46 protein-coding genes and 1 other RNA gene (2 of these 47 running past the window's edge) are annotated in these 57,671 nt (G+C 50.7%); 21 read left to right on the top strand and 26 right to left on the bottom strand.

Going from position 1 to position 57,671, the window contains the following annotated elements:
* The 5 genes from FEK30_RS04260 to FEK30_RS04240 all read right to left on the bottom strand — a co-directional run.
* Positions 1-3,120, bottom strand: the 5' portion of a protein-coding gene (locus FEK30_RS04260; RefSeq protein ID WP_138072007.1) for a hybrid sensor histidine kinase/response regulator. Its footprint begins 33 nt before the window's first position; the window shows 3,120 of its 3,153 coding nt (coding positions 1-3,120); it begins with the start codon at positions 3,118-3,120; its stop codon lies beyond the left edge, outside the window.
* A gap of 114 nt (positions 3,121-3,234) precedes the next feature.
* Positions 3,235-7,632 carry a GAF domain-containing protein gene (locus FEK30_RS04255; RefSeq protein WP_255447951.1) on the bottom strand — a complete coding sequence of 1,466 codons (4,398 nt, stop codon included), beginning with the start codon at positions 7,630-7,632 and terminating at the stop codon, positions 3,235-3,237.
* A gap of 95 nt (positions 7,633-7,727) precedes the next feature.
* The gene (locus FEK30_RS04250; RefSeq protein WP_030006792.1) at positions 7,728-8,219 is read right to left on the bottom strand and encodes a chemotaxis protein CheW; all 492 of its coding nucleotides are present in this window, start codon (positions 8,217-8,219) and stop codon (positions 7,728-7,730) included.
* A 153-nt stretch (positions 8,220-8,372) separates the two neighbouring features.
* Complete coding sequence (locus FEK30_RS04245; protein WP_255447950.1) at positions 8,373-8,645, bottom strand: response regulator transcription factor; 273 nt, start codon at positions 8,643-8,645, stop codon at positions 8,373-8,375.
* Positions 8,646-8,727: 82 nt separating this feature from the next.
* Positions 8,728-9,936 (bottom strand): response regulator, encoded by a 1,209-nt coding sequence (locus FEK30_RS04240; RefSeq protein WP_138072003.1) that lies wholly within the window; start codon positions 9,934-9,936, stop codon positions 8,728-8,730.
* 479 nt (positions 9,937-10,415) lie between these two features.
* Between FEK30_RS04240 and FEK30_RS04235 the strand changes: the two genes are divergently transcribed.
* A complete protein-coding gene (locus FEK30_RS04235; protein WP_012305685.1) occupies positions 10,416-11,093 on the top strand; it encodes a uracil-DNA glycosylase family protein in 678 nt (225 codons plus the stop codon).
* A gap of 23 nt (positions 11,094-11,116) precedes the next feature.
* Here FEK30_RS04235 and FEK30_RS04230 read toward each other — a convergent pair whose 3' ends face one another.
* Complete coding sequence (locus FEK30_RS04230) at positions 11,117-12,658, bottom strand: NAD(P)/FAD-dependent oxidoreductase (protein ID WP_138072001.1); 1,542 nt, start codon at positions 12,656-12,658, stop codon at positions 11,117-11,119.
* Positions 12,659-12,926: 268 nt separating this feature from the next.
* Here FEK30_RS04230 and FEK30_RS04225 point away from each other — a divergent pair, with 268 nt between their 5' ends.
* The 3 genes from FEK30_RS04225 to ftsH3 all read left to right on the top strand — a co-directional run bounded on the left by FEK30_RS04225 (position 12,927) and on the right by ftsH3 (position 21,374).
* Positions 12,927-13,268, top strand: a complete 342-nt coding sequence (locus tag FEK30_RS04225) for a hypothetical protein (RefSeq protein WP_138071999.1) — start codon at positions 12,927-12,929, stop codon at positions 13,266-13,268.
* 306 nt (positions 13,269-13,574) lie between these two features.
* Positions 13,575-19,370: a translocation/assembly module TamB domain-containing protein gene (locus FEK30_RS04220; protein WP_138071997.1), complete on the top strand. Its 5,796-nt coding sequence runs from the start codon at positions 13,575-13,577 to the stop codon at positions 19,368-19,370.
* Between the two features lie 141 nt (positions 19,371-19,511).
* Entirely contained in the window at positions 19,512-21,374 is a 1,863-nt protein-coding gene (gene ftsH3, locus FEK30_RS04215; protein ID WP_012305681.1) for an ATP-dependent zinc metalloprotease FtsH3, read from the top strand.
* A gap of 79 nt (positions 21,375-21,453) precedes the next feature.
* Here the strand turns inward: ftsH3 and FEK30_RS04210 are convergent, their stop codons facing one another.
* Genes FEK30_RS04210 through trpS form a run of 3 tightly spaced genes read right to left on the bottom strand, consistent with a single transcriptional unit; the run spans position 21,454 to position 24,342 of the window.
* Entirely contained in the window at positions 21,454-22,356 is a 903-nt protein-coding gene (locus FEK30_RS04210; RefSeq protein ID WP_138071995.1) for a PhzF family phenazine biosynthesis protein, read from the bottom strand.
* 20 nt (positions 22,357-22,376) lie between these two features.
* Positions 22,377-23,288 carry a methylenetetrahydrofolate reductase gene (locus FEK30_RS04205; protein ID WP_138071993.1) on the bottom strand — a complete coding sequence of 304 codons (912 nt, stop codon included), beginning with the start codon at positions 23,286-23,288 and terminating at the stop codon, positions 22,377-22,379.
* A gap of 43 nt (positions 23,289-23,331) precedes the next feature.
* Positions 23,332-24,342, bottom strand: coding sequence for a tryptophan--tRNA ligase (gene trpS / locus FEK30_RS04200; protein ID WP_138071992.1), 1,011 nt, complete (start codon positions 24,340-24,342; stop codon positions 23,332-23,334).
* A 239-nt stretch (positions 24,343-24,581) separates the two neighbouring features.
* On the opposite strand from trpS, the gene FEK30_RS04195 reads away from it, so the two are divergent.
* The 4 genes from FEK30_RS04195 to FEK30_RS04180 all read left to right on the top strand — a co-directional run bounded on the left by FEK30_RS04195 (position 24,582) and on the right by FEK30_RS04180 (position 29,530).
* Positions 24,582-25,550: a hypothetical protein gene (locus FEK30_RS04195; protein WP_138071991.1), complete on the top strand. Its 969-nt coding sequence runs from the start codon at positions 24,582-24,584 to the stop codon at positions 25,548-25,550.
* 88 nt (positions 25,551-25,638) lie between these two features.
* The gene (lysS, locus tag FEK30_RS04190; RefSeq protein ID WP_045441793.1) at positions 25,639-27,192 is read left to right on the top strand and encodes a lysine--tRNA ligase; all 1,554 of its coding nucleotides are present in this window, start codon (positions 25,639-25,641) and stop codon (positions 27,190-27,192) included.
* A 31-nt stretch (positions 27,193-27,223) separates the two neighbouring features.
* Positions 27,224-28,069: a 3'(2'),5'-bisphosphate nucleotidase CysQ family protein gene (locus FEK30_RS04185; RefSeq protein ID WP_030006802.1), complete on the top strand. Its 846-nt coding sequence runs from the start codon at positions 27,224-27,226 to the stop codon at positions 28,067-28,069.
* Between the two features lie 141 nt (positions 28,070-28,210).
* Entirely contained in the window at positions 28,211-29,530 is a 1,320-nt protein-coding gene (locus tag FEK30_RS04180; protein WP_138071990.1) for a hemolysin family protein, read from the top strand.
* A 75-nt stretch (positions 29,531-29,605) separates the two neighbouring features.
* On the opposite strand, the gene ssrA is transcribed toward FEK30_RS04180, so the two are convergent.
* The 4 genes from ssrA to FEK30_RS04160 form a co-directional block, all read right to left on the bottom strand.
* Positions 29,606-30,001: a transfer-messenger RNA gene (ssrA, locus tag FEK30_RS04175) on the bottom strand.
* Between the two features lie 98 nt (positions 30,002-30,099).
* Positions 30,100-30,588 carry a Dps family protein gene (locus FEK30_RS04170; RefSeq protein ID WP_012305673.1) on the bottom strand — a complete coding sequence of 163 codons (489 nt, stop codon included), beginning with the start codon at positions 30,586-30,588 and terminating at the stop codon, positions 30,100-30,102.
* 140 nt (positions 30,589-30,728) lie between these two features.
* A complete protein-coding gene (gene csaB, locus FEK30_RS04165) occupies positions 30,729-31,760 on the bottom strand; it encodes a polysaccharide pyruvyl transferase CsaB (protein WP_138071989.1) in 1,032 nt (343 codons plus the stop codon).
* Between the two features lie 26 nt (positions 31,761-31,786).
* The gene (locus FEK30_RS04160) at positions 31,787-32,845 is read right to left on the bottom strand and encodes a glycerate kinase (protein WP_138071988.1); all 1,059 of its coding nucleotides are present in this window, start codon (positions 32,843-32,845) and stop codon (positions 31,787-31,789) included.
* Positions 32,846-33,222: 377 nt separating this feature from the next.
* On the opposite strand from FEK30_RS04160, the gene FEK30_RS04155 reads away from it, so the two are divergent.
* Both FEK30_RS04155 and FEK30_RS04150 read left to right on the top strand, forming a co-directional pair.
* Positions 33,223-33,720 (top strand): hypothetical protein, encoded by a 498-nt coding sequence (locus tag FEK30_RS04155; RefSeq protein ID WP_138071987.1) that lies wholly within the window; start codon positions 33,223-33,225, stop codon positions 33,718-33,720.
* Positions 33,721-33,787: 67 nt separating this feature from the next.
* Complete coding sequence (locus FEK30_RS04150) at positions 33,788-35,140, top strand: GTP-binding protein (RefSeq protein WP_138071986.1); 1,353 nt, start codon at positions 33,788-33,790, stop codon at positions 35,138-35,140.
* On the opposite strand, the gene thiD is transcribed toward FEK30_RS04150, so the two are convergent.
* The 3 genes from thiD to FEK30_RS04135 form a co-directional block, all read right to left on the bottom strand.
* Positions 35,137-35,940: a bifunctional hydroxymethylpyrimidine kinase/phosphomethylpyrimidine kinase gene (gene thiD / locus FEK30_RS04145; RefSeq protein ID WP_138071985.1), complete on the bottom strand. Its 804-nt coding sequence runs from the start codon at positions 35,938-35,940 to the stop codon at positions 35,137-35,139. The genes FEK30_RS04150 and thiD overlap by 4 nt on opposite strands.
* A 4-nt stretch (positions 35,941-35,944) precedes the next feature.
* Positions 35,945-37,093: a cell division protein FtsZ gene (ftsZ, locus tag FEK30_RS04140; protein ID WP_223209902.1), complete on the bottom strand. Its 1,149-nt coding sequence runs from the start codon at positions 37,091-37,093 to the stop codon at positions 35,945-35,947.
* 259 nt (positions 37,094-37,352) lie between these two features.
* A complete protein-coding gene (locus tag FEK30_RS04135) occupies positions 37,353-38,201 on the bottom strand; it encodes a cell division protein FtsQ/DivIB (protein ID WP_255447947.1) in 849 nt (282 codons plus the stop codon).
* An 81-nt stretch (positions 38,202-38,282) separates the two neighbouring features.
* Here FEK30_RS04135 and FEK30_RS04130 point away from each other — a divergent pair, with 81 nt between their 5' ends.
* Together FEK30_RS04130 and FEK30_RS04125 are read left to right on the top strand one after the other, a co-directional pair.
* Positions 38,283-42,443 (top strand): nSTAND1 domain-containing NTPase, encoded by a 4,161-nt coding sequence (locus FEK30_RS04130; RefSeq protein WP_138071982.1) that lies wholly within the window; start codon positions 38,283-38,285, stop codon positions 42,441-42,443.
* A 62-nt stretch (positions 42,444-42,505) separates the two neighbouring features.
* Positions 42,506-43,393: an alpha/beta fold hydrolase gene (locus tag FEK30_RS04125; RefSeq protein WP_138071980.1), complete on the top strand. Its 888-nt coding sequence runs from the start codon at positions 42,506-42,508 to the stop codon at positions 43,391-43,393.
* A 170-nt stretch (positions 43,394-43,563) separates the two neighbouring features.
* On the opposite strand, the gene rsmD is transcribed toward FEK30_RS04125, so the two are convergent.
* The 4 genes from rsmD to FEK30_RS04105 all read right to left on the bottom strand — a co-directional run bounded on the left by rsmD (position 43,564) and on the right by FEK30_RS04105 (position 47,339).
* Positions 43,564-44,103 (bottom strand): 16S rRNA (guanine(966)-N(2))-methyltransferase RsmD, encoded by a 540-nt coding sequence (gene rsmD / locus FEK30_RS04120; RefSeq protein WP_138071978.1) that lies wholly within the window; start codon positions 44,101-44,103, stop codon positions 43,564-43,566.
* Positions 44,104-44,112: 9 nt separating this feature from the next.
* Positions 44,113-45,651, bottom strand: a complete 1,539-nt coding sequence (locus tag FEK30_RS04115; RefSeq protein ID WP_030006813.1) for an AAA family ATPase — start codon at positions 45,649-45,651, stop codon at positions 44,113-44,115.
* A gap of 26 nt (positions 45,652-45,677) precedes the next feature.
* Complete coding sequence (locus FEK30_RS04110; protein WP_030006814.1) at positions 45,678-45,908, bottom strand: hypothetical protein; 231 nt, start codon at positions 45,906-45,908, stop codon at positions 45,678-45,680.
* Between the two features lie 637 nt (positions 45,909-46,545).
* Positions 46,546-47,339 (bottom strand): IS5 family transposase gene (locus FEK30_RS04105; protein ID WP_138071976.1). Its coding sequence is split into 2 segments (ribosomal slippage): positions 46,546-47,006 and positions 47,006-47,339, totalling 795 coding nucleotides; the frame shifts between segments, so codons are not numbered across the junction.
* Between the two features lie 205 nt (positions 47,340-47,544).
* On the opposite strand from FEK30_RS04105, the gene FEK30_RS04100 reads away from it, so the two are divergent.
* The gene (locus FEK30_RS04100; RefSeq protein WP_062431533.1) at positions 47,545-47,847 is read left to right on the top strand and encodes a hypothetical protein; all 303 of its coding nucleotides are present in this window, start codon (positions 47,545-47,547) and stop codon (positions 47,845-47,847) included.
* Positions 47,848-47,930: 83 nt separating this feature from the next.
* Positions 47,931-48,296 (top strand): VOC family protein, encoded by a 366-nt coding sequence (locus tag FEK30_RS04095; protein WP_168191161.1) that lies wholly within the window; start codon positions 47,931-47,933, stop codon positions 48,294-48,296.
* On the opposite strand, the gene FEK30_RS04090 is transcribed toward FEK30_RS04095, so the two are convergent.
* From FEK30_RS04090 to FEK30_RS04080, 3 genes are all read right to left on the bottom strand, one after another.
* Positions 48,280-49,194, bottom strand: a complete 915-nt coding sequence (locus FEK30_RS04090) for a TIGR04168 family protein (protein WP_138071972.1) — start codon at positions 49,192-49,194, stop codon at positions 48,280-48,282. The genes FEK30_RS04095 and FEK30_RS04090 overlap by 17 nt on opposite strands.
* A 20-nt stretch (positions 49,195-49,214) precedes the next feature.
* Positions 49,215-49,970 (bottom strand): DUF1995 family protein, encoded by a 756-nt coding sequence (locus tag FEK30_RS04085; protein ID WP_138071970.1) that lies wholly within the window; start codon positions 49,968-49,970, stop codon positions 49,215-49,217.
* Positions 49,971-50,185: 215 nt separating this feature from the next.
* Positions 50,186-51,211, bottom strand: a complete 1,026-nt coding sequence (locus tag FEK30_RS04080; RefSeq protein ID WP_138071033.1) for an IS5 family transposase — start codon at positions 51,209-51,211, stop codon at positions 50,186-50,188.
* A gap of 141 nt (positions 51,212-51,352) precedes the next feature.
* On the opposite strand from FEK30_RS04080, the gene FEK30_RS04075 reads away from it, so the two are divergent.
* Entirely contained in the window at positions 51,353-52,090 is a 738-nt protein-coding gene (locus FEK30_RS04075) for a Holliday junction resolvase-like protein (RefSeq protein ID WP_138071968.1), read from the top strand.
* A 10-nt stretch (positions 52,091-52,100) separates the two neighbouring features.
* On the opposite strand, the gene FEK30_RS04070 is transcribed toward FEK30_RS04075, so the two are convergent.
* Together FEK30_RS04070 and FEK30_RS04065 are read right to left on the bottom strand one after the other, a co-directional pair.
* Positions 52,101-52,670, bottom strand: coding sequence for a Uma2 family endonuclease (locus FEK30_RS04070; RefSeq protein ID WP_138071966.1), 570 nt, complete (start codon positions 52,668-52,670; stop codon positions 52,101-52,103).
* A 219-nt stretch (positions 52,671-52,889) separates the two neighbouring features.
* Entirely contained in the window at positions 52,890-53,972 is a 1,083-nt protein-coding gene (locus tag FEK30_RS04065) for a class I fructose-bisphosphate aldolase (RefSeq protein ID WP_138071964.1), read from the bottom strand.
* Positions 53,973-54,083: 111 nt separating this feature from the next.
* Between FEK30_RS04065 and FEK30_RS04060 the strand changes: the two genes are divergently transcribed.
* The 6 genes from FEK30_RS04060 (at position 54,084) to nrtS2 (ending at position 56,889) form a co-directional block, all read left to right on the top strand.
* Complete coding sequence (locus FEK30_RS04060) at positions 54,084-54,443, top strand: Spx/MgsR family RNA polymerase-binding regulatory protein (protein ID WP_012305651.1); 360 nt, start codon at positions 54,084-54,086, stop codon at positions 54,441-54,443.
* Between the two features lie 47 nt (positions 54,444-54,490).
* Positions 54,491-54,832, top strand: coding sequence for a phosphomannose isomerase type II C-terminal cupin domain (locus FEK30_RS04055; protein ID WP_045442496.1), 342 nt, complete (start codon positions 54,491-54,493; stop codon positions 54,830-54,832).
* Between the two features lie 92 nt (positions 54,833-54,924).
* Entirely contained in the window at positions 54,925-55,569 is a 645-nt protein-coding gene (gene purN, locus FEK30_RS04050; protein WP_138071962.1) for a phosphoribosylglycinamide formyltransferase, read from the top strand.
* An 18-nt stretch (positions 55,570-55,587) separates the two neighbouring features.
* Positions 55,588-56,280, top strand: a complete 693-nt coding sequence (locus tag FEK30_RS04045) for an N-acetylmannosamine-6-phosphate 2-epimerase (protein ID WP_138071960.1) — start codon at positions 55,588-55,590, stop codon at positions 56,278-56,280.
* A gap of 34 nt (positions 56,281-56,314) precedes the next feature.
* The gene (gene nrtS1 / locus FEK30_RS04040) at positions 56,315-56,569 is read left to right on the top strand and encodes a nitrate/nitrite transporter NrtS1 (RefSeq protein ID WP_030008055.1); all 255 of its coding nucleotides are present in this window, start codon (positions 56,315-56,317) and stop codon (positions 56,567-56,569) included.
* 41 nt (positions 56,570-56,610) lie between these two features.
* The gene (gene nrtS2, locus FEK30_RS04035; RefSeq protein WP_030008056.1) at positions 56,611-56,889 is read left to right on the top strand and encodes a nitrate/nitrite transporter NrtS2; all 279 of its coding nucleotides are present in this window, start codon (positions 56,611-56,613) and stop codon (positions 56,887-56,889) included.
* A gap of 478 nt (positions 56,890-57,367) precedes the next feature.
* Here the strand turns inward: nrtS2 and FEK30_RS04025 are convergent, their stop codons facing one another.
* On the bottom strand, positions 57,368-57,671 hold the final stretch of the coding sequence (locus FEK30_RS04025; protein ID WP_138071957.1) for a cobalamin-binding protein. 626 nt of this gene lie beyond the right edge of the window; 304 of the gene's 930 nt are visible here — the last part of the coding sequence; its start codon lies off the right edge, out of view — the gene reads right to left on this strand; its stop codon occupies positions 57,368-57,370.

Here is a 57,671-nt window from a genome sequence, read left to right as displayed (position 1 = left end):
TGTTTCGGCGATCGCCCCTTGGAGGGTTTCAATTAACTCTTGATCTAAATAGGGCTTCGTTAAGTAGCCATTTGCCCCCAACTGCTGGGCCAACTGCCGGTAGCGTTTACTGCCCCGGGAAGTCAGCATTAGCACCGGAAGTTCCGCTTTTGGATGTTTTTTGCGACAGCGGCCGAGAAACTCAAAGCCGTTCATATTGGGCATTTCCACGTCACAAATAATCCCGACCACTTCAGGGTGAAGCTCCAATTGGTTGAGGCCATCGGCACCGTCTTGGGCCTGGATGACACGATAACCGGCCTTTTGCAGGGTGGTGGAGAGGGTTTGTCGGGTCGTTAGAGAATCATCAATGGCGAGGACGGTCGGCAAGGTTAATTTTGGCTGGCGGGTCTGGAATTGGGGATTAATGATGGTTGTGTTGTGGCTATCTTTTTGGCAGACCCGTTCAATGAGGGCGGCACTATCTAGGACAGGAACGAGGCGACCATCCCCTAAAATAGTGCAACCAGAAATATACCGAGGTGAGGCGATCGCCGTCCCAAAGGGTTTGATCACCAGATCTTGTTCGAGGAGAATTTGATCGACCCGCAAACCAATCACTTCATTGGCCTGGGCCATGACCAAAACCATCTGTTGGCCCACTTGATTCCAAATATTACTGATATTGCCCTGGGCTAAAGAACCAATTTGTTGCCGACTGGCAATGGCCGAAGCGGGATAATTAAAGCCACTCAGGAGGGCTTGGACAAGGGGCACTGTTTTCCCCTGCCAGCGGAACTGTTCTTGGTGACCGTCTTTTGTGAGATCTGCTTTTTCGGCAGCGGCGATCGCCGACAAACTATTGATAGGCACCGCAAAGACACTCTCCTGACAACGGAAAATCAACAATTTTGTAATGGTCATACTCCAAGGGAGCCGGAGGGTAAAAGTTGTCCCTTGGCCTAGCTCAGAGGTCAAGGAAATATTTCCCTTGAGGGCGCGAATTTGCAGACGTACCGCATCGAGGCCCACCCCCCGACCCGATAAATGACTGACTTTTTCTGCTGTCGAAAAACCCGGAACAAAAAGTAATTCATACAGTTGTGACCGAGATAATTCTGCCGCTTCAGTGGCACTGACTAAGCCTTTGCGCACGGCTTTGGCACGGACTTTCTCAATGTCAATGCCGCGACCATCATCCTGGATTTCAAGGTAGGTAGAGTTGCCCCGGTTGTAGGCTTTGATTGTAATCGTGCCCGCTTCTGATTTATTGTGGGCAAGGCGCTCTTCGGGGGAGTCGATGCCATGGTCAAAGGCATTACGAACTAAGTGAACCAGAGGATCATAGAGCTTCGATAAAATCGCTCGATCCACAAGGGTATCGGTTCCTTCTAGGTTCAGGCTGACGGGTTTATTACCCTTAACGGAAAGATCACGCACAGTGCGCGGAAAACGGTTCAGAAGCTCCCCAATGGACAACATCCGCGCTTGGATTAGATTATTTTCTAGTTGTTTGAGGGTTTGTTGTCGTTGTTTGAGGGCCTGCTGATCCTGCTGGGCGATGAGGGTGGTGTCTTCGATGGTTTCACTGAGCTGGGCCATTTCCTCGGTCATGGTCGAAGCAAAAATGACAAATTGCGCCAACTGAGCCCGGGCCTGGGGATTTTTGACCACCAGTTCTTTAGCATATTCTTGGAATTGCGCGGTAATTTTATCGAAGCGACCATACCAGCGTTTGAGGGAATCGAGGGCGTCGCTGCTTTGTTTATTCCGGAGTAGGGCACTGTTGTCCTGGGTGACTAATTCGCCGACCAGGCTGTTGAGGTGATTGAGGCGGCCCATGTCGAGGCGCACGCTGAGGCTATTGGTGTCGATGCTTGGTAGAACGGGATTGGCAGGGGGGGCGATCGCCTTTTCTGGAACCGGAGCCTTTTCTGGAACCGGAGCCTTTTCTGGGACTGGTGCTGCTGCTGCTGAATTTGGAATTAACTTAGGTTCTAACGCCTCAGTCTGAGGAGGGCTGGGGGGAGTCTCGTCCTCGGTGGAAACAATATCATTCTGGATGATCGGTTCGCTGGGTTCCGGTTCATCCATGAGCACCAGGCTCGTGAGATCTACATCGACCTCTCCTAGGGCGTCATCGGCTTCTAGGATCAGTTCAGCCAGATCAATGTCACTCAGGACGGGTCGCATTTCGGCTTCTGGTCGGGCATTTTGGGTTAAAAATTGGAGGGCGGCCAGTTCATCGGCATCGAGGGAAAGACCGTTTCCTAAATCTTCGCCATTGCCGTTATTCACGAGGTCATTGACCGTCTCTAGGGGAAGAGCTTCTGGTGTCGTTGACGGGGAGGGAGTCTGGGTTTGGCTGAGTTGGTGGAGGGCGGCACTGGGTTCTCCACCCTGGGTGCGATCGCCAGCGAGGACAGCAGCTTGGCCTGCTTGAAAATCAGCAAGGGCGCAGCGGGCAATCTCCAGATACTGTTCAGCATTGGTTTCAAGGGCCGCTTGGGCCACCTGGGCGATCGCCGCAAAGCCTTCGAGGTTCAACATATCGCCTAGGGTTGCCAAAACTTCCATTTGGGAAACGAGTTCCCCGTGAGGATTTTTCGTCGGCGGTTTGTTGACGTAATTTTCGAGGCGACCAAGGGCTTGGGGGACTTCTTCTTTGAAAATAAATTCAGTAATATCCCCTTCCATCTGCATTTCTGGCAGTTCTGCCGCTTCATCTAGGGCATGGCCTAACTTCTCTTCTAACTGGCTAAAGATCGGTTTTGCCCGTCCTAAAGCGTGGTCAGGGTCATATTCTCCCTGGTGAATTTGCTGATTGATCGGGTCTTGGAGGGCGTCATAGGCTTCGAGCAACAGGTTTTCCAGCTCCACATCGAATACAGTGTCTTCTTTGTAAAGAGCCCGGATGCCGTTTTCTAGATCATGGGCGATCGCTTGGATAGCCATCAAGCCCACACAGGCGGCTCCCCCTTTAATGGAATGGGCGGCCCGCATCAAACCATGGATTGTCGGTGTTTCGTGGTCTTGGCAGAGGTTCATCAAACCCGTTTCGAGGTGCTGCAAAAGCGCCTGTGATTCCTGGACAAAGAATTCATAGGCTTGATCGTTTGTATCAACTGTTTCCTTGGCCATGATTGGATGATGATCCCCTACTCAACCGATGTGATGATAAAAAATAATGTTGCGATGCGATGTTACTCGACAGGGTGGGGAAAGGGCGATCGCCTCTCCCCGATACCCCGACAACTACTGCACCTTAAAGCGAGACACACTCTGTTGCAGTTCCCCGGCTACCCCCAGGAGCTTGGTGAACGATTCCGCCACCTTCACCGATTGGGCGGAGGTTTGATTAGAAACATTGGCCACATCCTGCATCGTTTGGTTCAGCTCATTGGAAATATCAACCTGGGTAGACGCCGAATCCGCAATTTTTTCGACGGTTTGGTTGATACTCATACTGACCTTGGCAAGATCCGTGAGGGCTTGGCGTGTCCCTTTCACTAATTTCGTCCCGATCAAGACCCGCTTCCGGCCCACATCCATGGCTTTGATTACCTCGTTGGTTTCCGCCTGGATTTCTTCGATGATCGCCTCAATCTCCTTGGTGGCGTTGGCCGATTGTTCCGCTAGGGTGCGCACTTCATTGGCGACGGCAAATCCCTGTTCTTCTTCCCCGGCGCGAGTTGCCTCCACAGAAGCATTCAGGGCGAGTAAATTGGTTTGGTTGGCCAGTTCGCGGATCAGGTTTAAGACCCGGGAGATCTTCTGGGAAGAATCCGCCAGATTTTTAACCTTGCGGGCCGTTGCTTCAACGGTTTGTTGGATCGCCACAATCCCTTGCACCGTCCGGTTCATAGCCATGTCCCCTGATTGGAGGGTTTTGTTCGCCAATTGGACTTTGGCTTGGGCTTCCTGGGCGTTGCTGGCGACCTCTTGGATGGATCCAGTCATTTTAAAGAGCTTATCGAGGGCCACATTGACGCTTTCGGCTTGGCGCAGCGCTTCCGCAGACAGGTTTTGAATCAAGGATTCACTTTCTTGGGCAGTGTCTGACACAATGGTTGTCGATTCCTGTACCCGCTGTACCAGCAGTTGGAGATTTTCAAGGGTGGCGTTGAAAAAGTCAGCGACAGTGCCCATTTCCCCTTCGGTGACCCCAGCCCGCACGGTCAAATCCCCTTCAAAGGATTCTTCGATTTCTTCGAGGAAGTTTTCAATTTGCCCTTGGAGTTGCTCCCGCTGTTGACGCTGTTCTTCGGAAACGGCTTCTGCTTGGCGACGGGATGTTTCGACTTCTTCGAGGAGGAGGGCTTGGTCGAGGGCATAGCCCAACTGGATCGCCACCTGACGGAAGGACTCTACCAGGGGAGCTTCCCATTCTCTGGTACTCGAACATTGGTGCGCCCCCAAAAGGCCATAAAGCTTTTGGTTAACGAGAATGGGAACCACCACGTTGGCCTTTACCTGCCATTTACCGAGTTGTTCTTCGTGACAAGCGGTGAGGCCCGCTTGGGAGACATCGGGGGTCACTTGCACCCGCCCTTGGCGATAGGGTTCAACGTAATCTTCGGGGAAACAGGGGGCATCGCCGGAGGTCATCATATCTTCGCTGAGTTTGCGCCAACCGGATTTGACGGCTTCGTATTTAATCCGGCCATCCCAATTGTCATCAAAGCGATAAACTACGACCCGATCGCACTTCATGAGCTTGAGGGCTTCTTCGACGCCAGTCCGGAAGATTCGTTCTAGATCGAGGGATTCACGGATCCGGAAACTGATGAGGTTTACTTGGCGTGTCCGGACGAGTGCCTGCTCCTGTTCCCGGCGGAGGAGGGCCTGGTCGAGGGCATACCCTACCTGTTCTGAGAGTTGACGGAGGATATCAATTTCCGTCTCACTCCAAAGACGGGTGCTGGCACATTGGTGCACAATCAACATGCCATAGAGACGTTGGTTCGCACTAATCCCGGTGGCCATATAACCCTTGACACCATAGGGGGCAAACTCATTCACATGGCAGTCAACAAAATCAGCATTAAAAATATCGGGAATCGCGACGATATGACCCTTCTGGTAATTTTTTGAGAGCTTTTCTGTGACCCGGGGTTCATTGGTGCGTAAGCCGAGGGTTGTGGGGTAGCCCTGCTCCACCGATTCTGCGGTGATCAGCCCTTTCCAAGAGGAATCAAATTCATAGACAATTGCCCGGTCTGTGCCCAAAAGATCCTGGGCTTCTTCGACGGCGACATTGAGAATGGCCTCTACCGTCGAGGCGGCCTGGAGTCGCATCCGGGTTTCATTCAGGCGCTTGGCACGGTCTTGTTCTTCCTTGAGGAAAGCCTGCTCTAGGACATAGCCAATCTGCTGGGCAATTTGCTTTAGGGTATTGATCTCTAGGTCAGTCCATTGGCGCGGCCCAGAACATTGATGCACGATCAACATGCCATAGAGCTTTTGGTTAGCGACGATGCCAACGGCCATGTAGCCTTTAACGGCATGGGTCGCAAATTCGGTGATGTGACAGTCGATAAAGTCGGCTTCGTAGATGTTGGCATAGGCCGTCACTTTCCCCCGGATGTAGGCCTTGGCAAATTTTTCGGTGACACGGGGTTCGTTGGTTTTTAATCCCAGGATCGACTCAAAACCAGACACAACGGATTCTGCATTGATCAGGCCGCGCCAGTTTTGATCCAAGCGATAGACAATCGCTCGATCAGCAGTGAGGATGTCTCGCGCTTCTTCGACGGCGGCGCTGAGAATTTCTTGGACTTCGAGGGATTCCTGGAGACGGGCACTCATCTCACTGAGGCGTTGGGCGCGCTCGGCGGTCATCTGCCGTTGTTCAATAAGGCTAATGCGTTCGAGGGCAAAGTTAATTTGGTTGCTAATTTGCTGGAGCAGGTTGCTATCGACCTCTTGCCAGGGGTGGGCACCTTGGCAACGGTGGACGACGATCAGGCCGAAAAGATTGCGTTCGATGGTAATAGGAGCAATCATCATCGCCCGCACCTGAGCTGTGTCGAGGGCTTCTAGTTGGGAGGCACTCAAACCGATGTCGCTGAGGCGATTTAGGACGGTGAGTTTGCCGCGCTGGGCCTGCTTGAGGTAGCGTTCATCGAGGCCACAGTCCTGGAGTGTTTTGCCCATGAGGCTTTTCCAGCGGGGATCAGCAGCTTCGGCGATCGCCATGGCTTTTTGGGGGCCATCGACCCGGAAAATGAGCACTCGGTCGGCTTGGAGGGCTTCGCGGGCATCGTCTACTGCTGTTTCGAGGATCTCTGCGGTGTCATTAAAACTACCGAGACGGGACGACAATTCATTGAGAATTTGGGCCTGGAGCGCGGCATTTTCTTGCTGTTGGAGGGCAAAGGCTTGATCGAGGGCAGTGCTGACCTGGGTGGCGGCCTGGCGCAAAATCTCTAGTTCACTATCGGCCCAACGGCGGGGTAGTGAGCATTGGTGCACCATCAAAAAGCCCATGAGTTTTTGGCGGGCGATAATGGGGGCGATCGCACTGGCGCGAATCCCTTTCGCCTTCAGGTGATTGAGCACCGCTTCATCGAGGTTGGCATCGTAGATATCCTCGATGACAGTCACCTGACCCCGGAGATAGGCGTCTTGGTGGGAGGCCTCCAGCCAGGGAAGATCGAGTTCTAGGCCCAGGATTGTCGGAAACTGCCGTTCTACAGCTTCGGCGACCACTTGACCCCCAAGGGCATTTTCACCGAGCTGATAGACCACCGTGCGATCGCCCCGGAGCGCAGTTTGCACTTCCTGAACCACCGCCGCAAAAATATCCGCTGGCGTGAGAGATTCCCGGATCCGCGCACTGATTTGGTTTAACCATTGAGCCTGTTCCGCCGCCGCCCGCTGTTGATCTAACAATTGGGCCTGGTCGAGGGCGTAACCCACCTGCACCGCTAACTGCCGGAAAAATTCGATCTCCGACTCTGACCATTCCCTGGCGATCGCACATTGGTGGGCCACCAATAACCCATACAACTCTCCCCCCAAAAGCAGCGGTGCCGTTAAACTTGCCTGGACTTCCAATTGTTGCCATTGATCCAGTTGGGTATCATCCGTTGTCGTCCCGTGGCCGAGATTATTGAACGCTTCAACCCGCCCCTGCTGAAAGAGCCGAATGGCATGGTCTGACAACCCCACTAGAGAATAGGACATTCCCAAAGCGCTGGGCCACCGCCGTTCCACAGACTCGTACATCACTTTGCCGAGCCAATCTGGATCATCAAAGACATACACCACCACCCGGTCTACATCCAGGGCATTGCGCGCATCCGAGACCGTCGCATTGAGAATATATTCAAAACTTAAGGACTCACGAATGTGGGAAGTCATCGCATTGAGAAGCTCAGCCCGTTCCACTGCCGCCCGTTCTGTGGCTAACAGAGATTGGAGTTCTTCCGTCATCATGTCGATGTTGGAACGAAGATTACTGAGTTCACTCACAAGGGTGCCAGCCTTTGAGGTGAGGGTGGAATGCTTGCCGTTGTTGGCGTTGGTGGCCTGTACCGGCACAATGGTCACTGTTTCTTCAATGGGTCGTTCTTTGCGGTCGTGGCCGAGGGATTGGGGCTGAAGACGGTTGTCTTGGGAGCTGTTGGGGCGGAAGGGAGCTTGAGTCATGGCAGTTTCAGGGAATTTCAATTTAGATAAACGCAGGGAAATGAAAAAATGAGGGGCCGAAACATTGGGCCGATTCATTATTCAGTCTGGAAAAATTAGCCTGGGGATTTGAGGTGATCTAGCAAGGCTTCGAGGTTGATGCTCAAGATGGTTTCCCCCGAAGCCGTCCGAAACTGGCCAGCCACCAAAGCTGAAACCTCAGGGGGGATTTGCCCTGGAGGACCAGGTAATAACTCCAGGCGATCGCCGCGTATGAGATGCTGCACCTCAGCGACGAGAATCCCGAATGTCTGGTGGTTGACCGTAACCCGTAAAACATGGCATTGCGATCGCCCATAATCACCAGCCAATAAAGGAGGCAAACGCAGGGCATAGGCTAAATCCACCAGCCACAGCACATCGCCGCGCCAGCCACAGACCCCCACCACCGCAGGCGGCAAATCAGGCATTTGCACAATGTGTCCCAACTCGACATTGATCGTTTCGACCAATTGAGCCGTGGGCACCATGGCCCGAAAACCATCGGCCAAAAGAATACCAATGTATTGTGTTGTGCTACTTTCCGGGGCAGAGGTCACAGGGGCCATAAACAACGCTCCAAATCAAACTTCAGTCAACAAAAGTTGCGCTAGACGGGATGGCAAATCAGGCAGCGCCAAGCTTAAGGGATCCAACGCCGTACCGCGTTTAACAATTCATTTTGGTCAATGGGTTTGGTGACATAATCATTGGCCCCCTGTTTACTGGCCCATTTTTTCAGCTTTGCTAGAGCACATGATGACAGGAATATTTTGGGTTTTTGGATTATTTTTCACCTCACGACAAAAGCCAAAACCGCTTTGGCCCGGCAGCACCACATCCAAGACAATGCCATCGATCATTTTGTGATCCAGGATGGCCCGCGCTGCCTCTGCCGTCGTCACCTTTAGCAAGCTAAACCCGGCATTTTCTAGGCAACTTGTGATAATTTGTGCTTCTGTCGGACTATCTTCAACTAATAATAAAGTTGCCATTGCAAACCTCTGGGGAAAATTCAAATTAAATAACAATTTTTGTTTGAGAGCAACCCTTAAGTAAACTTTGAAAAGTCAAATTTTATCGGGTAGAGCTAGAGACTTTTAAGGTGACATCTTCTGTTTCATTATCCTGTGCGGCAACTTCATCTAAATATTTTTCAATTAAGGCAATGGTTTTCTCTGGATCCGGTGGTTTCCCCAAAAAATCTGAAGCCCCCACGAGCTTGGCTCGATTGCGATCAATCAAGGTATCGCGGCTGGTCAAGACAATAATTGGCGTTTTTTCAAACACAGAGGTTTGCCTGAGAAACTTACACACGGTGTAACCACTGGCATTGGGCATCACGAGGTCAAGAATGATCACGTCTGGTTGACTCTCGATGAGCTTGGCAACGCCCCGCATGGGTTCACTAATGCCGATGGTGCGATAACCAGCCCCTTCGAGGATTTTCCGTAGGGTTTGGAGAATCACGGGGCTATCATCAATGCAAGCAATGAGGGCATCACGCTTTTCGGGCGATCTCAGACTGCCGGAGGTGGGGCCATCAGCATCGGTAGGTTCTGCAAGATGGCTTAGGGGAGGGGGTAAATCGGCAATTTTTTTCAGTTGAACAATGCGCTTTTTTAATAGGGGAATTAGGGCATTGGCAACGCTATTAACCGATTTACCAAGGCACACAGAAATGTCCCACATGGTGAATTGTCCATTGAGATACTGACCCAAACTGCCAAGGGCACTGGCATCAATACCTGCCTTTAGCACTGGGGCGAGGGTAGGACTCAAGTTGCCAAGACCAGCGGCTTGCCATTGTTGTTGGAGTTGCATCACTCGCTTGAGGTCGGGTTCGACTTCTAGGTAAGACAAGGACAAACTGAGGGCGATTTCTGTGGCATTTTTTTGGGTTTCATGGGATTCGATGGTGGCATCGGCATAGCAACCAAGATCGAAGAAGACTTCCTGGGCGATCGCCCGAATAATTGCCTTCGCTTGCATGACCGTCAGTTGTTTGGTTGTGATCCCTTGGTAAAGGAGCTGATATTCCCACATTTGCGAGCTGATCAGTTCTTGGGGATTTGGCGTCCACTGGGGGGCGAGCCGTTGGGTAATGCGGTACCAACGACGGGTAGAGTGGATACCGGCGGTGGCATGGAGAAGACGCCCGGACAGGAGATGAATATGCCCCTGGTATTGACTATTCCCCACAATCAACTCCCCCGTAGCCCGGGTTTGGCACAACTGGTTTAGTTGATCGGCGATGAAACTGAGTGTATTGCCTGCAGCAGTCATATTCTGTGTCTAGAGCATTCTCGATTTTAATATACCCATAACATCACGATCACCTAACAAAAACTTTGCAACAATACACAAATCAATTTATTGATTTAAAACCCTAGAAATCAAGCAATTAGCAGCATAATAAACCCAAACAATATTTTCTTTGCATGGGAATTTATTCGCTTTATTTTGATTTTTATTGCCGCACAAGTATTGAGGCGGTTCTTAATTCCGCTGTTGCTTTCTACGTATAAACACTGAAGCTTGTTTTGACTTTTGTGAAGTTCAAGAACATGTTGACTGTGGGACGTTTGAAAGTAATTCTTAAGAAAAAATTATAGAGATTTCTCCTAGACAATTTTGTGAAGATTTGATGTAGCTTTTGCTGTTCTAGGCGAGAAAAAGACGCCGTTAGCGATGGTTTGGGTTGACAAAGGGCAGTGGCGATCGCCAACAATGACATAGATTTCTAGCCCTCTCCAGTTGAGACCATGACGGATATTGCGACGTTAATTGCCCAGGTAAAGACAGAGGCAGAGCGGGAACCATTTCCCATTGATGTGCCTGTGTACCAAGCAGCACGCCTTAATCCCACGGAGCCAGTGCTCTATGCGGGGAATCTCAAGGCATCCCTGTGTTTTTTCGGGCGGGATTTGGGACGGGATGAGGTGCACGCCCGCCAACCCCTCTATGGCGCTGCGGGCACCCTAGTACGCCAGGGATTTTATTATGCAGTTCACCACAAAAAAATCCATGACAAGGCGCAATTGGCGACGGTGTGCGATCGCATTTTGCTGACCAATACGGTGCCCTACAAACCACCGGGCAACAAGGCCTATCCGGTGTCGGTTAAGGAACGATTTCGCCCTTTTGTGGAGCGGCTGTTGGTGTTGCACTGGCAGGGCAACCAAATCATCACCCTGGGTACGGAAGCCTTTAAGTGGTTTGACCCCTACGGACGACGGGGAGAGGTAAACGGGTTCTTTCGACGGGGCGATCGCTTTGAAACATCCTTGCAAGTGACCCTCCGGGCGGTGGACGATCTGGGAATGGAACACCAAAAGATCGTTACTTTGTCGCCTCTGCCCCACCCATCCCCCCTAAATCAACGCTACTACGCCCAGTTTCCCCAGATGTTGCAAAATCGTCTGGGGGCGATCGCCTTTTGAGACCTCGCCGTTTCGGGCTGCACTTAGTCCTGTTCCGTGAGTCCTGCCTGATGAAAATCTTGGCCCGACCCATATTGCCACGCTTCACGCCGTCGTTTGGCCTGGTAACTATCTCCCATGGGCAGACGCTGACTGAGGGCATAGCCTGAGGTATAGAGACCCAGGGCAAGGTAATGGCGCAACCAATCGGCCAACGCGCCCACCCCCAAATGGGGCAACAGGGGCAACACCGTTTTAAAGTTCACCCTGGGTAATGTCTTCGTTAGGCCTTGGAACTGCACCACATCCTGCAAAAATGGATTGAGGGTATCTTCCCCTAACTGGGCCATCACCCCAAAGACTGCATTTAACAGGTCATTAATCTGGTTTGGCGGGCAGCTTTGGTTGACCCCAACGCTCATCGCTTTTTGAAACAGCCAGGTGACCGAAAGATTCGGTTGGTAGGGTTGTAGCTGGGCGAGGGATTGGCGATCGCAACAGTCCTGGGTCAGGGCATCATCTAAACCGTTGGTGAGTCGCTCCAGATGCCTCAACATTGCCCCAAAGCCACCAAAACTAACGGGGGATTGGCCGCCACTACTGTCGCCAATGGGCAAAATGCGGTCCCAAGGATAACGCAGGGGACTGCGACGATAGCTCGGGAAAAAGCCAAATAAAAACCGCTGAAAATCTAAGGCCGCTAAATCCACCTGTTGATAGTCAGGCAGTAATTTTAGATATTCCTCCAGGAGGAAAGCCAGGTCAAACCGTTGGGGATGGGCATCGAGATAGGTAAATAGATAAGTAGTGCGGCCATCGTGGGCGGGAAACGCTTCCCAAAAGTATTGACATTGGTTGCGAATCGGCGTGAAGGAATAGATTAAATCTCCCTTACTATTCGCTGCAAACCCCTGGGCGCAGCTTCCCACCACTAGACAGACACCGTCGGGCTTTTGACCTTGGCGCACCTGTTGAGCAATGGGAGAAAAATGCCCCATACCATCCAAAATTAAGCGGGTGTGAAAGGTGAATTTTTCAGTCCTGGCGATCGCCCCCTGCGGCGAAACCGTAATCCCTGTGCAAGGGTGATTCTCAAAAATTTTGCCGCCCCAAGTAAGAAATTTTTCCTTCAAAACCGCCAGCAATCGCCGGGGACTCACACCAATATTCAGAATATCTTTCACCCAGAGGGGATCTCCCCCATGGAATTGGATACGCAGGGGATTGAATTCCGTGGCGATGACTTCGCGCAGTTCGGTCTCACTGAGCAGTTCTAAATCCAGAAGCGTCTGCAACTCACTCCGGGAAATATTCCATTCCTGAACGCGCCCTTGCAATGGCCCCCGCTCCAAGATAATCACTCGCCAGCCTCGCCGTTGCAGGGCCGCCGCGAGGAGCAAGCCTAAAGTGCCCCCGCAGACGAGCACATCACAATCATAGTCAGGGCAGTCTTCCGTACCAATTTGCACCATCGCCGGAGCGCCAATCTTACCCTGTCGCCAATTTTGCCACCGTTGATCAGCGGCCCGTAGCCCCTTGAGGGGATCCCCTGGCATTGCGCCCAAAATTGTTTCTACCTGACCCATGGCGATCGCCTCTCATTTTTCTGCACACTGTGGCTCTTTTTTATCATTTTCCCTGGGAGTGATGGTTATAAATACTTAAAAAATCTTGAATTTCCGGGATTGCCTTGACTTCATAAAACTTAATCAATAGAATCAGCGTAACTTAACACCGCCAAAATATTCAGGCTTAATCATTTGGTGCGTTGAGTGCTGTTTTAATTCATTTTTAATATTCAGGAGCTTGCCCGTGCTAGGAAAAATTTTAGGAAAAAAGAAAGATAACTTTTTCATGGAATTACCTTCCCAAGGTAACGACACAATCGCCGAAGCATCTGTTGCGCCCGAAGTGCGGGTACAGGAAACACCTCAGGTAGAAGCCCCTACTACTGAAGCTTCCCAAGAAGCCCCCACTCCCGTAGCCAGTGCCCCGGCCCCCAATGTTAATGATCCCACCGATGTGATTGTTGCCGCCATTCAAGCTGCAAGCCGAGAAGCCGTCCTCGCACAGACAGTAGAAGTTGGAGCCTTTGCAGAAAATTATCTCCTCAAACCCGGCAACCGTTCCAATCGTCGCCGCCCAGGAGCAAACATGGCTGCTTTTAAAGCGATGGCCCAAAACATCAAATTCTAGAAAGAGGCTTGAGTCAACAGAATTTCTGTCAGGGACAACGACATCCATTCATGATTTAGGGTTGAAAAAGGGAAGTAATCACTTCTCTTTTTTTGTGACAAATTTATTAATGTAGCGACGGTCAAAAAATAAATCTTTGACACTGGGGCCATGGGGAATCTGTGCTGCATGGAATCGGTACCAAAATTTTTTTCGCTGACCGTTTGGGGCAGATCCAAAATCTGTGGTAATTAAAAAGCGACAAAAGCCATTGCGATAGGGTCATCCTCTCTATAATGATCGCAACACTTGCAAACTGTTGCCACCATGAGCCAAAACCTTCCCCCTTCTTCCGAAAACTCAGTGCAAGTTCCACCATCCCGTCGGCGTCAACGTCTCATTACGGGGGCAGCTGTGGGCCTTGTGTTAGCCGTGGGAGCGGGCCTAGGCTATGGGCGTTACTACATCTACCAGCGCTTATCACCACAAATTGAGCAGCAGCTTAATAAGCAAATTGATCGCCCCATTAACCTGGGGTCAGTGCAAGGATTTTCCTTGGGGGGATTACGGTTTGGCCCGTCTGAACTGCCACCAACGGCGGATTCCAATGATCAGCTTCTGGTTGAGGCGATCGCCGTTGATTTTAACCTGTGGACGTTGCTCACCCAGCGGCGCTTAGACCTAAACCTCACCCTGATTAATCCCCAGGTGACCGTTGAGCAAAACCAAGCCCGCAGATGGCTAGATTTGAACATTGCTCCCGATGACCCAGATACTGAAGGTCTGGAAGTCAATATCAATAACATCCGCCTCCGCCGGGGTCAACTGACGTTAATTGCCCGCCAACGTTCCGGCACCCTGAGTCCCCCTGTGCAGTTGGCGATCGCCTCCGGGAAAGGCCGCCTCACGAACCAAAACAAAGTAATCAATTTTGATGTCCAGGGGAAGTTGGCATCGGGGGGAGACTTAAACATCGAAGGAATCCTCGATTTTGAGCAAGAAACCAGCAATCTCAGGATTCGCGCCCAGAAATTAGACCCTGTCGCCATTTCTAACCTGGTGGTTCCCCCTGTCACCTTTTCCGGTGGTGTAGTAGATGGTGCCATCGAGTTATTCCTAGAAGAAGGCGACCTCAGCGATTGGAATGGAGAGTTAATGGCCGAGGGTTCGACCCTAATCGTTCCGGCCCTTGCCAAACCCGTAGAAGATTTTTCCAGCAAAATTGGCTTTCAAAACCAAGAACTTCAATTCCAACAGACGACAGGCCGCCTGGGGACGCTTCCATTTAATGGCGATCTCAATATCAATTTTGAAACGGGTTTTACGGGGCAAATTGAGACGGCTCCCACAGAAATTGCCCAAATCCTGGACACCTTTGAATTAGAATCCCCAGCCTTTCCGGTGGAGGGTCAATTGGCAACGACGGTGACCTTTGGGGGGCCACTGGAACAAATTCAATTGGCCGTTGCGGCAACGAATGCCAGCCAATTAAAAGTTGATCGCCTGACCCTGGAGCGTTTTCAGGGCGATCTGACCATTACGGGTAATCGTTTTCTGGTTGAGCAGTTCACCGCCCAACCTACCTTGGGGGGCAATATCACCGGCCAAGGGGTGATTCAATTGGCCGATGAAAGTACGTCTTCGCCTGGGGCGATCGCCATTGCAGCCCAGGGGGATCAACTACCGACGAATGCCCTGGCCCAACTCTACGAACTCAATTTACCCGTCACTGCCGGGCCGGGCCGCACGGATATGGTGTTTGAAGCGCCCCTGAACCAAGTCTCAGAATTTGTCGTCTCAGGTACCGCTGTGGTGCCCGTGGCTGGGGGCCTGGTGACAATGCCCAACCTGCGCATTACCCAAACCCAATTCCAAACCCCTGCCCGCGCCCAGGGACTACGTCTCGCCCAACTTACGGAACAGGAACTGCCCTCCTTTCTCCAGCGCAGTATCGTCAATGGTGATTTCCAAGTTGCGGGCACCTTTGGCCAGTCAGAACCCCAGGCACAAGCGGGTTCCCTCGACATTACCGGTCAGGCCCGCACCAGTTTTGCCAATGGTCAGGCGATCGCCCGCAATATTCGCGTTGGGGATGGTCGGTGGCGCGCTGACCTGGCTTTAAATAACCTCGATCTCAAAGAAATTTTACCCGCTGTTCCCCGTACCCTAGTGGCGGACTACTCCGGCCAATTCCAGACAGGAGGAACCTTAGCTGAGGTGAACTTAAATACCGTCGAAGCAACGGGTTCTGGACGCCTCACGGTGGGCAATGGCGAGATTCGCACCGAGGGCGTCACCGTCGCTGGGGGGGAATGGTACAGTCGCACCGCCCTCAGTAATGTTGATTTAGTGAGCTTTGCTCCCCAACTGGCCAATGTGGCAAATACAGTCCCCAGCCAAGGTCAGTTTGAAGTGCGGGGTAACTTAGAGGATCTCTCAGTAGAGGGGATGTTGGCCCAGGGTTCCCTGAGCGCCAGACTAGCAGGCGGTGTCATTGACGGCGGATTGTTAACGCTCCAGAATGGCCAACTCCAAGGGGATTTTACCGCTCAAAATTTGGCTCTGAATCGCCTCAATAGTAGCCTGGAGGGAATTGGCAGTGGCGCTGTGCAATTAACGGCGGATGTGACCGAGCCAGACCTGAAGAATGTGCGGGCCGAAGGGGATCTGCGCCTCAGTGAAGGGATCGCCCTGATTAATTCTCCGTTAACCAGTCAATGGGCTTGGAATGGGCAGCAACTGCAAATCCAAAGGGCGATCGCCGAAAATTTCCGGGCCGATGGGGTCTTAACCATTGATAGCGATCGCCTCGGTCGCGATGCAAGCCAAGCAATTACACAATTGGCCCTCAACCTAGAAGCCCAAAATCTCGATCTCCAGCAACTGCCTTTACCGGAGGTGGCCCAGGCCCTCGATGTTGTAGGTCAAGGGGATTTTCGGGGCACGATCCAAGGGACGCTCCAGCAGCCCCAGATCAATGGTCAAGTCGCTCTCAATAATGTACAGTTAGCCGAATTAACCCTCGACCCCACCCTCCAGGGCACCATTCAAACCCGCAGCGATCGCCGCACCATTATCGCTATCGAAGGGGAAGAAGACCAGATTTTTGCCCGTCTGAATTCCCGTCTCCGCCCAGAACAGGCCGAACTCAAGCTCGATGGCTCGACCCTAGACCTCGCCCTGGAGTACAACCAAGCGGGCCTCGAACCGACCCGACTCCAACTGAGTAGTGGCAACCTCCCCGTTACCTTGATTCAACAGGTGGCCCAGGGACAACCCGCTTTGCAACGGCTTGATTTTCCCCTAGAAACGATGGTCTTGGGGGGACGACTCTCCAGTGAACTGCGGGCGGATCTCCAGGCGAATTCGGTGTCCGGTCAGGTGGCGATCGCCCAACCGATGCTGGGTTATCTTGAAGGCGATCGCCTCAGTGGAAACTTTTACTTTGCCAACGATACCCTCAGGCTCCAGGATTTCCAATGGGCGCAAAACGGTGGCCTCTACAGCGTCGATAGCACCATTGCCCTGGCCAACGAAAACCGTCCTAGCCCAACCATTCAAACCACGGGCACCATCGAACAAGGCCGAATTGAAGATGTTTTAGCGGCCCTGCAAATTTTCGATTACGACGATTTCCAAAATCTCGGCAGTTTGTCCCTACCGGATTATTTTGGCCGTTCCAGTCGCTTCGATCGGAGCGCCGATCTCTATGCCAACCGTCCCCAGGATCCGCCCCCCATCACCACTGAAATTGAGTCTGTGGCCGTGCCAGCCCAACCCACCCTGGAATTAGCCGATGCCACGCCCCCTGAACGGGAAAAATATCGTTGTGATACCCTCCTCAACGGCATGGCTGAAGCGACTCCGCCGGAAAATAATGGCGAAAATCCGGCCCTCTATAGCCGTGGCGATCGCCAACAATCCTTTGCCGAAAGAATCGCTCTTCTCAGTTGCGTCCAAAGCCAACTCAATTTAGATGTCGCCGAGAGTAAACCACTCTTGCCCGCAGAATTAGCAGACCTACGGGGGGAATTTAGCGGCGATTTGAGCCTTGCCTACAATGCAGATACTGGCCTCCAGGCGGATTTTGATCTCACTGGCGGATATCGCGAAGTGGCCGTATTTGGCGAATCACAGATTGTCGGTTCCCCTTGGCAGTGGGGCGAAATCACGATGCCCCAAATTATTGCGCGGGGTGTGCTGCGGGATCGGGTCTTAACGTTGCGGCCCGTGGGCATTCGTCTCTCGGAACAAGATGGCGGGGGACGCCTAAGCTTTATTGGTAGCTTTGGGGGCGATACCCAAACGGGACAATTGCGCCTCACCGAAGTCCCTGTAGCCTTTTTAGAAAAGTTCGTTGATTTACCTGAGGCGGTGGCGATCGACGGTTTTATTAATGCCAATGCTGCCCTTGCGGGAACTCCTGATGATCCCTCGGCCCGGGGCGAAATGACCATGGCTAACGCCAGTATCAATGACACGCCGATCAATAGCGTCAAGGGGAACTTCACCTATGATGATGCCCGCCTCGATTTCATCGTTGATAGTGAACTGGTGGCCGAGGCTGACCCCCTCCAAATTACAGGCAGTATTCCTTACCAACTCCCCAATGCGACGGTTGTCCCGGAGAGTAACGCGCTCAATCTCACGTTTAACCTTGAGAATGAAGGCTTTGCCCTCTTAAATATTTTGACGCGGGGTCAAGTGGCTTGGCTGGGCGGTGAAGGGGAAGTGGATCTGTCCATTGACGGAGAAATTGATCCCGATACGGGGCGGCCAGTGGATCTGGTGGCGGATGGTCAGGTGGCGATCGCCCAGGCAGAGATCCAAGCCCAGGTACTGCCTGATGACCCCTTGACCAATGTCCATGGGCAAATTGACTTTAATCTAGATACCCTGACCGTCCAAGAACTCACCGGTGATTTTAGTGGTGGCCAGGTGGCGATCTCTGGGCAACTGCCCCTCGCCAGGGCGACGACCGAGAGCCAAACCCTCGATGTGCGCCTAGAAGATCTCAACTTTGTGCTGCCTGATCTCTACCAAGGGGGCGTTGCGGGCAATCTGATCATTGCTGGTACCAGCCTAGAGCCGACCATTGGGGGCGATTTAACCCTCCGAGAAGGGCGTATTTCGCTGGCAGGGAACCAGGAAAATGGCAATGGTAATGGCAACTCAGCCGCAGCCACAAACCAACAAACCACGGCTGGGAATAAACAGCTTGACCCAGGGACATCCCCAGCACCAAAACGTGTTTCCAATGTCGATCTGCGGGCGATCACAGAGTTTAAAGACCTGAAGATTACCCTTGGCGATCGCGTGCAAATTACCCGGCAACCGATTCTGAACTTCCTCGCAACGGGGGATTTAACCCTCAATGGCACCCTCAATGATTTGCGTCCTGCCGGGGTGATTCAGTTAGATCGAGGTCAAGTCAATCTCTTTGCTGCCCAACTGCGGCTTGCGGGCAATCGTAATACCGCGACCTTTACCCCCAACTTTGGCCTCGACCCAGAGCTTGACATCACCCTAGAGACTTCTCTGTTGGAAAATTCCCGGTCATTTCTTGCCACTACCGATCCCCTTTCTGCTGAAATTCGTGACAATAGCGTCTTTGGCCCCAGCCAGATCGGCACCGTCGAAACCATCCGTATCCAAGCCAATGTGCGGGGACGGGCGAGCAATTTAGATGAAAATATTGAATTGACCAGTAGTCCGCCCCGTAGTGAAACGGAGTTGATTTCTCTCTTAGGGGGATCTTTCTTAGAAAACTTCACCGGGGGCAGCACCAACGAAACCCTAGCTTTGGCTAACCTAGCTGGTTCCGCCCTTTTGAGTAATATCCAAGATGTCATTGGCAATGCCCTTGGTTTGAGCGAGCTACGCCTCTTCCCCACGGTGATTACAGAAGATGAAGATGAGAGCAGTTCAACCTTGGGGCTGGGGGCAGAACTCAGTGCCAATATCAGCCCAGATTTGTCCCTGTCGGTGCTGCAAATTCTAAATAGTAGCCAGCCCGCTCAGTTTGGTCTCCGGTATCGGGTCAACGATGAGATTTTTGTCCGAGGCTCAACGGATCTCAACAACGATAATCGTTTTTCTGTCGAATATGACCTGCGATTTTAGACACAAAAGCAGAAAATTTAACAATCTTTCCTGAGAAACGTTAACATTATTTAATAACCAACCTGAAACACAGGATAAGACGCTCTTTTAAGAATCGCATAATTATTCTGCTTATCCTCAAATCCTAGGAGGCTCTCAGTAGTGAACAAAAATAACAAAAAATGGCGCAGTACCGGGCTTTACGCCCTATTGGCGATCGTCGTGATCTCCTTAGCTGTGTCTTTCTTGGATCAGCAACCCCAAAGTCGAGAGACCTGGCGTTATAGTCAGTTCCTCCAAGAAGTCCAGCAGGGCAATATCGAAAGTGTCAAAATCAGTGGCGATCGCACTAAAGCTTTTGTCCCGGCCCAAGATGGCACGCCTATCCTCGTCAACCTCCCCCCCGGTGATACGGAATTAATCGACATCCTCAGCGAAAACAATGTCGATATTGCCGTGTTGCCCCAGAGTGACGACAATTGGATTTTCCGCGCCCTCAGTACACTCATTTTCCCAATCCTACTACTCGTGGGGTTATTCTTCCTGCTCCGGCGCGCCCAGAGTGGCCCCGGTTCCCAGGCCATGAACTTTGGCAAATCAAAGGCACGGGTTCAAATGGAACCCCAGACCCAAGTCACCTTTGGTGATGTGGCAGGGATTGAGCAGGCCAAACTTGAGTTAACCGAAGTTGTTGACTTCTTGAAAAACGCTGATCGGTTCACTGCAATCGGTGCAAAAATTCCCAAAGGGGTGCTCCTCGTTGGCCCTCCCGGAACCGGTAAAACGCTCTTGGCAAAAGCCGTTGCTGGGGAGGCTGGTGTCCCTTTCTTCTCTATCTCTGGTTCTGAATTCGTCGAAATGTTCGTCGGGGTCGGTGCTTCCCGTGTCCGCGATCTTTTTGAACAGGCCAAACAAAATGCCCCTTGTATCGTCTTTATCGATGAAATTGACGCCGTGGGTCGCTCCCGTGGTGCTGGTCTCGGTGGCGGTAACGATGAGCGGGAACAGACCCTAAACCAGCTCCTGACAGAAATGGATGGTTTTGAAGGCAACACTGGCATCATTATCATTGCTGCGACTAACCGTCCCGATGTCTTGGATGCGGCGTTAATGCGCCCCGGTCGCTTTGACCGTCAGGTAGTCGTCGATCGCCCCGACTATTCCGGTCGTTTAGAAATTCTCAATGTCCATGCCCGGGGTAAAACCCTCTCGAAGGATGTGGATCTCGAAAAAATTGCCCGTCGGACTCCCGGCTTCACCGGTGCAGATTTGTCGAACCTCCTAAACGAGGCAGCAATTCTGGCAGCCCGTCGCAATTTGACGGAAATTTCCATGGACGAAGTGAACGATGCAATTGATCGCGTCCTCGCTGGCCCTGAGAAGAAAAACCGCGTCATGAGTGAAAAGCGCAAAACCCTTGTTGCTTACCACGAAGCGGGCCATGCCCTCGTTGGTGCTTTGATGCCTGACTATGACCCAGTCCAAAAAATTAGCATTATCCCCCGGGGTCGTGCTGGCGGTTTGACTTGGTTCACCCCCAGTGAAGATCGCATGGATTCTGGTCTATACTCCCGTGCCTATTTACAAAACCAGATGGCCGTTGCCCTCGGTGGCCGCATTGCTGAAGAAATTATCTTCGGTGAAGAAGAAGTCACCACAGGTGCTTCTAATGACTTACAACAGGTCGCTAATGTTGCCCGACAAATGATTACCCGCTTCGGGATGAGCGATCGCCTGGGGCCTGTAGCCTTGGGTCGCCAAAACGGTAACGTTTTCATGGGTCGTGACATTGCCTCTGATCGGGACTTCTCCGATGAAACAGCCGCCGTAATTGACGAAGAAGTCCGGGGCCTCGTGGAAGAAGCCTACAAGCGCGCGAAAGATGTGCTTGTCGGTAACCGCAGTGTCCTCGATAAATTAGCAGCGATGCTCGTCGAAAAAGAGACCGTTGATGCTGAGGAGTTACAAACCCTACTCATGGAAAGTGACGTGCAAATGGCCGCTTTCTCTAGTACCGCAGCTTAAGCAACTCGGAAAATTGAATTATTGCTAATCACTACGGTGAGAAACGAGATCCCTAATTGTTTTAGGGATCTTTTTTTGTCTAAAACGTTGGCACATTAATGTGGCCGACACTGACGAGCACAGAAGACCCGCCCACGGCGATCTCCGTCAATTCCCCTTTTTGCTGTTGCATGGTCAGCATTAGTTGACTGGGCCGCCCCATTTGAATGCCTTGGTAAATTTGCCAAGTTTGTAATGTCGCCTGGCTGGGTAGGTAGCGATGTAGATAACCCGCCAAACTCGTGGCCGCTGAACCCGTTGCCGGATCTTCAGCAATGCCCAGGCCGGGGGCAAACATCCGCGCATAAATTTGATTGTCTTCGGTTACGACAAAGGGATAGATGTGGGCCGTCAATTGATCTGGGTATGCTTTTTCCCAAAGGGTGCGGTTGAGGGAGCAACGGCTCAGGGCATCGAGATCCTTGAGGGGCAAATATAAAAAGGGCAGTCCACAGGAAATCACCGCCGGTTTTAGCACTGGGTGTAAGTCGTGGGTCGGGAGATTTACCAGGGAAGCGTAATCGATGGATTGCGATCGCTCAATAAACTGGGGCAACTGGGCCGCACTTAGGGCAGTGGTACGAACTTGATCCTGTTCCCAATAGATAGAGACGGGGACAATTCCCACTTCTTCTTGGAAGCGCACAAGCTGACAATTTGCGGGTAGATAACCGAGATGGGCCAGAAGGTAGGCAGTTCCCACGGTGGGATGACCCGCAAAGGGAATCTCGGCTGCGGGCGTAAAAATTCGCAGTTGAAAGTCCGTATCAGGATCTTTTGTGGGAAAAACAAAGACAGTTTCTGAAAGGTTAAGCTCTTTGGCGATCGCCTGCATTTGATGCGAACTTAACCCTTGGGCCTGGGGGAACACCGCCAGGGGATTACCCCCGAAAATTTGCTCTGTAAACACATCGAGGGTATGGAAAGTATAGGTTTGTGACATACAGGATAGAAATAAAATTATTAAACTAAGGCCGGTGCCGTGGAGATTTGAATGGAAACGTCCGCTAAATCAAGAATTTGTGGAATCAGATCTTCTTTTTTGACGGCCATCATATGGACACCGTGGCAGAGATTTTTGGCAATTTTTACCTGCTCCGCCGCAATTTTGAGACCTTCTTCGAGGGGATTTTCAGCTTGGGCTAGGCGCTCAATAATCGCATCGGGAATTTGCGCCCCCGGTACACAGCGGTTGATAAATTGAGCATTTTTTGCCGATTTCAACAGAAAAATTCCCGCAAATACGGGCACATCATATTGACTAGCCACCCGGTTCATAAATTCTTCGAGTCGCTGGAAATCCGTAATCATTTGCGACTGGAAAAACTGCGCCCCAGACTCTACTTTTCGGGCAAAGCGAGATTCAATGGTGTACCAACTCTTAAGCTGGGGATCCACTGCGCCCCCAGGGAACAAATCCAGGGAGCCATCGGGCATTTTTTTGTCGTTAAAGTCTTGGCCGTTATTTAATTTGGTGATCAGTTTTAACAGACGCACCGATTCGAGATCGAAAACCGCCTTGGCTTTGGGGTGATCGCCCGCTTTGACGGGATCCCCCGTGAGGGCCAACACATTCCGTAAACCGAGGGCATGGGCGCCCATTAAATCTGCTTGGAGACCAATGACATTGCGATCGCGGCAGGCCACCTGAAAAATTGGGTCGATACCGTTTTGCAAGAGTAAAGTTGAGGCGGCAATGGACGACATGCGCATCACAGCCCGGCTCCCATCGGTCACATTCACCCCATGGACGCGATCGCCAAGCAATTTTGCCATCCGCAGCATTTTCGTGGGGTCACCCCCCTTTGGAGGCGCAACCTCAGCCGTAACGACAAAGTCTCGATTTTCGATGGCACGACGCAGACGGGTGGTCATGGAAGCAGTTTTAGGGTTAAAAAATCACAGGTAATGAACCATTCTACAGGGACGGCAGAAAACCAAGGGCGTCTTTCACCTGCTTGAGGGTCGCATTTGCAACAGTGTCAGCTTTTTCCCGGCCTTCCCGCAACACCTGATCGAGGTAATCGGGGTTCGCCATAATGTCATGGTATTTCGTTTGGATTGGCTCTAGGGCGGCAATGACGGTCTCTGTGAGGAGGGGTTTAAATTGACCCCAGCCCATATCGGCACATTCGACGGCTACGGTTTCTTTGGGTTTACCGCTGAGCAGAGCATACAACCCCAGCAGGTTATTACATTCCGGGCGGTTCGGATTGTCAAACTCTAGGCCCCGTTCGGGATCGGTCTTGCACTTTTTAATTTTTTTCGTCAGGACATCGGGGGGATCCAAAAGATTAATCCGGCTCAGTTCTGAGGGATCGGACTTGGACATTTTTTTGGTGCCGTCGGTGAGACTCATCACCCTAGCGCCCGTCGTCCGAATCAGCGGATCCGGCATTTTCAGCACAGGGTTTTTCTTTGTGCCAAATTTGTCGTTAATGCGAATCACAATGTCGCGGGTCAGCTCTAAATGTTGTTTTTGGTCTTCGCCCACGGGCACTTTATCGGCATCATACAGGAGAATATCAGCGGCCATTAGCACCGGATAATCGAGCAGGCCAACGCTGACGTTTTCCCCTTGTTTTTGGGCTTTTTCCTTGAACTGAATCATCCGCTCTAACCAGTTCAGGGGCGTCACACAATTTAACAACCAGGCCAGTTCGCTATGGGCTTTAACGTGAGATTGAACAAAAATGGTCGAGTGCTCTAAATCAATGCCACAGGCGAGATACAACGCGGCGATCGCCTTTGTATTATTTGCTAGAACCTTGGGGTCATGGGGCACCGTAATCGCGTGGAGATCCACCACACAGAAAAAACTGTCATAGTCCTGTTGAATTTCCACCCAGTTTTGGATCGCCCCAAGATAGTTGCCGAGGTGAAGATTACCGGTGGGTTGTACCCCAGAGAGAATGCGCTGTTTCGCCATGGATCGCTACGGTGTGGAATGCCCCAATGATTATCGGCCAAATGTTTCAGACTGTAAAGTTGCCTGACAAAGCCCAGGGGCGATCGCCTTCCTTTTAGCAGGCTTTATCACCAAGAGGTCAGATTACAATAGAGATACAGGATCCTAAAATTTGCCCCTTTTTTCCCGTTAATTTTAAGGGCACAATTTTTGAGATTTCCTGCGGTCATTTGCGCCAGTATTGTCTTGCGGCCCATGCCATGAAAATTCTTTGTCTTACGGTTTTTCCCGATGAGTTTCTTGCGCTCCAAAGGGCGATCCATCACCCCTGGCAGGAAACCTTAACCCCTTGCGGCACCCCCTATCTCGCCACCGACTACAACGGGTTACAACTCGCCCTTGTGCATCTTTCTGCCAAATCCCTTGCTAATCCCCAGCGCCTTATTTCCCTAGGCGACCATCTAAAGCCGCAGTTGATTGTGATGGTTGGCATCTGTCGAGGCAATCCGGCCAAAGTTGTTTTAGGGGATATTATCGTTGCCCAGAAAATTTTCACGCTACCAACAGCAAACCGCACCAGTGACTCCGCTTATATCCTCGCCCAACCTTGGCAAACGCGACTCCTGGGGCAATCTAGTGCTTGGCAACAGCAAATCCAAACGCCGCGTCCTAAATCAAGCTTGCACCAGCGGGGCTGGTTACTCCACACCCTCTACGACCACGAACTCAAGCCTGACCATTGCCCTCCACCCCAGGCCCACCCTGAGCGCCGCCACCACTGCCCCGACTGGCCTCTGATTTTCGAGCAATTAGTCACCGAAAAATTACTCACTGCCGACCCGGTTCGCCTCACGGCCCTGGCCATCGATCTGATCCGTGATAATCACGCGCTCCATTTAGCGACGGGTTTCCCCCACGATCCAGCGGTTCCCACCGTGCATTTAGGGGCGATCGCCGATGTGACCAATACCAATTTCCAGACCGAGGAGGATCCTTTTGCGACCCAGACTCACCTATTTGGCCTAGATATCGGCAGTGCCGCCACCACAACCCTGGCTACTGCAATAGACTGTCCTGCCATTGTGATCAAAGCGGTGCAGAGCTACGGAAATCCTCAACCCCCCCTGCCCTTCCGTGCCTATGCCACCGAAGCGGCGGCCCAATTTTTCCTCGGCTTCCTCCGGCACCTCACACCCCAAATTCCCCTGAGCTATTCTCGCTCCCCGTGAGTTAAAGGCCGTGGCGGTTCTGTTTTGAGAACGAAGCCGTTATAATAACCGAGTTCTGCGACGAGCCTTCACAGTCTTTAATTTTCCCATGTCTGAGTCTAGCCATTCCTCCCTCGATGACATTCGCGCTACCCGATTAGAAAAGGTTGATCAACTCAAGGCGATCGCCATGAATCCCTACGCCTACAAATGGGAGATCAGCCACCACACCGCCGAACTACAGGAAAAATATAAAGACATCGAAGCTGGAGAAGAAGTCGAAGACACCGTATCCATTGCTGGGAGAATTCTCGCCCGTCGTGTCTTCGGTAAACTTGCGTTTTTTAGCCTCCAGGACGAAACTGGCACGATCCAGCTTTACCTCGATAAGAAATTAATTAATGGCGGAATGCCGGACCTCGAAGGCGCATTCAATCACCTCAAAAAACTCACCGATGTGGGCGATATCATCGGTGTCAAAGGTATTATCAAGCGCACTGAAAAAGGGGAACTCTCCATTAAAGTGAGTCAATTTGCCATGCTCACCAAATCCCTGCTGCCCCTACCCGACAAATGGCATGGCCTCACCGACATCGAAAAACGTTATCGTCAGCGTTACGTCGATCTGATTATTAACCCCCAAGTAAAAGAGACATTCCGCCGTCGCGCCAAAATTACTGCCGCCATCCGCCGTTATCTTGAAGACCGCGATTTCCTCGAAATTGAAACTCCCGTCCTCCAAGCTGAAGCTGGCGGCGCAGAAGCCCGTCCTTTCATTACCCACCACAACACCCTCGATATGCCGCTCTATCTGCGGATCGCCACGGAATTACATTTAAAGCGATTAGTGGTCGGTGGCTTTGAGCGAGTCTTTGAATTAGGGCGCATCTTCCGTAATGAGGGCGTTTCCACTAAGCACAACCCCGAATTTACCTCCATCGAAGTCTACCAAGCCTATGGCGACTACTTCGACATGATGGATCTCACAGAGGATCTAATTCGTACCCTTGCTAAGGATGTCGTCGGTCAAGCTCAACTGCCCTATGGCGAGGCTGTGGTTGATGTAGGTACTCCCTGGCGCAGAGAAACGATGCAAAACCTCGTCCAGGAAGCCACCGGGATCGATTTTCTCAGCTTTGATGACTTTAACGCCGCAAAGCAAGCCGCTGAATCTGTAGAAATGCACATTCCCGAAAAATGTAAAACTATTGGGCAACTGCTAAACGAAGCCTTCGAGCAAAAAGTAGAAGCAACTTTAATTCAGCCCACTTTTGTGACGGAATATCCCGTCGAAGTCTCACCCCTCGCCAAGCCCCACCGCGATAAACCGGGTTTAACGGAGCGTTTTGAATTGTTTATTGTGGGTCGAGAACTTGCCAATGGTTTCTCTGAGTTAACGGATCCCGTCGATCAACGGCAACGGTTGGAAGAACAAGCGGCTAAGAAAGCAGCGGGGGACGAGGAAGCCTGTGATGTGGATGAGGATTTTGTCACAGCACTGGAATACGGCATGCCTCCCACGGTTGGTCTAGGGATTGGGATTGATCGCCTGGTGATGTTGTTGACTAATGCTGAAAGTATCCGCGATGTAATCGCCTTCCCGCTATTGAAAAACCGCAAAGAAACTGAAGATGATTCTCCAGCAGAGAAAACATCAGTTTAAAGCTTATTTACCTGGGTAAAATTTGAGAACAATGGATCAGCAACGGTTAGAAGAAGTTTTGGCGATCGCCCGACAAATCGGTTGGGGCGCAGGGGATGTTCTCCAAAGCTATTACAAAGGAGATATTAAAAATATTTCTGATAAAAAAGATGGCCCTGTCACCAAGGCAGATTTAGCAGCAAATCACTATATTCTGGAAGCGTTTCAGGAAAAGTTAGGCACTGAAGATTTTGCCTATCTCAGCGAAGAAACCTACGACGGCAATAAAGTTGAACATCCTTGGGTGTGGATTATTGATCCCCTCGATGGCACCCGTGATTTTATTGACCAAACGGGAGAATATGCCGTTCACATTTGCCTTGTTCATGAAGGTCGCCCGGTCATTGCGGTAGTGGTCGTCCCCGAAGCAGAAAAGCTTTATTTCGCGTCGAAAGGGAATGGCACTTTTGTGGAAACTCGTGATGGCACCGTCACCCCAATTAAAGTTTCTGAGCGCAATCAACCAGAAGATTTATATTTAGTCGCCAGCCGTACCCACCGGGATCAACGCTTCCAGGATTTGTTAGATCGGCTGCCCTTTAAAGATAGAAATTATGTGGGGAGTGTCGGCTGTAAAATTGCCCATATTCTCGAACAAAAATCCGATGTTTATATTTCTCTATCGGGGAAATCTGCAGCAAAAGATTGGGATTTTGCGGCCCCAGAACTAATCCTCACGGAAGCAGGTGGAAAATTTAGCTACTTTGAGGGCAATGAAGTGCTCTATAACCAAGGCGATGTGGTGAAATGGGGCGGCATTATGGCGTCTAATGGAACCTGTCATGCAGAACTCTGTGAACAGGCGATCGCCATCCTTGCAGAACTAGATCGAACATAGTTCGTCACAAAAAGCAAGGTTGGGATCAATCAAGGGGTCATGACCCATCTCAACGACGGCGAGGGTTAAACCAGGAATTTACGCCTTTTCCCACAATCACCCCTTATGCTAAAGAGACTCATTTGTTTTTGATTTGCCACCATGTCTTCGAGTGTCCTTGAAATTTTGGTCATTCTTCTGCTAACGATCCTGAATGGCATCTTTTCCGGTTCAGAGATTGCCGTCGTTTCTGCCCGAAAAATCCGATTAGAGCAACTGTTAGAGCAAGGAAACGTAAAAGCGAGAGCGGCGCTGAAATTAGCGAATAATCCGAATGAATTTCTCTCGACTGTACAAATTGGCATCACCTTAATCGGTATCCTGAGCGGCGCAGTGGGTGGTGCAACCATTGCCCAACGCCTCAAACCTGCCTTCGATAATATTCCGCGCTTACAACCCTACAGTGAAGCCATTAGCGTCGTGATCGTGGTGACGATTATTACCTATCTATCCCTCGTCATTGGGGAATTAGTGCCAAAACGGATTGCCCTTAATGCTCCGGAAAAAATTGCCTGTACTGTCGCTAAGCCCATGCGTTGGCTGTCTCGTTTAACAACGCCATTAGTGCGGATCTTGGGCAGTTCAACGGAGGCTCTGTTACATCTTTTGGGGATTCAGGATTCCAATGAACCGGATATTACAGAAGAAGAAATTAAAGTTTTGATTCGTCAAGGGGCAGAATCTGGTCTCTTTGAAGCGGCGGAGCATGACATTGTTCAACGGGTTTTTCGACTAGGCGATCGCCCCATTAAAGCCATGATGACTCCCCGCACAGACATTGTGTGGCTAGATATCACCGCTCCCCTAGAAGAAAACCTCAAAGAAGTGATGGAGAGTAACCATTCCCGGTTTCCTGTAGGTCGCGACACCCTTGATGATTGCCTGGGGACAGTGCGAGGGACAACCCTATTGAGTGCGCAACTATCGGGTCAGCCCATCGATATACAAGCAATGCTCCAACCTCCCCTTTACATTTCCGAAGGAACACGTACCCTGAGTGTGATTGAACAATTCAAAGCCACAGGGATTCACATTGCTTTGGTCACAGATGAATATGGCGGAATCGAAGGTGTGGTGACGTTGAATGACCTGATGGAGGCGATCGTTGGGGACTTGCCCTCTATGGAACACGATGAGGAACCGATGATTATTCAGCGGGATGACAATTCCTGGCTATTAGATGGACTTTTAGACATTGATGAATTGAAAGCCTTGTTGGAAAAGAAAGCCCTCCCCGATGAAGAGACAGGCGCATTCCATACTTTAGGCGGATTTATGACGCACCTCCTAAACCATATTCCCCAATCGGGTGAGCATTTTGAGTGGAGTGGGATCCGCTTTGAGGTGGTGGACATGGACGGCGCAAGGGTGGACAAAGTTTTGGTTTCGCTGCTGGATGCCAAGGAACTTGACCAAGCTTAAAATTCGCTAGGCTTTAACGCAAAACAAAACCCCCTCGTTTAGTTTAGGGGGCTTTTTGTTGTAACTGATCAAAAGAAATGGAGCCGAGCAGAGTCGAACTGCTGTCCAAACTGGGTATTCACCCCTAGCTCATTCACAGGTTTAGTCCTTCTAATCCTCAGAACGGGAACGACTGCTTGTTCCGAGTCGCCAAGAATCTCTGGTCTAGTCTTAGCTCTAGTGCAAACCAGATGTATTCCTAGAGAGCATCCGTTGGGGGTTTAGTCATAATCCTTAACGGAGTCGAATTATGAATGCTCGAACCTAAGTTAAGGTGTTCTTATTAAGCTACAGCAGCAGCCTTGCGAGCGAAAGGAACGATGTTGTTCGCAGTTACATTTTGTTTGGATCTTTGATTTGCGAGAGGAGACCCACTCTCGACCTGCATCACAGTGGAAGCTTTCGCCAACCTGTCGAAACCGTTGCGGCCCCGTGCAATGTATTTAGTATAGCATTGGGCCTTGGTTCTTAGGGAGGGAAAACCCGCTATCAAGTTCGCGATCGCCTCCCATTTTTTCTCGTAAGAAGTTCTAGCCCAACAAACTCCGGAGCATCCAGGCATTTTTTTCGTGCACCTGCATCCGTTGGGTGAGCAGATCGGCGGTGGGTTCGTCGTTGGCCTTGTCCACGGTGGGGAAGATGGAGCGGGCAGTGCGGACAACGGTTTCTTGGCCTTCTACCAAAAGACGAATCATTTCTTCGGCAGTGGGTACCCCTGTGCCTTCGGGGATGGCGGAGAGTTCGGCAAATTCTTGGTAGGTACCGGGGGCCGGTACACCCAGGGCGCGGATACGTTCGGCAATGAGATCTACGGCCAGGGCGAGTTCGTTGTACTGGGTTTCAAAGAGGAGGTGGAGGGTCTGGAACATTGGCCCAGTGACGTTCCAGTGGAAATTATGGGTTTTGAGATAGAGGGTATAAGTGTCGGCGAGGAGGTGGCTTAAGCCTTTGGCGATCGCCTCTCGATCGGCTTCGCTAATGCCAGTGTTGATGGGCATCGGGCCAGAGACAGTGCTCATGGCTACTTCTTCTTTGGCTTTGGTCTTAGTTTTGGATTTACTACCCATTATGTGAAGATTTTCCAGTTAGAGTACTTTTACGCCCATTATCAACAATTTTTTCGGCGATCGCATCCTAGGTGTCAAAACCGAGCGCATTTTTAAAGGAAGATTGTCAGTATTTCCTGATGGGTCTGTACCTCGGATTGAATCGTTTGCTGCTGGGCTGGGGTCAGCTTTTCGGCGGTTTGCAAAGCGGCTGTCCACTGTTCGGTAATCGCAGTTGCATCGCGGGGGAGTTGATCCAGATCAAGGCCAGGGAGGTGACATTGTTGCTGTAACTGGGCCACCTTAGGATCGTAGCTCAAGGCAAAGCAGGGACAAGCGGCGGCGGCGAGGATCAAACTATGGAGGCGCATCCCAATCAGAAAATCCACTTGGGCAAACAGGCTTTTGTACTGTTGCGGTTGCAATGGGGTAATGATTGCCTTGGGTTCTGCTAATTCGTCGTAAAGTTGCTTGGCGATCGCCTCATCCTGGCTTTTTTGAAACGGCACAAGAATCACACTGGCCTGATGCTGCCGTTGAAATTGTTTGAGGGCTTCCCCCAGAACAGCAATTTTTGGGGCGGTTAAAGTGCGGTGGGAGCGGAGATTGACCGCAATGCGGAGATGGGGTAAATCTGGCATTTCCAGAAAAGATTTTGCTGCTAAAGCCCACACCGGATCTGGGGCGAGCCTGTGGGGAATCTGCCAATTTTTTAATAAATCTGCTGAAGCCTGATCCCGCACGGTGATTTCTGTGCAACCCCGCAGCACAAAGCGCGTAACCTGATTCGCCAAACTAGACTGCAACGGGCCGATGCCCTGGCCCCAGGCGATGGTCTTTTTCCCTAGGAGTTGCGCCCATTTCATCAAACCAGCGTAATATAGCAGGCTTCCTAAACTCGTGACATCCTGCAATAAACTGCCGCCCCCAAAGATAAAACCATCTGCTTTGGCGATCGCCTTGAGAGCTGCCCAGGATTTGTGGGGAATTGCGGTCACACCATAGGCTTGGGCGGTAGCGGTGGGATTGTGGGAGAGGACAATGGGCTTCACCCCAGGGGGCAACATCTGCAACAGAGTCAATAGCAGGGCTTCATCCCCGGCATTTCCCTGACCGTAATAGCCACACAAAACAACATTTGGCATTGGGCAATCCACAAAAAACAAGCCTATTATGCCGGATTGTGGGGGCGATAAATTTTACTAGGGCGATGGGCGGCGTCAATTTCAATGACGAGATCTGTCCAATGGGGATTTTGGGTGAGGGGCTGGATAAAGAGTTCTGGGTGGAGCGATCGCCAAAAATAATCCACAAACTGATCAATTTCTGCATCACTCATTCCCGTTTTACCCTGGGCGATCATTTGGTGTTCTGCATCCTTGCGCCACTGTTTACTCAGACGATAATCTTCGGGGGACAGCACCAACAACCGATCCAGCTTTTCCCACAGGGGAACATATTCTGCTAAAGCCTCGTTAATGCGGCGGGCAAAAAGGCGATCGCCTGCGGTTAAAATCGGCTCTGGGGCTGTGTCAAAAACTTCCGGAGCAACGGGCCGACAACCCACAAACCACCCTTCAAAAAGCACAATTTCCACCGGATCAATCCACTCCGGCCCAAGGCGATCGCCCGCACCATTATGTAAAGACTTATCAAAGCGGGGAATGGCAATTTTATCTCCCAGGTTGGCCCGTTGTAGTTGCGTTAAAACTTCTAGGCCCAGGTCTACATCGTGGGTACCGGGGGGGCCACGCCAAATTAGTTCCGGCTGAGTTTTTCGTAAATCCTGACGTTCGGCATAGGTTTTGTAAAGATCATCAATGGAAATCGCCACACAGGGATATTGCCACCGCGCCAGAACCGTTTGCAACACCCGACAGAGGGTCGTTTTGCCTGTGCCTTGGCCGCCGAGGATGCCATAAATTAGCGGTTGATCCTGCTGTTGGCGAGCGGTACGAATTTGTTGGGCCAGAGGCAGCCACAGTTCCCAGAGGGTTTTGAGAATTGCGCCTTGATCGTGAAATTTGAGAGTCTTACAAAGCTGGAGAATTTCCGGGGCGATCGCCAAAAAATCCTTAGCCCGGTGGGTAATGCCGGCCAGACTCAGATCATAATCGAGGGCTGCAGCTTGGTTTGGATCCGCTTGGGCTTGTTCCAGTAGGTAGATCAAGTCTGCCGCTTGGGGTTTTTGTGGGGTCAACCAGTTGAATAGTAACGTTTCAAGCCACATCACTACTTGTCCTCATGTCAATGCTAAAACTTGGCTCTACAAATATAGAAAAACTGCTAAAATAGTACAGAGAATCTATAATTAATTAACGTAATCAAAAAAATACAGGTTTAAAAATATTTGTGAATACATATTCAGAAATATTTTTCTTACATTAGAATAGCTGTCAGGATCAGTTGTGTTGTTTTTTACTTTTATGAATATGTCAACCCAAAATAAAGTTGATAGCAATGACAAGCATAAATATGTGCCTAAATATGTGACAATTCAATCCCAAAACGGGCCTGTAAGCATTGATATCAATAAAGTTCGGGAATCAATGAGATATGCTATGTCAGTTCGCAAGCAGATGAGAGCCTCAGACAAGTCTGACAATCATGGCTAGTCAGTATAACCAAATCTTTGAGAAGCTTGTTTTGAGCTGCGACGAGGATAGTAGTGATCGTCTTATTGGTATGCTTGCTTATGCGGAATACAAGCTAGAAAAATGTGAGTGGGTGAAGAAAAATTTAAGTGCCACCAAGACAAAAAAAGATGCATTTTTAGATAGTTATACTGACCGCAGACTAGATAAATTACGTGATGAAGCATCAACAACTCTTTCCATCTTCGCTGAGGATTACGCAGAAAAGCGCCTAAGCGAAGAACTACAAACAGGAATTTCTCAGCAAATTCGCGAAGCGACTAAAAAAGACCTCTGGGGGTTTTGCTGGGGTGTATTCCAAGGGGTCGCTGCTTCTGCAGTGTTCTCATTATGTCTATTCTTCCTTGCCTTAAGCTTTAGCCTAGCTCAGCCTGAAAGTAACTTCGGGAAAATATTTCAATTTTTGGTCTCATCTGATAAGTACGAACTGCAACTCATTGAAAGGGATTAGCCCTGCAAACTCATTTAAACAGCCTTGGCAGCATAAATAGTGAGTTTCATTACTTCTGGCACCGCTCATGGATAGTCAACAACAGGAAAGGCACTTTACCCTAGCGCGGGCCAGTCTCCAGCAGGCCCTGGCTTGGTATGGCAACACCCGCCGCCATTGGCACTATCCCCCCGACCCAGCATTAAAAGCGGCTGTACGGCCCGAATTGCAACAACTCCAAACGGCGATCGCCAAACTGGATCAAAATCTCCTGCGCATTGCCACCTTTGGCCTGGTCAGTCGCGGCAAATCAGCGGTGATCAATGCCCTCATTGGCGAAAAAATGCTCGAAACTGGCCCCCTCCACGGGGTGACCCAATATCCACGGGCGGTGCGTTGGCCCCTGACCACGGAAAAACTCAAAATTGAATTAGTCGATACCCCAGGCCTCGATGAAATTGCCGGGGAAGCTCGCACAAAAATGGCGGCGGAAGTGGCCGCAAACTCTGACTTGATTTTATTTATCATTGCCGGCGATATTACCCGCACCGAGTACGAATCTCTCTACGAACTGCGCCAACAGCACAAACCACTGCTCGTGGTATTTAACAAAATTGATCTCTATCCCGACTGCGATCGCCAAAGTATTTTCCAGCAACTCCAACAACTGAGCCAAGAATCAACGGGCACCCAGTTTCCCCTCAGTCCCGAAGAAATTGTCATGGTTGCCGCCGAACCCCAACCCCTCGCCGTCCGCATTGAACATCCCGATGGCCGTGTCGAAGAAGCTTGGGAAACCCCCGACGCCCAGATTGATCCCCTACGGGAAAAGATTTTTACGATCCTCAGCCGCGAAGGAAAATCTTTGATGGCTGTCCATGCCCTTGTCCAGGCGCGTCACTTGCAAACGGCGATCGCCCAAAAAACCCTGTCCCATCGCCAAACTGAAGCCGAAGAATTGATCTGGAACTATGCCAAAACCAAAGGTGCGGCGATCGCCCTAAATCCCATTGGCTTTTTGGATCTCCTTGGGGGGACCTTTGCCGATTTAGCCTTGATCCGTGCCCTCGCCCGTTTGTATGGATTACCCATGACCAGCCACGAGGCAGCCAAACTCTGGCGCAATATTCTAATCAGTGCGGGAATTTTGTTTGTGGCGGAACTGGGTAGCGGTGTCTTTCTGGGTTTAGGTAAAACAGCCCTCAGTTTTGAATCTCTAACCAATCCGAGCACTCTCGGTCTCTATGGCACCGCCGCCCTCGCCCAGGGGGGAATTGCTGCCTATGGTAGCTATGTGATCGGAAAAGTGACCCAGACCTATCTCCAAAATGGCTGCAGTTGGGGAAACCTGGGGGCAAGTACGACGATCAAAGAAATTCTCGCCCAGTGCGATCGCCAAACCCTGCTATATCGGCTACAAGCAGAGATCGCCGCAGTTTAGGGCAAAATCGGATAAAAATGGCCCACTGGCCCCGTCCCCTGACCAATGGCTAGGCTATGTTTTAGGGCTTCTGTGACGTAGGTCTTTGCCTTGTTAACGGCCTGGAATGGAGGATCTCCCAGGGCTAAGCGAGCGGCGATCGCCGCCGAAAGGGTACAACCAGTGCCGTGGGTGTGGGGGGTCTGGATACATGCCGTTTTTAAAATTTCAAGCCGTTCACCATCGAACCACACATCCACCCCTTGTAATGCCCCGGTCATCGCTCCCCCTTTAACAAGCACTGCCCCACAACCAAGCTGATGAATTTTCTGGGCCGCCTGTTCCATGGTGGCGAGATCGGTAATTTCTAGGCCACTGAGAATCTCCGCCTCGTAACGGTTTGGCGTGAGGATCTGGGCGAGGGGGATTAATTGCTTTTGCAAAAAGGTGATCGCCCCGTCGTCGATGAGCTGTCCCCCCGTGCGGGAAACCATCACCGGATCCAAAACCCAGTTGGGGAGCCTACCGATTGCTGCAGCCATCAAAACCGCCGCCATGATCTTTTCGTTCAGGAGCATCCCTGTTTTCACTGCCTGGACGCCAATATCCTTGACCACTGCCTCAATTTGCGCAGTTACCATGGCCGAATTCAGGGCCACCACATCGGTGACGCCAATGGTATTTTGGGCCGTGACACAGGTGATCGCACTGGTGCCATGGACACCGTGGAAGGCAAAGGTTTTGAGATCGGCTTGGATGCCTGCCCCACCGCCACTATCGGAGCCGGCAATGGTTAAGGCGATCGCCGGAGTAATTGCCATCGACCTACTGCTTAGAACGATTAGAACGGCGCATCAAAAAGTCAGGAATATCCGGGAAACCATTCCGGGGGGCGGGGGGCTGCTGGGCCTGGGGTGGTGTAGCAGGACGGGGTCTAGGGGTTTCTGGCACTGGCGGAGCCTGGGAAAGATCCGGCTGGGGAACCGCCTGCATCCGTCGCTGTTGGGGTAAAGGCTGGGGCGTTTCTGCGGCTTGGGACTCTACAGCAAACCCAGTGGCAATGACCGTAATTTTGATTTCCCCTTGGAGATGTTCGTCGATCACCGCCCCGAAAATAATATTTGCATTGGGATCGACCACTTCGTAAACGGCCTCCGCAGCATCATTGACTTCATGCAAGGTCAGATCGTGGCCCCCGGTAATATTCAGGACAACGCCTTGGGCTCCTTCAATGGACGACTCCATCAGTGGCGAAGAAATCGCCATCAAGGCTGCTTCCCGTGCTCTGGATTTACCAGAACCGACACCAATCCCCATCAGAGCAGAACCGGCATCGGCCATTACCGCCCGCACATCGGCAAAGTCTACATTCACCAGGCCGGAGATGGTAATAATATCGGAAATCCCTTGTACCCCTTGGCGGAGCACTTCATCGGCAGCGCGTAGGGCCTCGGACATCGACGTTTCCTGGGGGATCATATCCAGGAGCTTTGTATTAGGGATAACCAGTAGGGTATCGACGCGGCTCTGGAGTTCTTTGATGCCTTCTTCGGCTTGGTTCGAGCGGCGGCGGCCTTCAAATTTAAAGGGTCGGGTCACCACCGCAACGGTGAGACAACCTAAATCTTTTGCGACTTCGGCGACGATGGGGGCGGCGCCAGTGCCAGTACCGCCCCCCATGCCAGCAGTAATAAAGACGAGATCTGCGCCTTCGAGGGCCTGGGCAATTTCATCGCGAGATTCTTCGGCGGCTTTGCGACCAATGGCTGAGTTACCACCAGCCCCAAGACCCCTGGTGATTTTTTGACCAATTTGCAGGCGCTTTTTTGCTTTGGAGTTGGTTAGGGCCTGGGCATCGGTATTAATCGCCCAAAAGTCGATACTCGACATGCCTCCTTCAATCATCCGATTCACCGCATTACAGCCACCACCACCCACACCGATGACTTTGATTTGAGCAACGCTGCTGGGCATGATCGGAAATTGCGACGCGGTTTCTTCGGCGCTGGCGGAATGGTTTCCAGTCGCATCGAAGGAGGCGTTATGGGGTTGGAATAGATGGTTTTGGCTCACGGTCACAAAAAAAGTGTGATGGATATGAATATTTAAGTTTAGTCGTTTAACAGGATTTATTAAGTATCTTTTGGGAGAAATTTCTTAGATCATAAGACCTTCAAGCTTTTTTAGACTGCCAGATTTTGGGAGATGTTGCTGTTACAGGGGCATCATTTTTTTAGGTTTGGGGGGTTTCGGGCTGGGAGGCTGGGGGAACGATGGGTTTGTTGCTCTGGATAATCGGCTCGTCAGGATTTTGCAGATCGATGTATTGGATATCCTGGGCGGGAATGGTTGTGCCGAGGGTTTGTTGGAGCTTGGCGATCGCCTCTAATTGGGCCTCGAGTTGCGTCAGATCTGGCCCCAGGTGAAAACTACCAAGTTCGGTGTTCAAAATCAAATTGTTGGAGTCTTGCCAGTTGATGCTCAAAATTTCAACGGGCGATCGCCCTAGGGTGCGATAGAGTTCGGGCCAGAGGGGCAGTTGCAGCTCCCGAATTCCGGTCACTTCGAGGGTCGGTAAGGGCTGATATTCACTGAGGGGTTCGTAGACTGCAGCGGGGAACCATTGCCCTTCGGCATCTAGGTATCCCGGTTCAAGGGGGCGATCGCCTTGGCTAGAGATGGGCGTTTGGGAGCGGGCGACGGGGAAGCGTTCTTGGACTTGGATCGCCAGGCTGGGGGGCACCAGACGACGGGAAACCAGGGCTTCGGCGATCGCCCCTTGGGCTTCAATGGCTTGCTCTAGTTCCTGGGGTTTGAGGGTTAGGATCGGTTGGGGATAGGTGAGGGGGATCAGGGGACGAATCCGCTCTGCGGGCAGGACTTGATTGCCTTCAATGGTGATTTGGGCGGCACTTTTGATAATCCAATCGGGTCGGTCTAGTACCCAGAATGCTCCATAGGCCAACCCTATCAGGGCCAGTGATCGCCATAGACTCTGGAACCAGCGGAGGGTACGCTGTCGTTGTTTTTGCTTCCGTTGTTCCCGGAGCTGCTCCCGTGTTGCCATGGTGATTTCTGTCATAGGTGACGTTAAAACCGACACAATGTATGACTATCTTACTGAAGTTAGTTCTCTTTCCTGGAAATTACCCTTGGATTTGCCATGATCAATCGCCCTGGCCCGCCATTTCCCACGTCCCGCCCCATTGTGCAACGGTTGGCCGACCGATTGTGGTCTTCTCCCCGTAGTGATACTCAACCAGGACTTTATCTTGTTCGCTGCAACTATCAAGCCCAAGAACAGGAACTTCTGGGACAACTCCAGGGCAATCTAAAACTGCGATGGCACCAGGTTTTCTCTCAGTTTACGGCGGCATACTACAGTGACCAGGCATTGGCAGATTTAAAAGAAAAGGCGATCGCCCAGGGGCTACTTTGTCTTTGGTTAGAACCCCAGGCCGATGATCTCGGAGCGATTTTAAATCTGTTAGAGACAACCCTAACCAATCTTGGTATCCAACCTTCTCACATCAATGGCGCCATGGTTTTTGGGTTAACCCCAGCCATTAACTTAACTGCGGCAACGTTTCAAAGCCAAATTTTCCCCTGGATTGTGACGCTACCAACGGCAAATTATCAACAACGACAAGTTCCTGATGGGCTGGCCACCGCAACGGATTTGGGAGAAATTACCTGGCCTTCCCAGGCGCTTCAGAATTTTTGGCAACGTACAGAACAGGACTACTTTCAAAGACTAACCGCCGCTGGCCCCCTAATTTTTCTCGATCATCGCCACTGGAATTTAGCGCCCGGTCAACGGGGTTATCAAGACTTAGACTTCGCCACCAAGACTCTGAGTGACGGCGCGGGTTTGCTCTGTTTTATTCAGGGACGACAAGCCCACCAAGATCAGCAATGGCAAACAGCCCAGCAAGCCTATCAGGAGAGTCTGCACCACTATTGCCGTGGGGAGCAGGGGATCGATTGGCTCAAGGTACTGCGGGACAACCCAAATTCGCCGTTGCTAGAGCAGTTATCGCGTTCTCAGGGCCAACAGCTAGCTCTGATTTTGTTTCATTTGGGTCTACTCTTAGGCGATCGCCCCCAGCATTACCAGGCCCCCAGTCCAGAAGGAGAACAGGCCCTCTATTATCTCCGCCTGAGCCGTTGCCTCTGGGAACGACAGGAACAATGGGTTTGGGTTAGTCAACTGAGTTTACTGATCGGCGTATTTTTACAGCAGTGGCAGCGCAGGTCAGCCCTAGGGGATTTGGCTTGGTCACTCCTTAAGGGGGTTCAGGAGCCTTGGCCACCCGAACTACTAGCCCAGCATTACGGTCTAATGGCGGCGATCGCCCTTCAGGAACAACAATGGCACAAAGCCCAAACCCTCGCCCAAACAGCCCTAGAACATTGCCAAGCCCTGGATGAAGCGCCCCCAGTGGTGGTCAGAGCTTGGAGTGCTCTTATTTTGGCTCAAGCAAACCAAGCCCTTGGTCAATTTGCCCAGGCGATCGCCACCCTAGAAGAAATTCTGCCGCCCAGCCGCAGCCAACTCACAGCGCCCAAAACATTACCTATTCCCTGGGGCCACTGGCAACAACGGCTCTATGATCAGATTTTTGCTTGTCTGGGTGATCTTTACCGACAAGGTAAGGACTATCGCCAGGCCTTTGACCTCGCCTGGGAACGCCAACAATACGAACAAAGCTGGGGTTGGCGGCCTTTTGTGGGGACTCAACCCCTACCAGATCAGCTGCAACGGAACCTGTGTTCGCCCTATGATCCTCTCAGTCTGGTGATGCTCCAGGGTTCCCAACGAGATCAGGATCTCCAGACCTTGCTCCATCGGTTGCAGCGCCCCCAACCCAACCTGATTTTGCTCCATGGGGCTACCGCTGTGGGCAAAACCTCCCTTCTTCGAGCGGGATTGATCCCCAGGCTCCAAAGCCAACCCCTAGATGGACGGCCAGTACAGGTTATTTATTTTAAAAATTATGGTCAGTGGGCCCGCCGCCTAGTGCAACAACTCCATGGCGATCGCCCCTTTTGTCCCTGGCCCAATCCCCCCAACTTAGATCCCCTCGTTCACCTCCAACAGCAGCAAGATTTTGCCCCTTTGACGGTGTTGATCTTTGATCAATTTGAGCAGTTTTTCTTGCAATATCCCAACCCGGAAGAGCGTCAGGATTTTTTACGTTTCTTGGCCCAAAGTCTGCAACTGCCAACGGTGAAAGTAATCCTGTCCTGTCGTAACGAGGCCCTAGCGCCCCTTTTGGATTGGGAAGCAGGGGCGGATCTAGGGGAGACGAACCACAATCTTTTTGACCACCGTCTCCGCCATCGCCTGGGAAATCTGCGTCCCGATGCGGCGATCGCCCTTTTAGAACGGATAGCAACCTGGGCCAAACTGCCCCTAGACAAAGGGTTAATGCAGCAACTAATTCAGGATCTGCAGGATGGCCACGGGGAAATTCGCCCCCTCGAACTCCAGGTCATCGGCGCGCAACTGCACCAGGATCATCTTTATACCAGGGAGGAATATTTAGGGTTGGGCTTTCCGCCTAAATTGCTGCTGTTGGAACGATCGCTGCTGGGGATCATTCGCTACTGCGGCGATGAAAACCGTGATTTGGCCTGGCAATTTCTCCATTACTTTACGGATTTGCGCCATAGTCAACTGGTGCTCACCAAGGCGGACATCCTCCAACTGGGTCGTCAATTCCTTGGCGATCGCCGCCTGGGAGAAGAAAAAGCAGAACTCATTTTGCATATTTTTAAAACAACGGGGCTAATTCGCGCTCAACTCTATGGCGGCCAAGAGTCCTACCAACTGGCTCGGCCCGATCTCGTTGAACCCATTCGGCACCACTACCAAGCCTTTCAGTCCCAACAGTGGCTCCAGCGCATCACTGGCCGGGAACGGGAAATGCTCTGGCGGCGCTGGTGGAAGGTGTCGGTGGGTACCGTTTGGCGCTTGGGTCTGGTGGCGATCGCCTTGGGGTTTGGCCTGCGCTGGGTGGAACTGCAACGGTACCAGCGGTGGCAAGGGGCGCAAAACGCCATTCTGATGAAACTGGCCGAGGCCGCCAAGGTGCTCCAGAATGGTGCCCAACCCGTCGAAGCCCTCCGGGAAAGTATCCGGGCGGCGGTGGTCTTGCAACGACTGGATGATAAGGACGATGATGTCGTTACCCCCGCAACCAGACTTAAGGTGCTCCTTGCCCTAGAACAAAATTTCAGCACCCTCGCTGCATCGACTACTGCAACAACGGTGCGGGACTTTAGTCAAAATTTTATTCCGGCAGTTTTTCGGCCCCCAGGCGATCGCCAAACCATAACCCCAGATGTGCCCATTACGGACTTTGCCTTTGTGGGGAATAGTTTCCAGCTTCTGCTCGCCCAGCCCAACCAACCTTTGCGGCAGTGGCCCAACCAGGATCAAGTCTTAAAATCCAGCAATGAGTCGATTACCAGTCTCGCCTGGCAACCACGAGGTCACTTCTTTGTCACCGGGGGAGACGATCGCCGGGTGAAGCTCCGCCAAAGAAATGGACAGATTGTGCAAACCCTGGGGGGCTTCCAGGACAAAATTAACGTTGTTGCTTGGAGTCGTGATGGAAAAATGTTTGCAGCGGGCAGCCAGGATCAAACGGTGCGCCTCTGGACGGAAACTGGGGAACTGTTGCAAATTTTGACGGAACATCGGGGGCCAATTACCGCCCTACAATTCAGCCCCGACGGAAAATTATTGGCAACGGCGGCGGGCGATCGCACCGTGCAAATTTGGCAGCGGCGACGGAATAATTCTTTCTTCCTTGTGACCCAATTTCCCCCCTTTGCCACGGAAATCATGGATCTCCAATTTGGGGCGGATAGTCGCCACCTCGGCTTGACGGGGCGGGATCATCAGGTGTTCGTTTACCCAATGACCTACGAAAATAATAATCCCGTCTTTGGGGAACCCAGCGCCATCAACCACCAAAGCAATGGCCCCGACCGCATCGGTTTCTACGGTGCTTTACCTTTGTTGATCACCAATACAGAAAACCATCATCTGCAATTTTGGCAACTGGATGGCACCTACCTCGGCAGCCTCACGGGGCACCAAGCTCCGATCACGCAACTCCACTGGCAGCCCCAAGGAAAGGCGATCGCCACTTTAGATCAAAACAATCAACTCATTCTCTGGAACCTCGATCTCGATGAATTACTCCAGAAAAGTTGCCGACTACTAATCTATGGCAATTTAAAAATTTCTCCCAGCCAACGCCCAGGCGATCGCCAATTGTGTACGGCTCTCCTCGACCTCCCACCGGAGTAGCACGTTATACTCACAAAAGTAAGTCATTCACTTCATTACACCGATTTCATTTCGCAAAAACCATGACCCAGGCCGTCACTCCTCTTTCCGCCCTAACGCCCCTCAATTGGACTTGGCGCGACCAACAAATCCGCTACACCGTCCAAGGGGAAGGTCAACCCCTCCTGCTGATCCATGGGTTTGGCGCTTCGATCGGTCACTGGAAACACAACATTCCCGCCCTTGCGGCCCAGGGTTATCAAGTTTTTGCTTTAGATTTATTAGGCTTCGGCGCTTCAGCGAAACCCGCCTGGGACTATAGCCTCGACCTATGGCAAGATTTACTCCGCGATTTTTGGCAAGCGAAAATCCAGCAACCCACGGTATTTGTGGGCAATTCCATCGGCGGTCTGCTCAGTTTAGCGATGTTAGCGAATTATCCTGACCTCTGTGCGGGGGGCGTGTTAATTAACTGCGCGGGCGGCCTCAACCATCGCCCCGATGAACTGGCTCTACCGTTACGGGTGGTGATGGGTACTTTCGCGAAATTGGTTAGTTCGCGATTAACGGGGCCATTTATTTTTAATCAGGTGCGTCAAAAATCGCGCATCAAAAATACCCTTTATCAAGTCTATGGCGATCGCCAAGCCGTCACCGATGAATTGGTTGAGATGCTCTACGAACCTTCCTGTGATCCGGGGGCGCAACAGGTTTTTGCCTCGGTGATTACGGCTCCCCCTGGGGATAGCCCGACGGAACTTTTACCAAAACGGCAACATTCTTTACTGGTGCTTTGGGGCGATCGCGATCCCTGGACACCGATCAAAGGCTCGCAAATTTACCAAGATCTCGCCGCGCAAAATGCCGGGGTCGAGTTTCATCCGATTCCGGGGGCGGGCCACTGTCCCCACGACGAAAATCCCAGTTTGGTTAATTCTTTGATCCTTGATTGGTTGCAACGTTTGGGGTAAACCCTTCCACCCTCCGGCTTCGCCACCTTCCTCAAGGTGACACCCCTCTGACTCCCCTCCAGGGGAGAGAACACCCTCCGGCCTAGCGGCCACCTCCCTCTAGGGAGGATGTTAGGGACTTTCCAGAACACCCACAAACCATTCCCCTCTTGAGAGGGGTCAGGGGAGTGTCAATCAGCAGGACAGTAAAAGGCGATCGCCGTTTTGCCATAGCTTTTTTCTTTAAATAGCTCTAGTCCCGGTAATTCAAGGGGTTGCCAGAGTTTCGGGTCATATTCCACGGCCAATTCTCCGGTGGGAGCGAGCAATTCTAAATCAACAATTTTGGTTAAAACTCGGTCGTAGAGTTTCGCGGCGTAGGGTGGATCAAAATAAATCAAATCAAAGGTTTCACCCCCTAAATTTTCTAAGCGTTTGAGGAGATCACCTTTTAAAATTTGGTATTCCTGGTCAACTTTAGCCACTTTCTGCCAATTTTCTTGAATAATGCGGCAAGCCTGGGAATTTTTCTCAATGCCGACAACTTTCACCGCGCCGCGACATAATGCTTCAGCCCCCATGGAGCCAGAACCCGCACAAAGATCCAGCCAGCGGCAGCCAGACACCTGTCCTTGCCAAACATTAAAAATTGCCTCCCGCACCTTTGCCAGGGTGGGCCGCGTTAGTTCGCCAGGGAGAGTTTTGATTTGTCGATTGCCATAGATGCGCATCCCGGTATTTTACCGCGCTGACACAAAACGTTCCGAGGCGATCGCCCGTAATTTTTCCACATCCTCTCGCCGCGACACCGACAGGGGCACCGTACTTTTCATCTGGGCCACCAGCGCATCCGTCGTTAAGGGAGTTTGGGCGTAGAGAGCCTGGTATAGCCCGGCAATAATTGCCTGTTCAATTTCTGCACCGCTATAGCCTGCCGCCGCCGTCACCAAGATGCGCAGATCAAAATCTTGGACATTTTGTCGATGGCGCGCCAGGTGAATCGAAAAGATCGCCGCCCGCTCTTGGGCATTGGGCAAGTCCACAAAGAAAATTTCATCGAAGCGCCCTTTCCGCAGCAGTTCCGGCGGCAGTTGCAACAGATCATTCGCCGTTGCAACGACAAAAACTTCTTGGGATTTTTCCTGGAGCCAAGTCAAAAACGAGCCAAACAAACGTAAACTCAGACCCCCATCGCCCTCACCGCTGGGATTACCAAAGCTTTTTTCAATTTCATCGATCCACAACACCGCCGGAGCCATGGATTCAGCTAGTTTGATTGCTTGGCGGAAATTTTTCTCCGATTCACCGACAAATTTGTTGTACAGGCGGCCCGCATCCAGTTTTAACAAGGGCAGTTGCCATTCCCTAGCAATGGTTTTCGCCGCGAGGGATTTCCCGCAACCCTGCACCCCGACGATTAAAATCCCCTTCGGAGCCGGGAGATTCACCCGTTTTGCCGCCGAGCTAAAGCCCACTTGAGCCCGTTTGAGCCATTGTTTGAGACCCACAAAGCCCCCCAATTTCGCCGTATTTTCTTCCACGGGAAAGAGTTCCAGAAGAGATTCTTCCCGGAGGATCTGGGCCTTGCGGTGGATCACCTTGAGGATGTCGGCCCCGTTGAGTTCCCCGTCGATCAAGGCAGCATAGGCGATCGCCTGGCGCGCCTGCTTGAGGGTCATCCCACTGAGGGCATGGACAAATTGATTCAGTTCTTCCCCCTGGAGCGTAATGGCTAGCTTGTGGCGCACCTTGAGTTCCCGCATCACCTCCGACAGGGTTTGGTACAGTTCGTCCCCATCCGGGAGGGTCAGTTCAAAATACACCGCATCGTGGGCGATCGCCTTTGGTAAAGTGATCGACTCCCCCGTCAGCACCATCGCCGAATTCACAACCCCATAAATCTCAGCCAACTCCCGTACTTCCCGGATGACTTTGGGATCCTCCAGGTGGGGCGCAAAATCCTTGAGCCAAAAAATGCCATTGCGTTCAATCTGGCCCATATATTTCAGTACATCGAGGGGATCTGCCGTATTTTCAAAGGCGATCGGTTTGTTCGCCCCCGGTCGAGCATAGTCATTGGTGCGGGGCGCATATTTTGTCCCTGGGGTCGGGGCCAGTCCCAAATTCACCGTCCATTCAAATAAGGGCATGTGTAAATCTTTGACCACTTCCCGCAGGAGCGCCTCTACCCGTTCCTCTTCGACAGTCTCAATGACGATGATCGGATGAAACGCACAGATGAAGGTTTTTAAACTGTGAATGTTATCCAAAAAGCCCATGGTTCTCCCCAAACTCCCGACCCGACTTAGAGTAAATTGCGATAGAGCAAACGGAGTTCCTCGACTGTCTGGAGGTGATAAAGTTGATTCTCAATCATTTTGAGGCCGTGCAGACTGGGAATTTGTTGAATATCGGCAAAAATGCGATCTGCATCCTGGGGAAATTTGATGTCAAGGCCGTGGCGAATTTGATTCAGGAGACCCCGTCTCACACTACGATCAATTCCCTTTTTGACCAGCCTATTAAACTCAACCATTGAGGTTCCCCACAAAAACATTGGCCGTGAAAAGAAAACGGTATTTTGATCTTACGTTATTTTCCCAAACCCCCTCCAAATTTAAAATTTTTCTCTAAGCCCAGAAGAAAGACCGGGATATTTCTTCATACTATTGTCATGCTCAATTCACAAAGTTGACACTCCCCTGCCTAAAGGCGAGAGGATTCTTGGTTCAGCGAGTCCACTTACCTAGGATTCCTTGCGAAGCCCTAACCAGAGGTGGGTCTCTCCCCAAGCGTTACTTTCCCAGTGCCCCTGGGTAGTTGGATTTGTCCAATGTTTGTTTGACTTGAAACGCTTTGTTTCAAATGCTGGTCGTCTAGTTCCTGCAAAGATTTTACCTATCCACAGGCTTCGGCTGTGAGACTTCCGCGTGAGCTCAGCCGAACGGGGGAACCTAGAACTATTGGATAGAACCCGATATCTTTGATTGTCAAGGTTCAGCGTAGAGCCGTGAGGCTACTGGGTTTTTAGAGCGGTTGATTACCCTATCCGCTAGAATTCAGTGTAGCAAAATGCCTAGATATTGGAATTGCTTCTGCCTCGCGTCAGGCGATCATCTTATATCACCGCCCTAGAACAGCGGAGTCTTAGAGACCATTTATAAAGTAAATCTTTAGGAAACTAGCCGACGCAACATCAGACGACTCATGGAAGCATAAATCCCTGCCTCCGACACTTCTGATAATTGCTCATAGTCTTTACTAAGGCGACGATAATAATTCAACCAACCAAATGTACGTTCAACAATCCAACGCTTCGGGAGTACCATGAATTCTTTACTGTTTCTACTAATCACTTCCACCTTGGCTTGCACCATTAACCAGAGACTTAAGGCAAAGCGTCCTCCTCGATATCCAGCATCTACCCACATCAACCGCAATCGCTTCAACATCTGCTGTTGCTGCTCCCTTAGCTCCATCACTGCAGCAAGGGCAAAGGTTCGTTCTGAGCTATTTCCCTCGGAGACTATCACTTTGTAAAGTAACCCTAAACTGTCGACTAGCAAGTTTCTCCGTCTTCCTTTGACCTGTTTCCCGCCATCGAAGCCATAGACATCGCCCTTTTTTCTGTCGTCTTGACCGATTGGCTATCGGCAATCAGGACGCTAGGTTCTGGGGTTTTCCCCACTGCTTGACGGCAGCGAGTCCGCAAAGCATGGTTGATGTTTTCCCAAACTCCCTGCTTCTGCCATTTGCGATAGTAGTAGTACACCGTGGAGGAGGGAGGAAAGTCCTTGGGCAGATAGGCCCATTGACAACCGGTTTTGAGGAGATAGAAAATCCCATTGCAGACCTGTCGCATATCAGTAGTACGTGGATGACCGCCGGACTTTGGAGCAGGAATCAAGGGTTCTAGTAAAGCCCATTCTGCATCGGTCAGGTCACTGGGGTAAGAAGCTTGAGACATTGGTGCTATTCTCCTGTGTCGTTACGCTTATGCTTGACCTTAACGACTTCACGGGCAAAAATCCTGTTCTCTTTATCTTTACTTTATAAACACCCTCTTACTGCGACTTTTCTGATAACAATTCTAACGCCTGCCCCCACAGCCCCAAAGCAACCCTTAAGGTAAAAGAAGAAGCCAGCGTTTTGTCATCAACGACAATCCCCCTATGAACCACCAACCTTTTTCGACCCAAGGTAGTAGTGCTGCCTTTGAAAAAGAAGCCTTAGAACGCTTTCGTCAACTCACGGCCCTGCTTCCCAGTCGGTGCCAAATTTATCGTGAAGTCTGGGGCGAATCTACTGTCTTAACCCTAGATTTTGAGGCCTGCCCAACCCAACTGACGACTGTAAAAGACCAGGCAATGATGTTGTTGTTAGTCGCTGATCATTTAGGGTTAGCCCAATCTCTATTGTTTCGTCTCGGGCCTAAAATTGAAGGCTGGATTAATTTTGCAACTACGGATTCCTAGGGAGTTGTCTCCCCCTTGAATTTAGGAAACGTGAGCAGTCAAACTAAGCATCAAGCAAGCAATTCAGTATGGTAACGCCTCAGATTCAAGTAACCCGTTGTCTACATACAGCAATTTTGGTGACAGATGTGCAGCGGGCAGCGGCCTTTTATGATCGACTGCTGGGGCTGCCAAAGGTAGAACGACCCTTTAACTACGGTGGCGTGTGGTACCAATTACCCCAGATGCAGGTTCATTTGATCGAAGATCCGACGTTCCAGGCGAAATTAGCCAATCCAGAAAAGTTAGGTCGGAATCCCCACATTGCTTTCGGTGTGAAGGATCTGAATGCAGTGCGATCGCAGTTGGACGAAGAAAATTATCCCTATGAGATGAGCGCATCGGGGCGACGGGCCTTATTTTTGCAAGATCCAGACGGCAACGTGATCGAGATTACGGAAGAGAGCTGAGGGGCAGCGACCAGAGGATTGCTCTCGTTTGCTGCTGGTTGGCTGGGTTGACCCACACCAGTTCGGCTTTGCTTGGGCGGCCTTGGGTGAGGGTAATCACAGAAAAACTGTGGCGGCGATCGCCATTGTTGTAGGTTTGAATTCTGGGGACGCGGGCGGCATTGAAATAGAGGGTTTCGTCTGAAAATTGACATTGGGTGCGCAGACGATCTTTGCGGTGGCGGAGGCTGTGGTGCATGTGGCCAAAGGTGACTAGGGGAATTGTCTTGTTCTGACGGCGGGCGATCGCCAGGGCCAGGGCAAAATCCGGATCACCAAAATCACCCCCCAGGGGATTCCAATCGCGACCACACATATCTTCTGGTTCCGAACCCAATCCGGTAGGGCCATTATGTCCGAGAAAGATCAGGGTTTCGTACTGACAGGCCGCAATATTTTTCTCAATTAACGCGGTGGATTCCGTAAAGTCATGGACGCCATAGCGATCGCCATAGAATTTCTCATTCTTCCACTTTTCGCCCCCCCAACTAAAAGGCCGCGCCCCGACTACCGAAAGCCGAAATTCCGGTAAATCTAAATGGCCGTAGCCCACATGGGTTTCTCCTAGAATCTCTAGCTGGGCTTGCACACGGTCTTCTTTGGCATGGTCGTAGGGGGCTTTTTTGCGACCCCAATCAGAGGCGGTGTACCAGGCGTCATGGTTCCCTAAAATCACGGCTTTTGGGAAAGGAAGATCCGCCACTTGTTGCACTAATTTCACCGCTTCGTTGCCAAAATCCCCGACAAACAACACGAGATCTACCCCAAGAATCTCTAGGGCTTGGCGATCGCCAACGGCATCCCATTGGTCATGGACATCTCCCACCACGGCAATGGTTAGTGAACGGTTATCAATCATCGATCATCAAGTCTCAAAAATTAGTTGCTGAGGGCTTTTAGGAAGTTTTGCAGACCCCCAAGCAGTCCTGTTTTCTTGATTTTCGGTGCGTTGGGATTAGCCGCTTCCCCCGCTTCGGGTTCCACCGCCGCCAACAGCAGCCGCTCTAAATATTCGCCAAGGGGTTTGGTCGTTTCGCTGGCAATCAGTTCGTATTGGTCTTCCTCTTTTTCGAGATACACTTCCCACGCCGAGGGATAAGAACGCCAAACCATCGCGCTTTCGTAGGGTCGGATGTAGTAGGCGGTTTCGAGGGTGCTGATAAACCGTTCCCGCAGTTGCCGCGCCGCATAGCCAATCCCGACAATGGACACATCCTCCAGTTGGGGAATCAACATAATCACCGGGCGATCGCCAGCAAAGTTACAGAGCTTTTCGACCTGGGCAACTTCCACCGCCGACGGGCAGACAATGATAAAAATCTGGTCATCATCGCCGATTTTATTTTCGATCGGCGATCGCGATGTGCCGATATCCGTCACCTTAAAGGGAATTTCGCCCCAATCCCGCCGGGCCAAAGCTGCGGCCCCTGTATCCGGAAAGAAAATTTTCAACCCCGAACCATACTCCTCCACAAACAATTGCGCCCAATTCCACGCCAAGGCCTGGGCCTGTAGGGCAATCTCAGGAAAGCACAATTCAATTAAAATCCGCCCACAGCCTGCTTCTAAACTGTTTAGGGTTGCGGCTTTCGCTTGTTCGAGGGTTTCTTCAAAGGATTGGGGCAGATTGGACATGGTTTACCGACGCACAACAGAACATCGACTTATTATCAAGTGTTCCCCATCTCTTCGTCAAAGCAAGATTTGCAAGTACTTAACGTTAAGGGAACCTCGAAATTTTCAAAAAATGGATAGGCTTTGAGAAAAACTATCAGTCACAGCATAAAAGCAAAAATATTTGCTCATATGATGTTGTCAATTCACCCTATTTGCCTCCATTTTTTTTGATTTTAGGCACAAGATTGCTGCAAGTAGACGTACCGTCGGAAGTTGTAGGCTAAGTTCTTCAGGGCAATTTGTGTCTCAATACGAGCATGACCAATCACCCTTTCCATCTTGCCCCCCATAGAGGTCACAAAAGTACCAAAGATATGCTCCACTCTCGAACGGACATGAGAGCGTTCTTTATTTCTGGCTTTTTGTGTCTCACTTAGGGGATGATTACGGTTCCCCTTCTCATGAATATGACTGTCCATACCCATCAGTGCTAATACTCTTTCCCGTACTTGGATTTGGTAAGCACTGTCTGCCCAGATGCCATCCCCTCTATTACTGCCATCCAAGACTGCCGCAAACATTTGACTGTCATGCACTGAAGCTGCTGTCACTGCATATTTTCTGATGAGTTTATATTTCACATCGACATTGATGTGGTTCTTGTAGCCAAAGTGATTCTCCTGATTTTTCTTTGTCCAGCGAGCATCACAATCCTTCTGTCGCTTTTTCCTGGGCTTATCTTTCCAGTCTTCGGGAATTTTGCCTGATTTCACTACTTCATTCTCTTCCCGACGATTGCGCTGTCTCGGTACTGGGATGAGTGTTGCATCAATTATTTGTCCTTCTTCTGCTTGATATCCTTGTTTTTGCAAATAGCCTTCAAATTTCTCAAACAGTGCTGCCGCTAGCTTTTGCTCTACTAGCTTTTGTCTAAATAGCCAGACTGTTGTCGCATCTGGTACTTTATCTTCGATGCCCAAACCGACAAACTTCATGAATGATAGCCTGTCATTGACTTGATATTCTAGAGCTTCATCACTAATACCGTAGAGCCTTTGCAGTATCAGCAATTTGAACATTCGTACGGGATCTATTGCTTTCCTGCCCGCCTTACTTTTTCTCTCTTTTGGTTGAACCTGATTGAGAATCTCTCTAAATTCTTCCCAAGGAATCCATTCATTGAGCTTGACGAGGATATCTTGTTTCTCCTCCAAATACTGATGTCGTTTTTCCCAATCCCAGAATCCTAATTGACTCATCTTGAGACACTGCTTTGGCGATACTTTGGTATCTATGATCTCATATTCTTGCTTCGCTTCAAGCTATTTTTCGAGATCCCCTTAAGTTATTTGTTTCTGGTATGATTACGCAACTAGTACCCATGAATCATCTTGTTTTTAATGCTTAACCTTATTCTTGGTTTTATTATCGGCTCTGTGACTGGTTATTTGATTACTTTCATCACAATGCGCAAATCGATGAATAATCAAATAATTCGAGAGTATGAAGCGAAAATTAGAAATATTGAAAAAACATACGAATTAAATCTCAAAAAACTTGAACTTGAACAACAAGAATCTACCAAAAAAGCGACAAAGCACAGTTTAGACATCAGTCGCTCTGTAATCAAAGGAAAAATCGCAGAACAAATGGCCCCTCTTATTCCGGATTTTCAATATTTACCATCAGATGCAAGATTTTTAGGTGATCCAATTGATTATATTGTGTTTAATGGTTATACAAATATAAGAGATAATGATGCTAATGTTGATGGATTAGAAATCATAATTTTAGATATTAAAACGGGAAAGTCTCAGCTTTCAAGGATGCAGCAGGCTATCGAAAAAGCAGTAGAAGAAGGTAGAATCGCCTTTGAAACTGTTCGTATTGATATTGATTCCTGCTCTGAGTTTGAAGCCAGCACCAACAGGAATATCAAGAATAATTCATCAGAAAGTTTAATTCAGAAGAAGCGGAACAAATATCCCAAAGCCTATACATATTGGACTGAGGAAGAAGAAAGAGTACTGAAACAAAAATTCCAGGAAGGTTCAACCATTGAAGATTTAAGTCAAGAATTACAAAGGCAACCAGGAGGCATTCGCTCTCGACTCAGAAAGCTAGGGCTTATTGATTAAATATATAAAATTATAATAACTTTAGTCCTTGGTAAGCTTGCTCAATAGAAAAAGTGAGGCCAATACTTTCTAAGGTGATCATATCTCCGGCTTGATAGTTAGTGATCAGCCATTCTCCTGATTTATTCTTATGATACAAATCCATCTCAATGGCGGTAGAACTCACCAGTAAATAATCTTTTAAGACCGGATTTTGGCGATAGAGTCTAAATTTGCCACCCCGATCATAAGCCTCAGTGCTTTTTGATAAAACTTCGACAACCAGACAAGGATATGTAATGAATTGGGTGGTGGACTGATCTCGCTCATCGCAGGTGACGCTGATATCTGGATAGGTATAGTTATGGCTGTTAGGAATTTTGATTTTGAGATCAGAATTTCCGGTTTCGCAACCGCTACCATCCAGATGATTAAAAAATAAACTCGACAGCCTCACGGCAATTAGACTATGGTTTTTGTTGCCGCCCCCCATAGCATAGATTTGACCATCGATATATTCGTATTTTTCGGCTTGCTGTTCCTCCCAACGTAAATATTCGTCAGGAGTGAATCGGGGAAATTTTTCTTCAGCAATAACCATATAGTCTTTCTTGCAATCGGGATATTCACCGTTATAGCATTTCTGGAATCAAAGATACTTAAGCGGTATTAGATGACGAGCTAAGGGTGCTTTTGGCAGACTAAAAAACGCGCATAATTGTCTTTTGCTTAAACCTGCTAAAAAATGCCATGGCAATCATTACTGAGACTTGATCAATATTTAAGGAACAGTCCTCCTTCACCCCAGGACGACACCCCCTTAAGCGATGGTAATTTCAGAATCAAGATAGACATCTTGGATCAGGTGAAAGAGTTTAACCCCTTCTGCCATGGGTCGTTGGAAGGTTTTACGACCAGAAATTAGGCCACAACCGCCCGCGCGTTTATTGATCACGGCGGTGCGAATCGCTTGGGCAAAATCGTTTTCGCCGGAGGAGCCACCGGAATTAATTAAACCAGCCCGCCCGCCATAACAGTTCAACACTTGATAACGGGTGAGATCGATGGGGTGATCACTGGTGAGTTCGTCGTAAACTTTGGGGTGGGTTCTGCCGTATTTTTGGCCCGTCGCTTTGGCGATCGCCCCGTAACCGTTATTGGTTTCTGGTAATTTTTGTTTGATAATATCCGCCTCAATGGTTACGCCCATGTGGTTCGCTTGTCCCGTCAAATCCGCCGCCAAATGGTAATCCTTGTCCTGTTTAAACACATCGTTGCGCAGATAACACCAGAGAATCGTCGCCATTCCTAGCTCGTGGGCGCGGGCAAAGGCACGGCTAACCTCTTGAATTTGTCGGCTCGATTCTGGGGAGCCAAAATAAATCGTTGCACCGACGGCGATCGCCCCCAAATTCCAAGCCTGTTCCACCGTCGCAAACATAATTTGATCCGCACCGTTGGGATAGGTGAGCAGTTCATTGTGGTTCAGTTTGACGATAAACGGGATGCGGTGGGCATATTTGCGGGACATCATCCCCAACACACCGAGGGTCGTCGCTACGCCGTTACAGCCCCCTTCAATGGCTAGACGGATAATGTTTTCGGGGTCAAAATAAATCGGGTTTGGGGCAAAGGAAGCCGCACCGGAATGTTCAATCCCTTGATCGACGGGCAAAATTGAGAGATAGCCTGTATTCGCCAACCGTCCCGTACCGAACAGTTGTTGCAAGGAACGTAAGACTGGAGTGGGGCGATCGCTCTGGGCATAGACCCGTTCCACGATATCCGCCCCGGGGAGAGTGAGCAGATTTTGATTAATTTTCGCGCTGTGACCCAAGAGACTTTCTGCTTCCTCTCCAAGCCAAGCTGCAATTGATTTTTCGGCAGAAATGGTCGTCGTCATGGTGAAAAATGTGGGGACTTGCTACAGTTCCGTTGTAACACTTCTGCCAAAGTGGGCCGCCCTGAGGATCATGGATAATAAACGAAGTTATCTTTTGTTTAACCGATCAAAATGGCCCTGCAAGTTTACGGCATTCCCACCTGCAACACCTGTAAAAAAGCCTTGAAATGGCTAGAAACAGCCGGAATTTCCTACGAATTTATCAATACTAAAGAACAACCGCCAACTCGGCAGGCGATCGCCCAATGGGTCAGTGACCTCGGCAGCAAACCGATGCGCAATACTTCTGGGCAATCCTATCGGGCCTTGGGGGAAGAAAAGAAAACCTGGGATGATAACCAGTGGATCGAGGCTTTTAGTCAAGATGCAATGCTCTTAAAACGGCCTTTGTTCGTGCGGGATAACAAAGCGGTCTTGGTGGGGTTTCGGGCGAGTGAAACGGAATTGCGCGATCGCCTCGGTACTCAGTAAGCCTTTAAAATAATCTTGAAATCCCGCTGAATCTATAACCTATCCCTATGCTTGAAACCCGCACACCCCCCTGGGGCAAAGTCACGATTCTCGAAGAAGGCGATCGCTACCGCATTAACCGCATCGAAGTGAAACCCGGTCACCACATCAGCACCCAAATGCACTACCATCGCAGCGAGCATTGGGTCGTCGTTTCCGGGACAGCGAAGGTGATTTGCAACGACCAAGAAATTATCTTGACTCCCCGCCAATCTACCTATGTCCCGATGAATACCAGGCACCGGGTCGAAAATCCAGGGGTCATTGATCTGGTGATGATCGAAATTCAAAACGGCGAATTTTTGGGAGACGAAGATATTATTCGTTTCGAGGATCGCGATTCTGCCTAGCTCCACCCCGACGCCACCGAGCAAAAATATCTGACTTTCGACTAGGGAACCGATATGCTTAGTGGTTGTACTTCCGAGGATTACCGCGATTGATGGGTAATGTTACGCTAAATTCTGCTTTAATTTCTCCCCCTGTGACCCTGGCGGATGTGCCCTTATCCCGTCCGGTAAAGTTGGGAGTCTTGGCCTCCGGTAGCGGCAGTAACTACGGGGCGATCGCCAAGGCCATTACCGAAAATCAACTCAAGGCGGAAATTCCGATTCTGATCTACAACAACCCCAAAGCAAAGGTTTTAGAACGGGCCGCAACATTTGGCACGAAAACCCAACTGATTAACCACCGGGATTTTGCCTCCCGGGAAGCCTGTGACCAAGCGATTTTAGAAGTCTTGCGATCGCATGGGGTGGAGTGGGTCATCATGGCGGGTTGGATGCGCATCGTTACGGATGTTTTGCTCACGGGCTACGAAAATCGGATTTTAAACATTCACCCCAGTCTATTGCCCAGTTTTAAAGGGATTCGCGCTGTGGAACAAGCATTGGCGGCTGGCGTAAAAGTGACGGGCTGTTCGGTACATTTTGCCAGCCCAGAAGTAGACAGCGGCAACATTATTATGCAGGCGGTAGTGCCCATTTTGGCCGATGACACTCCTGAAACGCTCCACGCCAGAATTCAAGTGCAAGAACATCGTATTTTTCCGGCGGCGATCGCCTTAGCTGTGTCCCAATATTCCTAGAAATTTCCCATCAAGCCCATGTCTGATCTGATTGCCCAGTTTAAAAATCGCCTGATTATTTCCTGCCAAGCCCCCGCTGATTCTCCCCTCCATGACCCTGAAATGATTGCGGCGATCGCCCAAGTTTGCGTCAATCAAGGAGCCGTTGGAGTGCGCATCGATAGCCCCGAACACATCCGCGCTGTGCGGGCCAAACTACCCCAGATCCCGATTATCGGTCTATGGAAACGTACTTTTCCCGAATCAGATGTTTACATTACCCCCCGGTTAGAAGATGCCCTGGCGGTGGTCGAAGCGGGAGCCGATATTGTTGCCGTTGATGCCACGGCCCGCCCCCGCCCGAACGGAGAAACCCTCGCGGATCTGATCGCCGGGATTCACCAGCAAACAGGCAAATTGGTGATGGCGGATCTCGACACCTACGAAAATGCTCAATGGGCCGCCCAAGCTGGTGCTGATATTTTGGGGACGACCCTCTACGGCTATACGGGAGTAACCAAAGATTTAACGCCCCCTGGTTTTGGGTTGCTTGAAAAACTTGCCCAGGATTTTGACCAGCCGATCATCTGCGAAGGAGGCATCCACACCCCAGAAATGCTGCAAAAAGCCTTCCAATTGGGGGCTGATAGCGTCGTTGTTGGGACAGCGATTACCGGTGTTGATCTCTTGGCACAAAAATTTTGTCAGGCGATCGCCCCAGGCCACCCGTGAGTAAAATTCAGATATACAAATTAGAGGTTCACCGATGGGCCTAAAAAGTTATCTTCAGACCCTGGGCGATCGCACCCTCCACAGCACGGCCATCCGTGTCGCCCTAATTGTGGGCACTGTGATTTTTTGCATTAACCACGGTAGTGCCTTTCTCCATGGGACAATGACCCGGACCCGTTGGACGTCCATGGTTTTGACCTACTTTGTGCCTTACTGCGTCAATCTCCACGGCCAAATAGCCAGCCGGATGCGCCAGCAAGCCAAAGCCCACCCTTCTTCCGAGCCATAAAGATCTAGAGCCACTTTTTTATTAGTTTGGGGATTGCACCGATGCGCTTGACAATCTATTTCCGGGCCTTAGGCGATCGCACCTTTCGACCAACGGCGATCCGGGTTGCCCTGTTTGTGGGAACTGTCCACTTTTGTATTAACCATGGTGTTGCTGTGTTGAATGGCACCATGACCAGTACCCGCTGGCTGGCGGCGGCCATAACCTACTGTGTGCCCTACTGTGTCAATGTCCATGGTCAATTAGTCAGCCGACTGCGAGCCGAAGCTGAAGCGACCCAGGAGAGTTCCCAAGCAGATCCCCAAAAATTGACGTCGTAACTGGCATCAAAGTTAAAAGATTAATAGGTATGTTGGCCTTTGTTGGCCGCTTCTTTTTGCCAGCATTTTTCTAACAGGTTGATTTTATAGAGATACCAAAACCGATTCGGGTTCCATACGGTATGCCGATCTGTGTGTCCCACGGGTTGATTGAGATATTGAAATACAGGATCGACTAGGTGCCTAATTTTGAGCCACATAGACAGCATCCTCACCTTAGATAATATTTTTTGAATCGAAAAGCGGCGGTACATCACGAAACGCCTGCCCTCAAAATCTTGCTATGTCTTTAATGTGCCAAATTCCCAGGCGAAGCCAAAGGGATGCTTTTTTGGGGAGGATGCTCGTTTTTGCGAAAATATCCCCTAATTTGTCCTAATAATTCCTTTTTTGCCAACATAAACTTGATAGAAAATGTTGTAAAACTAAGCCCAGATGTAATATTTCTTTGGATAGTTACTATTTGTTGAAATATTACTTATTCGAGCAAAGAGAGTTTTTGCCAGGCAGTTTTTGGATAAAGGCGATCGCCAGTCGGTTGCAAAATTTCCGTGAGAATTTCTAGGGAATCCACAAGGCGCGGCCCCGGTCGGTTGAAATAAGCGTTGCCATCGCAGATAAATAGCTGATCATTGTGCACAGCCCGTAATTGTTTCCACTCAGGGTGCAACTCCAAGTCGGCGAGCATTTCCTGGCGGGTACGTTCGAGGTCAAAACCACAGGGCATCACCACCACCACATCGGGATCACTGGCCAGGAGGGTTTCCCAACTGATGTAGGGG

Source organism: Picosynechococcus sp. PCC 11901, from assembly GCF_005577135.1.
Classification (GTDB): Bacteria; Cyanobacteriota; Cyanobacteriia; order Cyanobacteriales; family MRBY01; genus MRBY01.
Note: the sequence above shows the minus strand (reverse complement) of the source record. Positions and strands in the feature narration are given on the sequence as shown.

Excerpts from the sequence above, each read along its gene's own strand:
- FEK30_RS04090 (WP_138071972.1), bottom strand. The coding sequence starts at position 49,194 with ATGATTGATAACCGTTCACTAACCATTGCCGTGGTGGGAGATGTCCAT.
- purN (WP_138071962.1), top strand. The coding sequence starts at position 54,925 with ATGGGTAATGTTACGCTAAATTCTGCTTTAATTTCTCCCCCTGTGACC.
- FEK30_RS04225 (WP_138071999.1), top strand. The coding sequence starts at position 12,927 with ATGGAATTACCTTCCCAAGGTAACGACACAATCGCCGAAGCATCTGTT.
- trpS (WP_138071992.1), bottom strand. The coding sequence starts at position 24,342 with ATGGCGAAACAGCGCATTCTCTCTGGGGTACAACCCACCGGTAATCTT.
- nrtS1 (WP_030008055.1), top strand. The coding sequence starts at position 56,315 with ATGGGCCTAAAAAGTTATCTTCAGACCCTGGGCGATCGCACCCTCCAC.
- FEK30_RS04205 (WP_138071993.1), bottom strand. The coding sequence starts at position 23,288 with ATGACCACCCGTCTGCGTCGTGCCATCGAAAATCGAGACTTTGTCGTT.
- FEK30_RS04150 (WP_138071986.1), top strand. The coding sequence starts at position 33,788 with ATGGATAGTCAACAACAGGAAAGGCACTTTACCCTAGCGCGGGCCAGT.
- FEK30_RS04180 (WP_138071990.1), top strand. The coding sequence starts at position 28,211 with ATGTCTTCGAGTGTCCTTGAAATTTTGGTCATTCTTCTGCTAACGATC.
- FEK30_RS04255 (WP_255447951.1), bottom strand. The coding sequence starts at position 7,632 with ATGACTCAAGCTCCCTTCCGCCCCAACAGCTCCCAAGACAACCGTCTT.
- FEK30_RS04195 (WP_138071991.1), top strand. The coding sequence starts at position 24,582 with ATGAAAATTCTTTGTCTTACGGTTTTTCCCGATGAGTTTCTTGCGCTC.
- FEK30_RS04210 (WP_138071995.1), bottom strand. The coding sequence starts at position 22,356 with ATGTCACAAACCTATACTTTCCATACCCTCGATGTGTTTACAGAGCAA.
- FEK30_RS04060 (WP_012305651.1), top strand. The coding sequence starts at position 54,084 with ATGGCCCTGCAAGTTTACGGCATTCCCACCTGCAACACCTGTAAAAAA.
- FEK30_RS04055 (WP_045442496.1), top strand. The coding sequence starts at position 54,491 with ATGCTTGAAACCCGCACACCCCCCTGGGGCAAAGTCACGATTCTCGAA.
- FEK30_RS04220 (WP_138071997.1), top strand. The coding sequence starts at position 13,575 with ATGAGCCAAAACCTTCCCCCTTCTTCCGAAAACTCAGTGCAAGTTCCA.
- FEK30_RS04110 (WP_030006814.1), bottom strand. The coding sequence starts at position 45,908 with ATGGTTGAGTTTAATAGGCTGGTCAAAAAGGGAATTGATCGTAGTGTG.
- thiD (WP_138071985.1), bottom strand. The coding sequence starts at position 35,940 with ATGGCAATTACTCCGGCGATCGCCTTAACCATTGCCGGCTCCGATAGT.
- lysS (WP_045441793.1), top strand. The coding sequence starts at position 25,639 with ATGTCTGAGTCTAGCCATTCCTCCCTCGATGACATTCGCGCTACCCGA.
- FEK30_RS04125 (WP_138071980.1), top strand. The coding sequence starts at position 42,506 with ATGACCCAGGCCGTCACTCCTCTTTCCGCCCTAACGCCCCTCAATTGG.
- FEK30_RS04155 (WP_138071987.1), top strand. The coding sequence starts at position 33,223 with ATGGCTAGTCAGTATAACCAAATCTTTGAGAAGCTTGTTTTGAGCTGC.
- rsmD (WP_138071978.1), bottom strand. The coding sequence starts at position 44,103 with ATGCGCATCTATGGCAATCGACAAATCAAAACTCTCCCTGGCGAACTA.
- FEK30_RS04250 (WP_030006792.1), bottom strand. The coding sequence starts at position 8,219 with ATGGCCCCTGTGACCTCTGCCCCGGAAAGTAGCACAACACAATACATT.
- FEK30_RS04080 (WP_138071033.1), bottom strand. The coding sequence starts at position 51,211 with ATGAGTCAATTAGGATTCTGGGATTGGGAAAAACGACATCAGTATTTG.
- csaB (WP_138071989.1), bottom strand. The coding sequence starts at position 31,760 with ATGCCAAATGTTGTTTTGTGTGGCTATTACGGTCAGGGAAATGCCGGG.
- ftsZ (WP_223209902.1), bottom strand. The coding sequence starts at position 37,093 with ATGCCCAGCAGCGTTGCTCAAATCAAAGTCATCGGTGTGGGTGGTGGT.
- FEK30_RS04075 (WP_138071968.1), top strand. The coding sequence starts at position 51,353 with ATGCTTAACCTTATTCTTGGTTTTATTATCGGCTCTGTGACTGGTTAT.
- FEK30_RS04045 (WP_138071960.1), top strand. The coding sequence starts at position 55,588 with ATGTCTGATCTGATTGCCCAGTTTAAAAATCGCCTGATTATTTCCTGC.
- FEK30_RS04240 (WP_138072003.1), bottom strand. The coding sequence starts at position 9,936 with ATGACTGCTGCAGGCAATACACTCAGTTTCATCGCCGATCAACTAAAC.
- FEK30_RS04065 (WP_138071964.1), bottom strand. The coding sequence starts at position 53,972 with ATGACGACGACCATTTCTGCCGAAAAATCAATTGCAGCTTGGCTTGGA.
- FEK30_RS04100 (WP_062431533.1), top strand. The coding sequence starts at position 47,545 with ATGAACCACCAACCTTTTTCGACCCAAGGTAGTAGTGCTGCCTTTGAA.
- FEK30_RS04070 (WP_138071966.1), bottom strand. The coding sequence starts at position 52,670 with ATGGTTATTGCTGAAGAAAAATTTCCCCGATTCACTCCTGACGAATAT.
- FEK30_RS04170 (WP_012305673.1), bottom strand. The coding sequence starts at position 30,588 with ATGAGCACTGTCTCTGGCCCGATGCCCATCAACACTGGCATTAGCGAA.
- FEK30_RS04135 (WP_255447947.1), bottom strand. The coding sequence starts at position 38,201 with ATGACAGAAATCACCATGGCAACACGGGAGCAGCTCCGGGAACAACGG.
- FEK30_RS04130 (WP_138071982.1), top strand. The coding sequence starts at position 38,283 with ATGATCAATCGCCCTGGCCCGCCATTTCCCACGTCCCGCCCCATTGTG.
- FEK30_RS04115 (WP_030006813.1), bottom strand. The coding sequence starts at position 45,651 with ATGGGCTTTTTGGATAACATTCACAGTTTAAAAACCTTCATCTGTGCG.
- FEK30_RS04230 (WP_138072001.1), bottom strand. The coding sequence starts at position 12,658 with ATGGGTCAGGTAGAAACAATTTTGGGCGCAATGCCAGGGGATCCCCTC.
- nrtS2 (WP_030008056.1), top strand. The coding sequence starts at position 56,611 with ATGCGCTTGACAATCTATTTCCGGGCCTTAGGCGATCGCACCTTTCGA.
- FEK30_RS04160 (WP_138071988.1), bottom strand. The coding sequence starts at position 32,845 with ATGTGGCTTGAAACGTTACTATTCAACTGGTTGACCCCACAAAAACCC.
- FEK30_RS04185 (WP_030006802.1), top strand. The coding sequence starts at position 27,224 with ATGGATCAGCAACGGTTAGAAGAAGTTTTGGCGATCGCCCGACAAATC.
- FEK30_RS04245 (WP_255447950.1), bottom strand. The coding sequence starts at position 8,645 with ATGGCAACTTTATTATTAGTTGAAGATAGTCCGACAGAAGCACAAATT.
- FEK30_RS04085 (WP_138071970.1), bottom strand. The coding sequence starts at position 49,970 with ATGTCCAATCTGCCCCAATCCTTTGAAGAAACCCTCGAACAAGCGAAA.
- FEK30_RS04235 (WP_012305685.1), top strand. The coding sequence starts at position 10,416 with ATGACGGATATTGCGACGTTAATTGCCCAGGTAAAGACAGAGGCAGAG.